The sequence below is a fragment of the Paraburkholderia tropica genome (genome assembly GCF_014171495.1).
Classification (GTDB): Bacteria; Pseudomonadota; Gammaproteobacteria; order Burkholderiales; family Burkholderiaceae; genus Paraburkholderia; species Paraburkholderia tropica.
Map to the genome: position 1 here is coordinate 1,779,928 of NZ_CP049134.1, position 53,557 is coordinate 1,833,484.

At 63.7% G+C, this 53,557-nt stretch carries 69 protein-coding genes (1 of these 69 cut by a window edge); 20 read left to right on the plus strand and 49 right to left on the minus strand.

Features of this window, described 5'->3' with window-relative positions; genetic code table 11:
* Positions 1-163: 163 nt before the first annotated feature.
* On the plus strand, positions 164-970 hold the full coding sequence (locus tag G5S35_RS07920; protein WP_074984250.1) for an SDR family oxidoreductase: 807 nt from the start codon (positions 164-166) through the stop codon (positions 968-970).
* 75 nt (positions 971-1,045) lie between these two features.
* Here G5S35_RS07920 and G5S35_RS07925 read toward each other — a convergent pair whose 3' ends face one another.
* The 9 genes from G5S35_RS07925 to G5S35_RS07965 form a co-directional block, all read right to left on the minus strand.
* Entirely contained in the window at positions 1,046-2,056 is a 1,011-nt protein-coding gene (locus G5S35_RS07925; protein ID WP_065060080.1) for an inorganic phosphate transporter, read from the minus strand.
* 10 nt (positions 2,057-2,066) lie between these two features.
* Positions 2,067-2,693, minus strand: a complete 627-nt coding sequence (locus G5S35_RS07930; protein WP_065060081.1) for a DUF47 domain-containing protein — start codon at positions 2,691-2,693, stop codon at positions 2,067-2,069.
* A gap of 179 nt (positions 2,694-2,872) precedes the next feature.
* Positions 2,873-4,258 carry a replicative DNA helicase gene (locus tag G5S35_RS07935; RefSeq protein WP_065060082.1) on the minus strand — a complete coding sequence of 462 codons (1,386 nt, stop codon included), beginning with the start codon at positions 4,256-4,258 and terminating at the stop codon, positions 2,873-2,875.
* Between the two features lie 183 nt (positions 4,259-4,441).
* Positions 4,442-4,894, minus strand: coding sequence for a 50S ribosomal protein L9 (gene rplI / locus G5S35_RS07940; protein ID WP_065060083.1), 453 nt, complete (start codon positions 4,892-4,894; stop codon positions 4,442-4,444).
* Between the two features lie 27 nt (positions 4,895-4,921).
* Positions 4,922-5,197: a 30S ribosomal protein S18 gene (gene rpsR, locus G5S35_RS07945; RefSeq protein WP_028216787.1), complete on the minus strand. Its 276-nt coding sequence runs from the start codon at positions 5,195-5,197 to the stop codon at positions 4,922-4,924.
* A 2-nt stretch (positions 5,198-5,199) separates the two neighbouring features.
* A complete protein-coding gene (priB, locus tag G5S35_RS07950; RefSeq protein WP_028204898.1) occupies positions 5,200-5,499 on the minus strand; it encodes a primosomal replication protein N in 300 nt (99 codons plus the stop codon).
* Between the two features lie 46 nt (positions 5,500-5,545).
* Entirely contained in the window at positions 5,546-5,917 is a 372-nt protein-coding gene (gene rpsF / locus G5S35_RS07955; RefSeq protein WP_028204897.1) for a 30S ribosomal protein S6, read from the minus strand.
* A gap of 225 nt (positions 5,918-6,142) precedes the next feature.
* Positions 6,143-7,075 carry an anti-sigma factor family protein gene (locus tag G5S35_RS07960; protein ID WP_183038144.1) on the minus strand — a complete coding sequence of 311 codons (933 nt, stop codon included), beginning with the start codon at positions 7,073-7,075 and terminating at the stop codon, positions 6,143-6,145.
* Complete coding sequence (locus G5S35_RS07965) at positions 7,065-7,868, minus strand: RNA polymerase sigma factor (protein ID WP_237181266.1); 804 nt, start codon at positions 7,866-7,868, stop codon at positions 7,065-7,067. Before G5S35_RS07965 ends, G5S35_RS07960 begins: the two co-directional genes overlap by 11 nt.
* Before the next feature lie 262 nt (positions 7,869-8,130).
* On the opposite strand from G5S35_RS07965, the gene G5S35_RS07970 reads away from it, so the two are divergent.
* Together G5S35_RS07970 and G5S35_RS07975 are read left to right on the plus strand one after the other, a co-directional pair.
* Complete coding sequence (locus tag G5S35_RS07970; RefSeq protein WP_065060116.1) at positions 8,131-9,039, plus strand: metallophosphoesterase family protein; 909 nt, start codon at positions 8,131-8,133, stop codon at positions 9,037-9,039.
* Positions 9,040-9,103: 64 nt separating this feature from the next.
* Positions 9,104-9,496 (plus strand): cupredoxin domain-containing protein, encoded by a 393-nt coding sequence (locus G5S35_RS07975; protein WP_065060085.1) that lies wholly within the window; start codon positions 9,104-9,106, stop codon positions 9,494-9,496.
* Between the two features lie 21 nt (positions 9,497-9,517).
* Here G5S35_RS07975 and G5S35_RS07980 read toward each other — a convergent pair whose 3' ends face one another.
* Positions 9,518-10,429 carry a substrate binding domain-containing protein gene (locus G5S35_RS07980; protein ID WP_124261031.1) on the minus strand — a complete coding sequence of 304 codons (912 nt, stop codon included), beginning with the start codon at positions 10,427-10,429 and terminating at the stop codon, positions 9,518-9,520.
* A 167-nt stretch (positions 10,430-10,596) separates the two neighbouring features.
* Here G5S35_RS07980 and gcl point away from each other — a divergent pair, with 167 nt between their 5' ends.
* From gcl to lysM, 4 genes are all read left to right on the plus strand, one after another.
* On the plus strand, positions 10,597-12,372 hold the full coding sequence (gene gcl, locus G5S35_RS07985; RefSeq protein ID WP_065060087.1) for a glyoxylate carboligase: 1,776 nt from the start codon (positions 10,597-10,599) through the stop codon (positions 12,370-12,372).
* Positions 12,373-12,498: 126 nt separating this feature from the next.
* Positions 12,499-13,296, plus strand: coding sequence for a hydroxypyruvate isomerase (hyi, locus tag G5S35_RS07990; RefSeq protein ID WP_183038146.1), 798 nt, complete (start codon positions 12,499-12,501; stop codon positions 13,294-13,296).
* Between the two features lie 70 nt (positions 13,297-13,366).
* A complete protein-coding gene (locus G5S35_RS07995; RefSeq protein WP_221224464.1) occupies positions 13,367-14,290 on the plus strand; it encodes a 2-hydroxy-3-oxopropionate reductase in 924 nt (307 codons plus the stop codon).
* A gap of 562 nt (positions 14,291-14,852) precedes the next feature.
* Positions 14,853-15,353 carry a peptidoglycan-binding protein LysM gene (lysM, locus tag G5S35_RS08000; RefSeq protein WP_065060090.1) on the plus strand — a complete coding sequence of 167 codons (501 nt, stop codon included), beginning with the start codon at positions 14,853-14,855 and terminating at the stop codon, positions 15,351-15,353.
* Positions 15,354-15,446: 93 nt separating this feature from the next.
* Here lysM and G5S35_RS08005 read toward each other — a convergent pair whose 3' ends face one another.
* The 6 genes from G5S35_RS08005 to G5S35_RS08030 form a co-directional block, all read right to left on the minus strand.
* Entirely contained in the window at positions 15,447-16,487 is a 1,041-nt protein-coding gene (locus G5S35_RS08005) for an asparaginase (RefSeq protein ID WP_124261033.1), read from the minus strand.
* A gap of 67 nt (positions 16,488-16,554) precedes the next feature.
* Positions 16,555-17,481, minus strand: a complete 927-nt coding sequence (locus tag G5S35_RS08010; RefSeq protein ID WP_065060092.1) for a CysB family HTH-type transcriptional regulator — start codon at positions 17,479-17,481, stop codon at positions 16,555-16,557.
* 99 nt (positions 17,482-17,580) lie between these two features.
* Entirely contained in the window at positions 17,581-18,639 is a 1,059-nt protein-coding gene (locus tag G5S35_RS08015; RefSeq protein WP_183038147.1) for a sulfate/molybdate ABC transporter ATP-binding protein, read from the minus strand.
* Positions 18,640-18,641: 2 nt separating this feature from the next.
* Entirely contained in the window at positions 18,642-19,634 is a 993-nt protein-coding gene (cysW, locus tag G5S35_RS08020; RefSeq protein WP_074984257.1) for a sulfate ABC transporter permease subunit CysW, read from the minus strand.
* Positions 19,631-20,545, minus strand: a complete 915-nt coding sequence (cysT, locus tag G5S35_RS08025) for a sulfate ABC transporter permease subunit CysT (RefSeq protein ID WP_110328091.1) — start codon at positions 20,543-20,545, stop codon at positions 19,631-19,633. The genes cysW and cysT overlap by 4 nt, the downstream gene beginning before the upstream one ends.
* Before the next feature lie 113 nt (positions 20,546-20,658).
* Complete coding sequence (locus tag G5S35_RS08030; protein ID WP_065060096.1) at positions 20,659-21,705, minus strand: sulfate ABC transporter substrate-binding protein; 1,047 nt, start codon at positions 21,703-21,705, stop codon at positions 20,659-20,661.
* Between the two features lie 269 nt (positions 21,706-21,974).
* Here G5S35_RS08030 and lexA point away from each other — a divergent pair, with 269 nt between their 5' ends.
* The 3 genes from lexA to G5S35_RS08045 all read left to right on the plus strand — a co-directional run bounded on the left by lexA (position 21,975) and on the right by G5S35_RS08045 (position 23,934).
* Complete coding sequence (lexA, locus tag G5S35_RS08035; protein ID WP_065060097.1) at positions 21,975-22,625, plus strand: transcriptional repressor LexA; 651 nt, start codon at positions 21,975-21,977, stop codon at positions 22,623-22,625.
* A gap of 63 nt (positions 22,626-22,688) precedes the next feature.
* On the plus strand, positions 22,689-23,048 hold the full coding sequence (locus G5S35_RS08040) for a hypothetical protein (RefSeq protein ID WP_065060098.1): 360 nt from the start codon (positions 22,689-22,691) through the stop codon (positions 23,046-23,048).
* A 169-nt stretch (positions 23,049-23,217) separates the two neighbouring features.
* Positions 23,218-23,934, plus strand: coding sequence for a DUF2939 domain-containing protein (locus G5S35_RS08045; protein WP_074984261.1), 717 nt, complete (start codon positions 23,218-23,220; stop codon positions 23,932-23,934).
* A gap of 95 nt (positions 23,935-24,029) precedes the next feature.
* On the opposite strand, the gene G5S35_RS08050 is transcribed toward G5S35_RS08045, so the two are convergent.
* Complete coding sequence (locus G5S35_RS08050) at positions 24,030-24,497, minus strand: universal stress protein (RefSeq protein ID WP_065060117.1); 468 nt, start codon at positions 24,495-24,497, stop codon at positions 24,030-24,032.
* A 349-nt stretch (positions 24,498-24,846) separates the two neighbouring features.
* Between G5S35_RS08050 and nodI the strand changes: the two genes are divergently transcribed.
* Both nodI and G5S35_RS08060 read left to right on the plus strand, forming a co-directional pair.
* Entirely contained in the window at positions 24,847-25,755 is a 909-nt protein-coding gene (nodI, locus tag G5S35_RS08055) for a nodulation factor ABC transporter ATP-binding protein NodI (protein ID WP_065060100.1), read from the plus strand.
* A gap of 19 nt (positions 25,756-25,774) precedes the next feature.
* A complete protein-coding gene (locus G5S35_RS08060; protein WP_065060101.1) occupies positions 25,775-26,611 on the plus strand; it encodes an ABC transporter permease in 837 nt (278 codons plus the stop codon).
* Between the two features lie 11 nt (positions 26,612-26,622).
* Here the strand turns inward: G5S35_RS08060 and G5S35_RS08065 are convergent, their stop codons facing one another.
* The 4 genes from G5S35_RS08065 to G5S35_RS08080 form a co-directional block, all read right to left on the minus strand.
* Positions 26,623-27,045, minus strand: coding sequence for a hypothetical protein (locus G5S35_RS08065; protein WP_065060102.1), 423 nt, complete (start codon positions 27,043-27,045; stop codon positions 26,623-26,625).
* 176 nt (positions 27,046-27,221) lie between these two features.
* Positions 27,222-28,310: a permease gene (locus G5S35_RS08070; RefSeq protein WP_080180529.1), complete on the minus strand. Its 1,089-nt coding sequence runs from the start codon at positions 28,308-28,310 to the stop codon at positions 27,222-27,224.
* 278 nt (positions 28,311-28,588) lie between these two features.
* A complete protein-coding gene (locus G5S35_RS08075) occupies positions 28,589-29,641 on the minus strand; it encodes an NADP(H)-dependent aldo-keto reductase (protein ID WP_183038148.1) in 1,053 nt (350 codons plus the stop codon).
* A 202-nt stretch (positions 29,642-29,843) separates the two neighbouring features.
* Entirely contained in the window at positions 29,844-30,179 is a 336-nt protein-coding gene (locus tag G5S35_RS08080) for an RcnB family protein (RefSeq protein ID WP_065060104.1), read from the minus strand.
* A gap of 270 nt (positions 30,180-30,449) precedes the next feature.
* Between G5S35_RS08080 and G5S35_RS08085 the strand changes: the two genes are divergently transcribed.
* Positions 30,450-30,692 (plus strand): hypothetical protein, encoded by a 243-nt coding sequence (locus G5S35_RS08085; RefSeq protein ID WP_065060105.1) that lies wholly within the window; start codon positions 30,450-30,452, stop codon positions 30,690-30,692.
* A gap of 128 nt (positions 30,693-30,820) precedes the next feature.
* On the opposite strand, the gene G5S35_RS08090 is transcribed toward G5S35_RS08085, so the two are convergent.
* A complete protein-coding gene (locus G5S35_RS08090) occupies positions 30,821-31,078 on the minus strand; it encodes a hypothetical protein (RefSeq protein WP_065060106.1) in 258 nt (85 codons plus the stop codon).
* A 247-nt stretch (positions 31,079-31,325) separates the two neighbouring features.
* Positions 31,326-31,526, minus strand: a complete 201-nt coding sequence (locus tag G5S35_RS08095; protein ID WP_124261036.1) for a hypothetical protein — start codon at positions 31,524-31,526, stop codon at positions 31,326-31,328.
* A gap of 415 nt (positions 31,527-31,941) precedes the next feature.
* Between G5S35_RS08095 and G5S35_RS08100 the strand changes: the two genes are divergently transcribed.
* The 6 genes from G5S35_RS08100 to G5S35_RS08125 all read left to right on the plus strand — a co-directional run bounded on the left by G5S35_RS08100 (position 31,942) and on the right by G5S35_RS08125 (position 36,377).
* Positions 31,942-32,430, plus strand: coding sequence for a hypothetical protein (locus G5S35_RS08100; RefSeq protein ID WP_183038149.1), 489 nt, complete (start codon positions 31,942-31,944; stop codon positions 32,428-32,430).
* A 9-nt stretch (positions 32,431-32,439) separates the two neighbouring features.
* Positions 32,440-32,907, plus strand: coding sequence for a hypothetical protein (locus G5S35_RS08105; RefSeq protein ID WP_183038150.1), 468 nt, complete (start codon positions 32,440-32,442; stop codon positions 32,905-32,907).
* Between the two features lie 131 nt (positions 32,908-33,038).
* Entirely contained in the window at positions 33,039-33,488 is a 450-nt protein-coding gene (locus G5S35_RS08110) for a hypothetical protein (RefSeq protein ID WP_183038151.1), read from the plus strand.
* A gap of 302 nt (positions 33,489-33,790) precedes the next feature.
* Complete coding sequence (locus G5S35_RS08115) at positions 33,791-34,438, plus strand: DUF4145 domain-containing protein (protein WP_183038152.1); 648 nt, start codon at positions 33,791-33,793, stop codon at positions 34,436-34,438.
* 138 nt (positions 34,439-34,576) lie between these two features.
* Positions 34,577-36,001 carry a toll/interleukin-1 receptor domain-containing protein gene (locus G5S35_RS08120; protein ID WP_183038153.1) on the plus strand — a complete coding sequence of 475 codons (1,425 nt, stop codon included), beginning with the start codon at positions 34,577-34,579 and terminating at the stop codon, positions 35,999-36,001.
* Between the two features lie 148 nt (positions 36,002-36,149).
* Positions 36,150-36,377, plus strand: coding sequence for a hypothetical protein (locus tag G5S35_RS08125; protein WP_183038154.1), 228 nt, complete (start codon positions 36,150-36,152; stop codon positions 36,375-36,377).
* On the opposite strand, the gene G5S35_RS08130 is transcribed toward G5S35_RS08125, so the two are convergent.
* The 21 genes from G5S35_RS08130 to G5S35_RS08230 form a co-directional block, all read right to left on the minus strand.
* Positions 36,367-37,209, minus strand: coding sequence for a patatin-like phospholipase family protein (locus tag G5S35_RS08130; RefSeq protein ID WP_183038155.1), 843 nt, complete (start codon positions 37,207-37,209; stop codon positions 36,367-36,369). The genes G5S35_RS08125 and G5S35_RS08130 overlap by 11 nt on opposite strands.
* A complete protein-coding gene (locus tag G5S35_RS08135; protein WP_183038156.1) occupies positions 37,206-37,658 on the minus strand; it encodes a hypothetical protein in 453 nt (150 codons plus the stop codon). Before G5S35_RS08135 ends, G5S35_RS08130 begins: the two co-directional genes overlap by 4 nt.
* A 10-nt stretch (positions 37,659-37,668) precedes the next feature.
* Entirely contained in the window at positions 37,669-37,869 is a 201-nt protein-coding gene (locus tag G5S35_RS08140; RefSeq protein WP_183038157.1) for a hypothetical protein, read from the minus strand.
* A 122-nt stretch (positions 37,870-37,991) separates the two neighbouring features.
* Complete coding sequence (locus G5S35_RS08145) at positions 37,992-38,306, minus strand: hypothetical protein (RefSeq protein ID WP_183038158.1); 315 nt, start codon at positions 38,304-38,306, stop codon at positions 37,992-37,994.
* Between the two features lie 58 nt (positions 38,307-38,364).
* On the minus strand, positions 38,365-38,883 hold the full coding sequence (locus G5S35_RS08150; protein WP_183038159.1) for a glycoside hydrolase family 24 protein: 519 nt from the start codon (positions 38,881-38,883) through the stop codon (positions 38,365-38,367).
* 3 nt (positions 38,884-38,886) lie between these two features.
* Positions 38,887-39,183 carry a phage holin family protein gene (locus tag G5S35_RS08155; protein WP_183038824.1) on the minus strand — a complete coding sequence of 99 codons (297 nt, stop codon included), beginning with the start codon at positions 39,181-39,183 and terminating at the stop codon, positions 38,887-38,889.
* Positions 39,184-39,263: 80 nt separating this feature from the next.
* Positions 39,264-39,446, minus strand: coding sequence for a hypothetical protein (locus tag G5S35_RS08160; RefSeq protein ID WP_183038160.1), 183 nt, complete (start codon positions 39,444-39,446; stop codon positions 39,264-39,266).
* Positions 39,443-40,360 (minus strand): hypothetical protein, encoded by a 918-nt coding sequence (locus tag G5S35_RS08165; protein WP_183038161.1) that lies wholly within the window; start codon positions 40,358-40,360, stop codon positions 39,443-39,445. The genes G5S35_RS08160 and G5S35_RS08165 overlap by 4 nt, the downstream gene beginning before the upstream one ends.
* Before the next feature lie 63 nt (positions 40,361-40,423).
* Positions 40,424-41,020, minus strand: a complete 597-nt coding sequence (locus G5S35_RS08170) for a YmfQ family protein (RefSeq protein WP_183038162.1) — start codon at positions 41,018-41,020, stop codon at positions 40,424-40,426.
* Positions 41,011-42,060: a baseplate J/gp47 family protein gene (locus G5S35_RS08175; protein WP_183038163.1), complete on the minus strand. Its 1,050-nt coding sequence runs from the start codon at positions 42,058-42,060 to the stop codon at positions 41,011-41,013. The genes G5S35_RS08170 and G5S35_RS08175 overlap by 10 nt, the downstream gene beginning before the upstream one ends.
* Positions 42,050-42,454 (minus strand): phage GP46 family protein, encoded by a 405-nt coding sequence (locus G5S35_RS08180; RefSeq protein ID WP_183038164.1) that lies wholly within the window; start codon positions 42,452-42,454, stop codon positions 42,050-42,052. The genes G5S35_RS08175 and G5S35_RS08180 overlap by 11 nt, the downstream gene beginning before the upstream one ends.
* Complete coding sequence (locus G5S35_RS08185) at positions 42,451-42,972, minus strand: phage baseplate assembly protein V (protein WP_183038165.1); 522 nt, start codon at positions 42,970-42,972, stop codon at positions 42,451-42,453. The genes G5S35_RS08180 and G5S35_RS08185 overlap by 4 nt, the downstream gene beginning before the upstream one ends.
* A gap of 29 nt (positions 42,973-43,001) precedes the next feature.
* On the minus strand, positions 43,002-44,114 hold the full coding sequence (locus tag G5S35_RS08190; RefSeq protein ID WP_183038166.1) for a phage baseplate assembly protein: 1,113 nt from the start codon (positions 44,112-44,114) through the stop codon (positions 43,002-43,004).
* Between the two features lie 3 nt (positions 44,115-44,117).
* Positions 44,118-45,404 (minus strand): DNA circularization protein, encoded by a 1,287-nt coding sequence (locus G5S35_RS08195; protein WP_183038167.1) that lies wholly within the window; start codon positions 45,402-45,404, stop codon positions 44,118-44,120.
* The gene (locus G5S35_RS08200; protein WP_183038168.1) at positions 45,405-47,240 is read right to left on the minus strand and encodes a phage tail tape measure protein; all 1,836 of its coding nucleotides are present in this window, start codon (positions 47,238-47,240) and stop codon (positions 45,405-45,407) included.
* Positions 47,230-47,421, minus strand: coding sequence for a hypothetical protein (locus G5S35_RS08205; RefSeq protein ID WP_183038856.1), 192 nt, complete (start codon positions 47,419-47,421; stop codon positions 47,230-47,232). The genes G5S35_RS08200 and G5S35_RS08205 overlap by 11 nt, the downstream gene beginning before the upstream one ends.
* Positions 47,364-47,663: a phage tail assembly protein gene (locus G5S35_RS08210; RefSeq protein WP_183038169.1), complete on the minus strand. Its 300-nt coding sequence runs from the start codon at positions 47,661-47,663 to the stop codon at positions 47,364-47,366. The genes G5S35_RS08205 and G5S35_RS08210 overlap by 58 nt, the downstream gene beginning before the upstream one ends.
* Positions 47,660-48,007 carry a phage tail tube protein gene (locus tag G5S35_RS08215; RefSeq protein WP_183038170.1) on the minus strand — a complete coding sequence of 116 codons (348 nt, stop codon included), beginning with the start codon at positions 48,005-48,007 and terminating at the stop codon, positions 47,660-47,662. Before G5S35_RS08215 ends, G5S35_RS08210 begins: the two co-directional genes overlap by 4 nt.
* Before the next feature lie 70 nt (positions 48,008-48,077).
* Positions 48,078-49,580, minus strand: coding sequence for a phage tail sheath C-terminal domain-containing protein (locus G5S35_RS08220; RefSeq protein WP_183038171.1), 1,503 nt, complete (start codon positions 49,578-49,580; stop codon positions 48,078-48,080).
* A complete protein-coding gene (locus G5S35_RS08225) occupies positions 49,580-49,801 on the minus strand; it encodes a DUF2635 domain-containing protein (protein ID WP_202034977.1) in 222 nt (73 codons plus the stop codon). The genes G5S35_RS08220 and G5S35_RS08225 overlap by 1 nt, the downstream gene beginning before the upstream one ends.
* Before the next feature lie 4 nt (positions 49,802-49,805).
* On the minus strand, positions 49,806-50,447 hold the full coding sequence (locus tag G5S35_RS08230) for a phage tail terminator protein (protein WP_202034978.1): 642 nt from the start codon (positions 50,445-50,447) through the stop codon (positions 49,806-49,808).
* 30 nt (positions 50,448-50,477) lie between these two features.
* On the opposite strand from G5S35_RS08230, the gene G5S35_RS08235 reads away from it, so the two are divergent.
* The gene (locus tag G5S35_RS08235) at positions 50,478-50,798 is read left to right on the plus strand and encodes a hypothetical protein (protein WP_183038173.1); all 321 of its coding nucleotides are present in this window, start codon (positions 50,478-50,480) and stop codon (positions 50,796-50,798) included.
* A 4-nt stretch (positions 50,799-50,802) separates the two neighbouring features.
* On the opposite strand, the gene G5S35_RS08240 is transcribed toward G5S35_RS08235, so the two are convergent.
* The 5 genes from G5S35_RS08240 to G5S35_RS08260 all read right to left on the minus strand — a co-directional run.
* Complete coding sequence (locus G5S35_RS08240) at positions 50,803-51,261, minus strand: hypothetical protein (RefSeq protein ID WP_183038174.1); 459 nt, start codon at positions 51,259-51,261, stop codon at positions 50,803-50,805.
* Positions 51,251-51,580: a head-tail adaptor protein gene (locus G5S35_RS08245; protein ID WP_183038175.1), complete on the minus strand. Its 330-nt coding sequence runs from the start codon at positions 51,578-51,580 to the stop codon at positions 51,251-51,253. The genes G5S35_RS08240 and G5S35_RS08245 overlap by 11 nt, the downstream gene beginning before the upstream one ends.
* Positions 51,577-52,161: a head-tail connector protein gene (locus tag G5S35_RS08250; protein WP_183038176.1), complete on the minus strand. Its 585-nt coding sequence runs from the start codon at positions 52,159-52,161 to the stop codon at positions 51,577-51,579. Before G5S35_RS08250 ends, G5S35_RS08245 begins: the two co-directional genes overlap by 4 nt.
* Before the next feature lie 56 nt (positions 52,162-52,217).
* Positions 52,218-53,480 carry a phage major capsid protein gene (locus tag G5S35_RS08255; RefSeq protein ID WP_237181267.1) on the minus strand — a complete coding sequence of 421 codons (1,263 nt, stop codon included), beginning with the start codon at positions 53,478-53,480 and terminating at the stop codon, positions 52,218-52,220.
* 66 nt (positions 53,481-53,546) lie between these two features.
* Positions 53,547-53,557: the end of a head maturation protease, ClpP-related gene (locus G5S35_RS08260; protein ID WP_183038177.1), read on the minus strand. 775 nt of this gene lie beyond the right edge of the window; only the last 11 of its 786 coding nucleotides appear in the window; its start codon lies beyond the right edge, outside the window — the gene reads right to left on this strand; it ends in the stop codon at positions 53,547-53,549.

The following is a 53,557-nucleotide window of genomic DNA, read 5'->3' on the forward strand; positions in this document are numbered from 1 at the left end:
ACGCCCCCGCCGCGTACCCGCGCACACGCCGCCGGCTGACGCGGCATCCAGCCCGATTCGCCCTGGCCGGATGGCCAACGCGGCCTTTCGGCGGTTTCGTGCATCCGCCGCGTCTGCTATCGTTTTGGTACTGTTTTTGGACTCTTTCCGCAGCGAGGCAGCGATGGATCTCGGACTTGGCAACAAGGTGGTGCTGATCACAGGCGGCAGCAAGGGCATCGGGCTCGCCTGCGCCCGCGCGTTTGCGCAGGAAGGCGCGAAAGTGGCGATCGTGTCGCGCGATCCCGCCAACCTCGCGCGCGCCCGCGAGCAACTGGCCAGCGAAGGCCTGCACGTGCATCTCACGCGCGCCGACCTGCACGAGGCGCACAGCGCCGCCGACGTGGTCGAAGAAGTCTCCACGGCCGTCGGGCCCATCGACATCCTGATCAACAGCGCAGGCGCGGCCCGCCGCTACGACCCGGAACTGCTCGACGCCGAGGCCTTCAAGGCCACCATGGAAGCCAAATACTTCCCGTATATCTATCCGCAGCAGGAAGTGCTGCGCCGCATGGTCGAGCGGATCAAGGCCGGCAAGGCGCTGGAACCGGGCGCGATCGTCAACATCATCGGCATGGGCGGCAAGTACGCGAGCGACATCCATATCGCGGGCGGCGCGGCCAACGCGGCGCTCATGCTCGCCACCGTGGGTCTCGCGCACTATCACGCGCGCTACGGCATCCGCATCAACGCGATCAATCCTGGCGCCACGCTCACGGAGCGCCTGCAGGAAGCCGTGAAACTGGAAGCGGGCCGCGAAGGCACCAGCGCCGAAGAAACCCTCGCGCGCGGCGAGGCCAAGGTGCCGCTCGGGCGTTATGCCAGACCCGAGGAGATCGCCGACGTCGCGCTGTTCCTGGCCAGCCGCCGCGCAAGCTACGTAACCGGCGCCCTCGTGCCGATGGACGGCTGCAGCACGCCGATGATCTGAACCGGCGCGGCAGCGTGGCGGGCAAAAAAACGGCACCCGAAGGCGCCGTTTTGCAACACTGTGGCGGAGGCCCGCTTACATCAGCCGATGGCCGATCCACCAGCCCGCCGCGGCGAGCGTAGCCGAAGCCGGAATGGTCAGCACCCAGGCCCAGACGATGTTGCCCGCCACGCCCCAGCGCACGGCGCTGAGCTTTTGCGTCGCGCCCACGCCGACGATCGCGCCGGTAATCGTGTGGGTGGTCGACACGGGAATGCCGAGCCACGAAGCCGTGAAGAGCGTCAGCGCCCCGCCCGCTTCGGCGCAGAAACCGCCCACTGGCTTGAGCTTGGTGATCTTCTGGCCCATGGTCCGCACGATGCGCCAGCCGCCAAACAGCGTGCCGATACCCATCGACAGATAGCAGCCGCCGATCACCCAGATAGGCGGCGCGTCCGAGCCAACCGCCGAGTAACCGGTTGCGATCAGCAGCATCCAGATGATGCCGATGGTCTTCTGCGCGTCGTTGCCGCCGTGGCCGAGGCTGTAGAGGCCCGCCGAAACCAGCTGGAAGCGCCGGAAACGCCGGTCGACCTTGCTCGGTGGTGTGCGGAAATACAGCCACGACACCAGCAGCATGAACAACGATCCGAGGATGAAACCGAGCAGCGGCGAAATGAAAATGAACGCCACGGTCTTCATGAGCCCGTCGAAATTCAGCGAATGCCAGCCCGACTTGGCGAGCGCCGCGCCCACGAGGCCACCGATCAGCGCGTGCGACGAGCTCGACGGAATGCCGTAGTACCACGTCAGCACGTTCCAGCCGATCGCGCCCACCAGCGCGCCGAACACGACGTAGTGATCGACGATATCGGGGTCGATGGTGCCCTTGCCCACCGTCTGCGCCACCTTCAGGTGGAAGACGAAATAGGCGATCACGTTGAACATGGCTGCGAACGCCACCGCCTGCTGCGGTTTGAGCACGCCGGTGGACACGACGGTGGCGATGGAATTCGCCGCATCGTGAAAGCCGTTCATGAAGTCGAAGATGAGCGCGATGGCGACGAGTGTCGCGACCACCCAGAGGGCGAGTTGTATCGAATGCATCGTGGTTGGCTCAGGCGTTCTCTAGCACGATGCCTTCGATGATGTTCGCGACATCCTCGCACTTGTCGGTGATCGCTTCGAGCAATTCGTAGATCGCCTTCAGCTTGATCAGATTCTTGACGTCGTCTTCCTCGCGGAAAAGCTTCGAGATCGCGCCGCGCAGCAGGCGGTCGGCGTCGGACTCGAGGCGGTCGATGTCTTCGCACGCTTTCAGGATGTCGCGCGCCTGCTTCATGTCGGAGAGCAGCGCCACTGCTGCCTGCACACGCTCGGCCGACGCCGTGACCACGTGCGCGAGTTCGCTCGCCTCGGCCGTCACGGCCTGCACGTCGTACAGCGAAATGGCGGTGGCGACGTCTTCCATGAGGTCGAGACAGTCGTCCATCGTCGTGATGAGCTTGTGGATCTCGTCGCGGTCGAGCGGCGTGATGAAGGTCTTGTGCAGCAAGTCGATGCACTCGTGCGTCAGCTTGTCGGCGGCCTTTTCGGCGCTCTGCACGTTCTGTTTGTGGACTTCTGCGTCAGCCAGATTGTCGATCAGGAGCTCGAGCTCACGGCCAGCGGAAACGATGCACTTCGCGTGCGCGTTGAAGATTTCGAAGAACTTGCCCTCGGTGGGCATGAATCGACCGAACATTGGGATCCCGGTAATTGGTCTCGGATTGCCGTCACAAAACGGCAAGATAGCCGTCATAAAACGGCAATATTGTAACGTCAGGAGGAAAGGGCCGCACTTGTCGACGGACACGGCAGCGGCATTTGCGCCACTATTGCGCATAAGCCGCCTGCCGCGTCTTGACAGTTCAGACGGCGCCCTTACTCGCTCCCATAGAAGGTTTGCGCGCCGGCAAAATTGTCGAACTTCGTGTATTGACCATGGAACGTGAGTCGAACGGGACCGATCGGACCGTTACGCTGCTTGCCGATGATGATCTCGGCGGTGCCCTTGTCGGGGCTGTCCGGGTTGTACACTTCGTCGCGGTAAATGAACAGGATCACGTCCGCGTCCTGTTCGATTGCACCCGATTCACGCAGGTCCGACATCACCGGACGCTTGTTCGGACGCTGTTCGAGGCCGCGATTCAGCTGCGAGAGCGCGATCACGGGCACATCGAGTTCCTTGGCCAGACTCTTGAGCGAACGCGAAATTTCCGAAATTTCGGTCGCGCGGTTTTCGCCGCTGCCCGAACCGCTCATCAGCTGCAGGTAGTCGATGATGATGAGGCCGAGCTTGCCGCACTGGCGCGACAGACGCCGCGCGCGCGAGCGCAGTTCCATCGGGTTCAGACCGCCGGTTTCGTCGATGAAGATCTGCGCCTCGCTCATTTTCTGCACGGCGTGCGTGAGCTTCGGCCAATCCTCGTCGGTCAGGCGGCCCGTGCGCATGCGGTGCTGGTCAAGGCGCCCCACCGAACCGAGCATACGCATGATGAGCTGCGTGCCCGGCATTTCCATCGAGAACACCGCGACCGGCAGGCCGTATTCCACGGCCACATATTCGCCGACGTTCATCGAAAACGCGGTCTTACCCATCGACGGACGGCCCGCCACGATGATCAGTTCGCCGCCGTGCATGCCCGAGGTCATGCGGTCGAGGTCGATGAAGCCCGTGGGCGTGCCCGTCACGTCGCTCGGATTGGCCGTGTGATAGAGCGTGTCGATGCGCTCCACGACCTGTGTGAGCAGCGGCCCGATTTCGAGGAAGCCCTGAGTACCGCGCGCGCCGTCTTCGGCGATCGAGAACACCTTGGCCTCGGCCTCGTCGAGCAGCTGACGCACTTCCTTGCCTTGCGGATTGAAGGCGTCGGAGGAAATTTCGTCGGCGACCGACACGAGGCGGCGCAGCACCGCGCGATCGCGCACGATTTCCGCGTAGCGGCGAATGTTCGCGGCGCTCGGCGTGTTCTGCGCCAGCGCGTTGAGGTACGCGAGACCGCCCACGTCCTCGGCCTTGCCCGAGGTGCCGAGCGATTCGAACACGGTCACCACGTCGGCGGGACGCGCGGACGAGATCAGGCGGCCAATATGCTCGAAGATCAGGCGGTGATCGTAGCGGTAGAAGTCGCTTTGCGAGAGGAAGTCGGCAATCCGGTCCCAGGCGCCGTTATCCAGCAGCAGGCCGCCGAGCACCGATTGTTCGGCTTCGATCGAATGCGGCGGGACTTTCAGCGACTCGAGTTGGGGATCTTTCGGAGCGTTCATGGAGGGCAATTATCGGACAGCGGACGGGCGCTCACAAGCTTCAAAAAGTGCAACAGCGCGTGCAAGCAAGCGAGTGCGATGAGCGCGCAACAAAAAAGGCAGAAGCCCTGCGGCTCCTGCCTTTCTTGTTCTTTGCGACGTAGAACGGCGCGAACACGCGGTCCGTGAGGACCGCATGCGTGCTTAGGCGTGTTCGCCCAGCACCGACACCGTGATGTCGACGAGCACGTCCGTGTGCAGCGAAACTTGCACCGGGTGATCGCCAACGATCTTCAGCGGGCCTTCCGGCAGACGCACTTGCGCCTTTTCCACTGCGAAGCCTTGCTTCGTGAGCGCTTCGGCGATGTCTGCGTTCGTGACCGAACCGAACAGACGGCCGTCGACGCCGGCCTTCTGGCCGATCTGAACGGACAGGCCGCTCAGCTTTTCGCCTTCGCCTTGGGCAGCTGCCAGCTTTTCAGCGGCGGCCTTTTCGAGTTCAGCGCGGCGAACTTCGAATTCAGCGATTGCGTCCTTCGTTGCGCGGCGAGCCTTCTTGTTCGGGATCAGGAAGTTACGTGCGTAACCGTCCTTCACCTTGACGATGTCGCCGAGGTTGCCCAGGTTGACGACTTTTTCCAGAAGAATGATCTGCATTCTATTGCTCCTTGTAGCGTCGTCTTATTAGGCCTTGTGCTGGTCGGTGTACGGCATCAGCGCGAGGAAACGCGCGCGCTTGATAGCCGTGTCCAGCTGACGCTGATAGTGGGCCTTCGTACCCGTCAGACGAGCCGGCGTGATCTTGCCGTTTTCGCCGATGAAGTCCTTCAGCGTTTCGATGTCCTTGTAGTCGATCTGATCGACGCCTGCAGCCGTGAAGCGGCAGAACTTCTTACGCTTGAAGAGCGGGTTTTGCTGTTGACGACGCTTGTCGAATTTCTTACCAGTCGGGCGGGGCATGATTAGTCCTTTCCTGTACCTTGCATTTCGGTGATGTGAAACACCAGGGTTCGCGCGTTGCGGTGCTTTTTCGCCAGAAAACCGGTGAAGAGCGCTTCCACGCCCATCTCGCAGCTTTCGACCAGACCGCAGGCCTTGCCTGCAGCCACCGCGGGCATCGTGAGCTCGACGAATCGGGGAATCCCCGCTTCGACGACCTCCGTGCGGTGCTGCAACGTGACGCTGGCAATCGGAACGCCGGCGGGGGTATACCGCACCGGTTCGCGTTCGACGACGCTAGCCGTGAGTTGCAGCCTGTTCACGCAGTGTGCTTAAGCAAGTGAGCTCGAATCCTGATGGCTTGTGTAATTAAGCCTGCGCTTCGGTCGGCTGAGCAGCCGCCTTCTTGGCTTCTTCGCGCTGCACTTCCTTCATCATCGGCGACGGGCCGGTTTCGGCCTTCTTCATCTTGACGATGAGGTGACGCAGCACAGCGTCGTTGAACTTGAACGCGTGTTCGAGTTCGTCGAGCGTGGTCTGGTCGCATTCGATGTTCATGCAGACGTAGTGAGCCTTCGCGAGTTTCTCGATCATGTAGGCCAGTTGACGACGGCCCCAGTCTTCGATGCGGTGGATCTGGCCGCCGTGCGACGTGATCGTGCCCTTGTAACGCTCGATCATCGCGGGCACTTGCTCGCTTTGATCGGGGTGCACGATGAAGACGATTTCGTAATGACGCATATTCACTCCTTGTGGATTAAAGCCACCCGGGCGTCGGAACCGGTGCGGCAAGTGAGAAGCCGAAGATTGTAGCGCGGCCACGCTACGCGCGCAAGCCAAATCATGCAGTGACGTGCTGAATCAGGCGTGTTTTCAAGGACTTGCGTGGTGCGCACGGCGGCGCGATACGCGCCAAGCAGGCCCAAAGCCGGCCCAAAGCGGACCCAAAGCGGCGAAAAACGCGCCCTAGCCCCCACTTCCGCCGCCCGCGAGCCGGGCGTCGAGCGCGGCGCGCAGGCCGACGAGCGCATCCGGCCCGGCGTCGGTGACGGCCCACCAGGTCATGCCGCCCGCCTGCCAGTGTGCGAGCGCGTAGCCGTCGTCGCGCGGCGGCGCGGCGGCGTCCGCCTGCGGGCCGGACACGCCCGGCGGGAACACGTAGACGTCGATCACGTGCTTGCGGAAGCGGTACACCAGCACCGCGACGCGCTCGCGCCCCACGTAGTCGAGCCGGCCGCCCACGAGTGGAAAGCCCTGCGCGGCGAGATCCTCGACCGGCGGCGCGTAGTCGATGCGGCCGTTGAACCACGGCTTCACCGTATGGCGATCGGTCGAGATCACGTCGAGATCGCGGCCCGAGATCTGCGCGCGCACGTGGCTCGCCACGAGTTCGTCGACGAAAGCGTCCGATGCGACCGGTTGACGCAGATGCAGCGCCACGACGACGCCTAGCGCACACAGCGCGAGCACGCCCAGCGCCGACCAGGCGAACGCCGGCGCGCGCGCGCCCGACGCATTGCCCGAACCACCGAAGCCAACGAGGGACGGCCACCTCCAGCCCGCGAGCCGGCCCGCCTTCCCACCGGATTTCCCGCTGGCCGCAGACGGCGATTGCGCAGCGCGCTCGGTGCGCACGCCATCGTCGCCCCGCAGCGGAGCCGGTTCCGAACTCGCCGCCTCGAGCGGCGGCAAGGCCGCCACGATGCGCGCGGCCAGTCCCGACGGCGCGCGATGATAAGGCGCGACGCGCACGGCCCGCGAAATCGCCTGCGCGGTATCGGCCGCCTCGCGGCACGGCGCGCAGCTGTTCAAATGCTCGCGCACGCGCCATTCGTCCGCGGCGGAGAGTTCCCGATCGACGCTCGCATCGAGCAGCGGGCGCGCTTCATCACAGTTCATCTGGCGCCTCCGTCGTGCGGCTCACCGTGGAATTCGAGGTCGGCGCGACCCCGGGCGACATCGACGGCACAGCACTTCCGCCGTCGACGGCCGGCTCCTCGCGGAACCGGCCGTCTGGCCCCCGGCCGGATGGTCTCCACGCCTTGCTGTTGCCCCCGAAATCGGTCTTGCCATCCTGCCTTGCGGCTATCGGCGATGACGGCGGTATTTGTGTCTGCGCACAGCCTCTCGCACCATCAGCCGTGCCCCGCGCGTGTTGCGCCGCCAGCATCGCCGCGAGCCGTTTGCGGCCACGCGAGAGACGCGACATCACCGTTCCGACCGGCACGTCGATGACCATCGCGATCTCGCGGTAACCCATTTCCTCCAGCTCGCGCAGCACCAGCACTTCGCGATACTCGACCGGCAGACGCTGCAGCGCGTCCTGCACGCGGCGCGCGTCCTCGGCGCGGATCGCGAGCGTTTCCGGATCGACACTGCCCGTTTCCCAGCCGTCCGGCGGCGTGTCGTCACGCAGCTCGTCGAACGGGGCAACTTCTTCCGCGCCTGCCCGTCGCCGCCACTCGTCGTACCAGACCCGCCGCACGATCGCGAGCAGCCACGGCCGCGCCTGATCGCCGCGAAACGTATCGAAGAAGCGGAACGCGCGCAAAAACGCGTCCTGAACGATGTCCTCGGCGTCGCCGGGATTGCGCGACAACCAGCGCGCGAGGTTGTACGCGGCGTCCAGATGCGGCAGCGCCAGCGCCAGAAAGCGCGCATTGCGCGCCCGCGCGTCCTGCACGTCCTGCACGTCCTGTGCATCGCGCTGCGTCTCGCCGTGCTGCCCGTTCGCGGTTTCGCCCACGTCGTCCCCTCGCGCCCTCGTGCGCCACCTTCATGCCAACGTTCGTCCCACATCGGCATGACTGGCTTCACGGGCAGTTTATTCCCGCGAATCCCGCGCGAAATCAAAAATAAATCGGGAATGGAACGATGCCGACACCGGTATGGCAGTCATGCGCCGATGCAAAGCCGACAAGCAGACGCGCCCCACCCTCCACGAGGAGACCGACATGCCGACCACCCCCGCGCCTCTTTCGCGCCGACACTTCCTGAAGCTGGCCGCGCTCGGCGGCGGCGCCGTATTCGCTTCGGCGCTGCCCGGCTGGGCCTCGGGCCAGGCGGCCGGCCACGCCGACTTTTTCTTCGTCCAGCTCTCCGACGCCCATTGGGGCTTCGAAGGGGCGGCCATCAATCCGGATGCGAAAGGCACACTGCCCAAGGCGATCGCCGCCGTCAACGCGCTGCCCGCCACGCCCGACTTCGTCGTCTTCACGGGCGACCTCACGCACACGACCGACGATCCGGCCGTGCGCCGCGCGCGCATGCGCGAGTTCCAGCAGATCGTCGCGGGACTGCGCGTGAAGCCGCTCTATCTGATGCCCGGCGAGCACGATGCGAGTCTCGACAACGGCGAGGCGTTTCGCGAGATCTTCGGCGCGACGCACTACACCTTCGATCATCGCGGCGTGCATTTCGTGGTGCTCGACAACGTCTCGGACCCGGCGGGCCGTATCGGCGACGCGCAACTCGCCTGGCTCGCCGACGATCTCGGCCGCCAGCCCGCGGACGCGCGCATCGTCGTCTTCACGCACCGGCCGCTGTTCGATCTCGCGCCGCAGTGGGACTGGGCGACGCGCGACGGCGCGCAGGCCATCGCGCTGTTGCAGAAACACGCGAACGTCACGGTGTTCTACGGCCACATTCATCAGGAGAACCACACGATGACGGGCTCGGTCTCGCACCACGCCGCGCGCTCGCTGATGTTCGCGCTGCCCGCGCCGATGTCGCAGCCCAAGCGCCTGCCGGTGCCGTGGGACGCGGCCGCGCCGTACAAGGGACTCGGCTGGCGCAGCGTCGATGTCGATGGCGCGCCCGGCGCGTTTGCGCTGACCGAGGTGCCGATCCGCGAGATCGGGTGAACGTTGTCACGGGACCGAAGCGCGCACAACGCGCACACAATTCGCACAAAACCAGGAGACCACCATGCTGAAGCTTCATCGTTTGCGCGCCCGCGAGCCGCGCCTTGCGCGCCGCCGCTGGCTCGCGCTCGCGGCCGCCGCCATGGGCACAGGCGCGTTGATGCGCGTGGACGCACAGGCCGCGCCGCGCGTCATCAAGGTTCACGCGCGCCGCTTCGTGTTCACGCCCGACCATATCGCGCTCGCGCCGCACGAAAGCGTCATATTCGAGTTGACGTCGCAGGACACGACGATGGGCTTTTCGATTCCGCAGTACGGTGTGCGCGCCGACGTGCCGCCTGGCAGCGTCGTCAAACTCGCGGCCACGGCGGGCGACGTGGGCACGGTTCAGTTTCTCTGCGACATCTTCTGCGGTTCGGGCCACGAGACGATGAACGGCGTAATCACGGTCGGATAAGCGAAGCCGCGGACCGGCGGCTCAAACGACGTCGGTCCAATAGCCCGGCCGCGAATAGATCGCCTTCAGATAATCGATGAAATAGCGCACCTTGGCCGGCACATAGCGCTGCTGCGGATACACGGCGAGGATGTCGTAATCGGGCAGCGCGTACTCGTCGAGCACGGTTTCCAGTTCGCCGCGCGCGAGCTGCGCGTCGATCTCCCAGGTGGAGCGCCAGCCGAGCCCGAGCCCTTCCGTCACCCAGCGGTGCAGCAACTCGCCGTCGTTGCAGTCGAGATTGCCGCCCACGCGCACGGTCGCGAGCTTGCCGTTGCGGCGGAAATACCAGCCGCGATTCTGTCCGCCTTGCAGATTGAACGCGAGGCAATTGTGGTTCGGCAGATCTTCGAGCGATTTCGGCCGGCCATGCTTGCGGAAATAGTCCGGCGTGCCGCACACCACGCGCCGGTTCGAGGCGAGCTTCACGGCGACGAAATTCGGATCGACCGAGCCGCCGATGCGGATCGACAGGTCGTAGCCCTCGCGCACCAGATCGACCACGCGGTCAGTCAGGTTGAAGGACACCTGCAACTCGGGTTTGTCGGCGAGAAATTCGGGCGCGAGCGGCGCGACGTGCTTGCGCCCGAACGCGGCGGGCGCCGAGACGATCAGATGCCCGTTCACCACGCGCCGCCCCACCGACAGCTCGTTCTCCGCCTGCTCCCATTCCGCCAGCAGCCCGCGGCAGCGCTCCAGAAACGCGGCGCCTTCCTCGCTGACCACGAGCCGCCGCGTCGAGCGGTACATGAGCTTCACGCCGAGGCGCTTTTCGAGCGCGTCGATCCGGCGGCCGAGAATCACGGGCGACACGCCCTCCTCCAGCGCCGCTGCCGCGAGACTGCCCGCCTCCGCGACGCGCACGAAGGTCTCGATCTGCTTGAAGCGATCCATCGTCTGTCTCCTTCCGGTTGCCTCGTCGCCCGGTCATTCCATACTTTTTGTATCGAAATAAGCGACCCGGACTGATCTTATCAAACCTTTCCTGCAAGCCTACAGTGACTCTCAAGCGCTGTATCCCTCGGCCTGTTCAGGCCGCCGCGACATTCAGGAGACATTTCATGGCCAAAATGAGAGCCGTCGACGCCGCCGTGCTGGTGCTCGAAAAAGAAGGTATCGACACCGCGTTCGGCGTGCCGGGCGCCGCCATCAATCCGTTCTACTCGGCGCTCAAGAAAGCCGGCGGCATCACGCACGTGCTGGCGCGTCACGTCGAGGGCGCCTCGCACATGGCCGAAGGCTACACGCGCGCCGCGCCGGGCAATATCGGCGTGTGCATCGGCACCTCGGGCCCGGCGGGCACCGACATGATCACGGGCCTCTACTCCGCCCAGGCCGACTCGATTCCGATCCTCGCGATCACGGGCCAGGCGCCGCGCGCGCGTCTTTACAAGGAAGATTTCCAGGCCGTCGATATCGAATCGATCGCCAAACCCGTCACCAAGTGGGCCGTGACCGTGCGCGAGCCGGCACTCGTGCCGCGCGTGTTCCAGCAGGCGTTTCATCTGATGCGCTCGGGCCGTCCGGGTCCGGTGCTGGTCGACATGCCGATCGACGTGCAGCTCGCCGAAATCGAATTCGACATCGACACCTACGAACCGCTGCCGGTCTACAAGCCGAAGGCGACGCGCAAGCAGATCGAAGCCGCGCTCGAACTGCTCAACGCGAGCGAGAAGCCGCTGATCGTTTCGGGCGGCGGCGTGCTCAACGCAGCGGCCGAAGACCTGCTCGTGCAATTCGCGGAAACCGTGGGCGTGCCCGTGATTCCGACGCTGATGTCGTGGGGCGCCATCGCCGACGACCATCCGCTGATGGCCGGCATGGTCGGGCTGCAAACCTCGCACCGTTACGGCAACGCGACGATGCTCGCCTCCGACTTCGTGCTCGGCATCGGCAACCGCTGGGCCAACCGCCATACGGGCAGCGTCGAGGTCTATACGAAGGGCCGCAAGTTCGTGCACGTCGATATCGAGCCGACGCAGATCGGCCGCGTGTTCGGTCCGGATCTCGGCATCGTCTCGGACGCGAAGGCCGCGCTCGAACTGTTCGTCGAAATCGCGCAGGAATGGAAGGCCGCGGGCAAGCTCAAGGATCGCAGCGCGTGGGTGGCCGACTGCCAGCAGCGCAAGGCCACGATGCACCGCAAGACGCATTTCGACAACGCGCCGATCAAGCCGCAGCGCGTCTACGAGGAAATGAACAAGGCGTTTGGCCGCGACACCTGCTACGTGAGCACGATCGGCCTTTCGCAGATCGCGGGCGCGCAGTTCCTGCACGTCTACAAGGCGCGCAACTGGATCAACTGCGGCCAGGCCGGCCCGCTCGGCTGGACGATCCCGGCGGCGCTGGGCGTGCGTGCGGCCGATCCGTCGCGCCCGATCGTGGCGCTCTCGGGCGACTACGACTTCCAGTTCATGATCGAGGAACTGGCCGTGGGCGCGCAGTTCAAGCTGCCCTACGTGCACGTGCTCGTGAACAACTCGTATCTGGGCCTGATCCGCCAGGCGCAGCGCCAGTTCGACATGGACTTCTGCGTGCAGCTCGCGTTCGAGAACATCAACGCGCCGGAAGTGAACGGCTATGGCGTCGATCACAAGACCGTGGTCGAAGGTCTCGGCTGCAAGGCGCTGCGCGTGTTCAAGCCCGAGGAGATCGCACCGGCGCTCAAACAGGCGCAATCGATGGCTGCGGAGTTCAGCGTGCCGGTGGTCGTCGAGGTGATTCTCGAACGCGTGACCAATATTGCAATGGGCGCAGAGATCGACGCGATCAACGAGTTCGAGGAACTCGCCGACAAGCCGGAACACGCGCCGACCGCGATCGCCCTGCAATCCTGATGATTCGACGAAACAGTATTCGTCGTATTGCCTTAGTGTTTGTGTAGTGCTTCCACCCGCTTTTCGCGCTCAGCCCTGATGCGCGAAAAGCGGACGCTCCCACCCTGACCGACCCGCGAGACACTCATGCCGAAATTCGCCGCGAACCTCACCATGCTGTTCAACGAAGTGCCGTTCCTCGACCGCTTTGCCGCGGCTGCCGAGGCGGGCTTCGATGCCGTGGAATTCCTGTTTCCTTATCCGTACAAGGCCGCCGAACTCGCCGACCGCCTGAACGCGCACGGCCTCAAGCTCGTGCTGCACAACCTGCCGGCCGGCAACTGGGAAGCCGGCGAGCGCGGCATCGCCTGCCTGCCCGATCGCAAGGGCGAATTCAAGGAAGGCGTGGGACGCGCGATCGAGTACGCCCGCGCGCTGCGCGTGCCGCAACTGAACTGCCTCGTCGGCATTCCGACGGCGGGCGTCGATCGCGATACGGCGCTTGCGACCATCGTCGAGAACCTGCGTTACGCGGCGGGCGAACTGAAGCGCGAAGGCATCCGCCTGCTGGTCGAGCCGTGCAACAGCTACGACATTCCGGGCTTCGCGCTGAACCGTTCGGCCGAAGCGCTCGGCGTGATCGAGCAGGTCGGCTCCGACAATCTGTTCCTGCAATACGACATCTATCACATGCAGCGCATGGAAGGCGAACTCGCCGCGACCCTCAAGAAGCAGTTCGCGAAGATCGCTCACATCCAGCTCGCCGACAACCCCGGCCGCAATGAGCCGGGCACGGGCGAGATCCACTATCCGTTCCTGTTCGATCTGCTCGATTCGCTCGGCTACGAAGGCTATATCGGCTGCGAATACAAGCCCAAAGCGGCCACCGTCGACGGCCTCGGCTGGTTGCGCAGCGCGCAGCAACGCGCCGCCGAACTCGCCTGATTTCACGCAGCGCCGACGTCCGCGCCGCGCGTACCGCACGCATCGACTTATCGAACCGCATTCGACTCAACTGGAGACAACACAGATGGCAAAGATTGGTTTTATCGGCCTCGGCATCATGGGCGCGCACATGGCGCGCAACCTTCTGAAGGGCGGCCACACGCTGGCCGTCAACGGCAAATATCCGGTGCCCGACGATCTGCGCACGCAGACGACCGTGGTCGCCGACTCGACCGCCGTCGCGCAGGCGTCGGACATCGTGATCGTGATGGTGCCCGACACGCCCGACGTGCAGAACGTGCTGTTCGCCGACGACGGCGTGGCCAAGGGTCTCTCGGCCGGCAAGCTGGTGATCGACATGAGTTCGATCTCGCCGCTCGAAACGCAGCAGTTCGCGAAGCAGATCAACGCGCTCGGCTGCGATTATCTCGACGCGCCGGTATCCGGCGGCGAAGTCGGCGCACGCGACGCCACGCTCTCGATCATGGTCGGCGGCCCGGAAAAGGCCTTCAACCAGGCCAAGCCGCTGTTCGAGATCATGGGCAAGAACATCTCGCTCGTCGGCGACAACGGCGCGGGCCAGACGACGAAGGTCGCGAACCAGATCATCGTGGCGCTGAACATCGAAGCCGTGGCCGAGGCACTGCTGTTCGCCGCGCGTTCGGGCGCCGATCCGGAGCGCGTGCGCAAGGCGCTGATGGGCGGTTTCGCGTCGTCGCGCATTCTCGAAGTGCACGGCGAGCGCATGACGAAGCGCACGTTCAATCCGGGCTTCCGCATCGAGCTGCACCAGAAGGACCTGAATCTCGCGATCGACGGCGCGCGCAAGCTGGGCATCGCCCTGCCGCATACGGCGAGCGCGCAGCAGCTCTTCAGCGTGTGCGCGGCGAACGGCGGCAAGGCCTGGGATCATTCGGCGATGATCCGCGCACTCGAAATCATGGCGAACTTCGAAATCGCGCAGGCGCCGGAAGCGCAGGCGAAGGCCGCGTAAGCGACGCTAAACGTAGCGCAAGCCGCTGTAGCGATGGACGAATCGGCGATGCGTGCGAGCAAGGCACACGCATCGCATCGCCGGTTCCATCCAGCGGCGTTCGAACGATAAGAAACACCTTCACGTATTCACGCATTCAGGCCGGCGCGCGCGACGCGACGGCCATCGGTGGGGCGCTTCGTGGCGGCGGCAACCGCTGCGAGGCAAATCGGGGCCGCTCTGGGCTGAGGGCGGCCAGTGGGGTCCGAAAGCGGCACTCGGCGACGACGGGGAAGCCTTGGTCGGTCAGACGTCGTCTCCGGGTGTCCGCCTGTCGGATGGCCGCGCCTCGCGCTCGCTGCGCGTGTTGCGTTTGTTGCACTCCCCTCACTGCCCGCGCGCAACGCCCGCGCGGCATTTCACAATGTTTTACCTCCTCGCGCTGGACGCGTTCGCGTTCGCGTTTCTAGAATCGTGCTTTCATTCGTGTGTCACGCCGGCAGCGCAAGGTGAACGCGCAGGTCAACGCGCAACTGGCTGCGTGGTCACTCAATCAACCCCCAGCACGTGAGGAGTGTGATCGATGGGCATTATCAATTTCATCAAGGAAGCCGGCGAAAAACTGTTCGGCTCGGCCTCCGCGCCGGCGCAAGCCGCCGAACCCGCCGCCGCACCGGCTGCGAATCTCGCGGACCTGAACCAGAAGGCCGGCGACGCGATCGCGGCCTATATCCGCTCGCAGGGCCTCGACGCCGACAACCTCGGCGTGACCTACGACGGCGTCTCGCATACCGTGACCGTCACGGGCAACGCCGCCGATCAGCCCACCAAGGAAAAAATCCTCGTGGCCGCGGGCAACGTCCAGAACGTCGACAAGGTCGACGACCAGCTGACCGTCACGAATCCCGCACCGGAAGCGCAGCACCACACGGTGGTCGCGGGCGACAACCTCTGGAAGATCGCCGAAAAGTACTACGGCAGCGGCGCGAAGAACGACGTCATCTTCCAGGCCAACACGCCGATGCTCAAGAGCCCGGACAAGATCTATCCGGGTCAGGTGCTCGTCATTCCGCCGCTGCAGTAAAGTAAAACCTGCGGCCGGAACGGAAACGGGCCTTGCGGAGCGATCCGCAAGGCCCGTTTTTCATGCTGATTCTCGTGCTGCGCGAGTCAGCGATCAATACGTATCGAACACACGCTGCAAGGCGTCCTTCTGCGTGTTGCCCGCGGCCAGCGCGAGCATCAGCAGCACACGCGCCTTGTACGGGCTCAGCGTGCCCGCGGAAACGAAGCCGAGCGCGTCGTCCTTCGCCGCGCCGTTGTGCATCACGTGACCCGAACCCACGCGCGAGGCGCGCACCACGGCCACACCTTGCGCAGCCGCGTCGGCGAGCGCCTGCTGGAGCGTGGCGTGGATCGAACCATTGCCCGTGCCCGCCACGACGATGCCGCGCACGCCCGCGCTCACGAGCGCATCCACGGCAATGCGCGAGACGCCCGCATAACTCGTGACGATGTCGACCTGCGGCCACTGCGCCGCGTCGTCGACCACCGCGAACGGCGTATCGAGCGTGTGCGGGCGCAGCGCGCGGCGCTGGAAGTCCACGCGGCCGTCCTGCACCCAGCCCAGCGCACCGATTTCCGGCGACTGGAACGCATCGACGGCATAGGTGCTGATCTTCGCGACGTCGCGCGCGCAATGCATGCGGTTGTTGAACGCGACGAGCACGCCCTGCCCGGCCGCCTCGCCGCTCGCCGCGACCGTCACGGCATTGAGCAGATTGAGCGGACCGTCGGCCGACAGCGCAGACGCCGGACGCATCGCCGCCGTGAGGATCACCGGCTTGGCGCTCTTCACGGTCAGATGCAGCAGATAGGCGGTTTCTTCGAGCGTGTCGGTGCCGTGCGTGATCACCACGCCGTCGATGTCGTCGTCGGCGAGCAAGGCATTCACGCGCTGCGCGAGCGTGGTCCAGAGCGCGAACGACATGTCCTTGCTGTCGACGCTCGCGACCTGCTCGGCGTGGATCTGCGCGACGGCGTCGAGGCCCGGCACGGCGGCCAGCAGTTGCGCCACGCCGATCACGCCGGCCTGATAGCCCGCCGTATTGGCCGCGTCGGGCGCGGAACCGGCGATGGTGCCGCCCGTGGCGAGCACCGCGATGCGCGGCAGCGCCGAAGCGCCGGCCGCGTTCTGGGAGGAAGAAGAAGTAGTCATGGCGGCGATTTTAAGCGATCCGACTGCCGCCGCCATCTGGCCCGTTAGCCGGGCCAATCAACACGCCTCAGACCACTTCGCGCAACTGGCTCGCGATCTGCTGCTCGGTCAGTTGCGGCGCGAACATCTCGATCAGCCGGTACGCGTACTGACGCAGGAACGCGCCCTTGCGCAGACCCACGCGCGTCGTGCTCGCCTCGAACAGGTGCTGGGTGTCGAGCGCGACCAGTTCGCTATCGCGCTTCGGATCGTAGGCCATCGCCGCGACCACGCCCACGCCCATGCCGAGTTCGACGTAGGTCTTGATCACGTCCGCGTCGATGGCGGTCAGCACCACGTCGGGCACCACGCCCGCTTTCGCGAACGCCTGGTCGATGTGCGAGCGGCCCGTGAAATCCTGGTCATAGGTGATGATCGGATATTCGGAGATGTCTTCGAGCGTGAGATTCTCGCGGCCCACGAGCGGATGCGTCTTCGGCACGACCACCACGTGATGCCACGAATAGCACGGGAACGTCACGATATCGGGGAAACGATCGAGCGCTTCGGTCGAGATGCCGATATCGGCCTCGCCGTTGATGATCATCTGCGCGATCTGCTGCGGATTGCCCTGGCGCAGCGCCAGATGCACCTTCGGGAACACCTCGCGGAACTGGTGCACGACCTTCGGCAGCGCATAGCGCGCCTGCGTGTGAGTCGTCGCCACGACGAGGTGGCCGCTGTCCTGATCGGCGAACTGGCGCGCCACGCGGCGCAGGTTCTCCGCGTCGAGCAGCATGCGCTCGATCAGCTGATGCACGGCCTTGCCCGGCTCCGTGAGACCCGTGAGGCGCTTGCCGCGTCGAATGAAGATGTCGACGCCCAGCTCGTCCTCCAGATCCTTGATCTGCTTCGACACACCCGACTGCGACGTGTACAGCACGTTCGCCACTTCGGTCAGGTTCATGTTCTGCCGCACGGCCTCGCGCACGAAACGCAACTGCTGAAAATTCATGTTCTTCTCTCCGGAACTGCCGACCGTTTATTGATGTTTTTAGTGTAGTGGATGCGCGGCTAGCCGCGCATCGTTGCGCCGATATTGTGCTGATTGGGTTTATTGCGCCGGAAACACACGCAGGCCGCGCGGCACCGCCGTCACGCCGTCGCCGACCGAAAGATCGAGCGCGCGCCACGCCTCGCGGTCGAGCTGCGCTTCGAGCGCGCCGCCCGTGCGGCTTTCGAGTTCCACACGCACCGAACCGCCCAGCGTCACCACGCGGCGCACGTCGACGACGATGCCGTCGCCATGCTGCGCCGCGTCGCGATGCAGCACCAGATCGTGCGGACGCACATAGGCGAGCGCCGGACCTTCGAAACCCGCCTGCACCGAGATCGCCTGCGCCGCGCCATCGGCGACGAAACCGTTCGCCGTCACGCTGCCGCGCAGACGGTTCGCCGCGCCGAGGAATTCGTAGACGAACGCCGTCTGCGGATGATCGTAGACGTCCTGCGGGCTGCCCACCTGCTCCACGTGACCGTGATTCATCACGACGATGCGGTCGGCCACTTCGAGCGCTTCTTCCTGATCGTGCGTGACGAAGATCGTCGAGATATGCAGATCGTCGTGCAGACGGCGCAGCCAGCCGCGCAATTCCTTGCGCACCTTCGCGTCGAGCGCGCCGAACGGCTCGTCGAGCAGCAGCACTTTCGGCTCCACCGCGAGCGCGCGCGCCAGCGCGATACGCTGACGCTGGCCGCCCGACAGCTCGGACGGATAGCGCTGCGCGAGCCAGTCGAGCTGCACGAGCTTGAGCAGTTCATGCACCTTCTCGCGGATCACCGCTTCCGACGGCCGCTCGTTGCGCGGCTTCACGCGCAGGCCGAACGCCACGTTCTCGAACACCGTCATGTGACGGAACAGCGCGTAATGCTGGAACACGAAGCCCACCTGACGCTCGCGCGCGCCCACCTCGCCCACGTCCTGACCTTGCAGCACGACCTGGCCTTCATCGGCGTATTCGAGGCCCGCGATCACGCGCAGCAGCGTGGTCTTGCCGCAGCCCGACGGCCCGAGCAACGCGACCAGTTCGCCCGCCGGAAAATCGAGCGAGACGTTGTCGAGCGCGGTGAAGTCGCCGAAGCGCTTGTGCAGATTGCTGACGGTGATGCCCATGATTACAGCTCCTGTTGAAGCGATTGACGCGCGGCGCCGGTGCGGGACGCGGGTTGCGAATGAGGTTGATTGCCCGACGCGGCCGTCGACGCGGCCGCATAAGCCGGCGGCGGACCGGCGTGGGCCGGCACGTCGTCGTCGCGCAGTTCGGCGGACATGTGGCGCTCGGCAAGCAGCTTGAGCCCCAGCGTCACGAGCGCGAGCAGCGCCAGCAACGACGCCACGGCAAAGGCCGCCGCGAAGTTGTATTCGTTGTAGAGAATCTCGACGTGCAGCGGCATGGTGTCGGTCTGGCCGCGAATGTGACCCGAGACCACCGAGACCGCGCCGAACTCGCCCATCGCGCGCGCATTGCAGAGAATCACGCCGTACAGCAGACCCCAGCGGATGTTCGGCAGCGTCACGCGGCGGAACATCTGCCAGCCCGACGCGCCCAGCACGTGCGCGGCTTCTTCTTCGTCGGTGCCCTGCGCCTGCATCAGCGGAATCAGCTCGCGCGCGACGAACGGGAAGGTCACGAAGATCGTCGCGAGCACGATGCCCGGCACCGCGAAGATGATCTGCACGTTATGGTCTTCGAGCCACGGACCGAACCAGCCCTGCGCGCCGAACATCAGCACGTAGACGAGGCCCGAGATCACCGGCGAGACCGAGAACGGCAGGTCGATCAGCGTGGTGAGCAGCGCCTTGCCGCGGAAATCGAACTTCGCGATCGCCCACGACGCGCACAGGCCGAAGGCCAGATTGAGCGGCACCGCGATCGCGGCCGTGATCAGCGTGAGCTTGATGGCGGCGAGCGCGTCGGGATCGGCGAGCGATTCGAAATAGAAGCCGATGCCCTTCGAGAGCGCCTGCCAGAACACCGCGACGAGCGGCACCACGAGGAACAGCGCGAGAAACGCCAGCGCGATGCCCGTCAGCAGCCAGCGCACCCACGGCGCCTCGGTCACGGGGTTGGGACGGCCTGCCGGAATACGGCGTGCGTTCGTGCTCATTGCGCACCTCCGGCGGCGGCTTGCGTGGTTTGCGTCGTGGTTTGCGTTGCATTCGGCGCACGCGGCGCGCCCCCACCGCGGCTCGTGCGGCGCTGCAAATACCATTGCAGCGTGTTGATCAGCAGCAGCATCACGAACGACACGCACAGCATCACCACGGCCAGTGCCGTCGCGCCCGCGTAGTCGTATTGCTCGAGCTTGGTGATGATGAGCAGCGAGGTGATTTCGGACTTCATCGGCACGTTGCCGGCGATGAAGATGACCGAACCGTACTCGCCCAGCGCGCGCGCGAACGACAGCGCGAAACCGGTCAGCAGCGCGGGAAACGCCGCCGGCAGCACCACGCGGCGAAACGTCAGCCAGCGCGACGCGCCGAGGCACGCGGCCGCCTCTTCCTGCTCGCGCTCGAACTCCTCAAGCACGGGCTGCACCGTGCGCACCACGAACGGCAGGCCGATGAACGTCAGCGCGACCAGCACGCCGAGCGGCGTGAAGGCGATCTTGAGTCCGAGCGGCTGCAGATACTGGCCGATCCAGCCGTTGCCCGCGTACACGGCCGCGAGCGAAATGCCGGCCACCGAGGTCGGCAGCGCGAACGGCAAATCGACGAGCGCGTCGATCACGCGCTTGAACGGGAACGTGTAGCGCACCAGCACCCACGCGAGCAGAAAGCCGAACACCGCGTTGATGAGCGCGCCGCCGAGCGCGGCGGTAAACGTCAGCCGGTACGACGCGATCACGCGCGGCGACCACACGGCGCGCACGAATTGCGCCCAGTCGAGCGTGGCGGTCTTGAGAAAGGTGGCCGCGAGCGGAATCAGCACCACGAGGCTCAGATAAGCCACGGTGATGCCGAGCGTCACGCCGAATCCCGGCAGCGCGCCTGGCTTGCGTAATCGGAACGTCGTCATGCTGGATCTCTTCACATGGGTTGCGCGTCTGTTGCGCCGAAAGGCGCGCCTCATTGGGCGCGCCTTGTTCTTATCGTTACGTCGATACTGCTACTGCACAACCGCGACTGCGCTTATTGCGGCTGGTAGATCGAGTCGAACACGCCGCCATCCGCGAAATGCGTCTTCTGTGCGTTGGCCCAGCCGCCGAAGGTGTCGTCCACCGTGTAGAGCTTCAGCTTCGGGAACTTCGCCGTCAGCGCCGCCGGCACCTTGTCCGAACGCGGACGGTAGAAGTTCTTCGCGGCGATCTCCTGACCTTCCTCGCTATAGAGGAACTGCAGATACGCCTCGGCCTGCTTGCGCGTGCCCTTCTTGTCGACGACCTTGTCGACCACGGCAACCGGCGGCTCGGCCAGAATGCTCACCGACGGCACCACGATCTCGAACTTGTCCGGACCGAATTCCTTCAGCGACAGGAAGGCCTCGTTTTCCCAGGCGATCAGCACGTCGCCGATGCCGCGCTGCACGAAGCTCGTGGTCGCGCCGCGCGCGCCCGAATCGAGCACGCCCGCATTCTTGTAGAGCTTCGTCACGAACTCCTTGGCCTTCTGGTCGTTGCCGCCCGGCTGATGTTCGGCGTACGCCCAGGCCGCGAGGTAGTTCCAGCGCGCGCCGCCCGAGGTCTTCGGATTCGGCGTGACGATCGACACGCCCGGCTTCGTCAGATCGTCCCAGTCCTTGATGTGCTTGGGATTGCCCTTGCGCACCAGAAACACGATGGTCGAGGTGTACGGCGAGGCGTTGTCGGGCAGGCGCTTTTGCCAGTCCTTCGCGACGATGCCCTTGTTGGCGAGCGCGTCGATGTCCCAGGCCAGCGCCAGCGTCACCACGTCCGCCTGCAGGCCGTCGAGCACCGAGCGCGCCTGTGCGCCCGAGCCGCCGTGCGACTGCTTGATGGTGAGCGTTTCGCCCGTCTTCGCCTTCCACTGCTTGATGAAGGCTTCGTTGATCTCCTGATACAGCTCGCGCGTCGGGTCGTACGACACGTTCAGCAGCGAGGTATCCGCGTGCGCAGCCGGCGCCATCGCCACCATGCCGACGAGCGGTGCGATGCCGATGACCAGTTTTGCAGCCAGCGAAGTCAGCCAGCCTGCGCGCCCCGTATTGCCTTGATTCATCCACTTTCTCCGTTTTGTCGTGTGGTGCTTGCGATCGATGAAGGCCAGTCTAGCGATCCGCTTACATTATTAAAAATGATGTTTTTTCATTCTTTAATACGCAAAAGTGGTAAGGGCGGAGGAATCGGACGTTTGAGCGTGTTTTCGTCCGTCCGATCGCCGGGAAACGCTGCTGTGGCGGCACCCAAACGACAAAGTTCAAGTAACACTTGAAAAGCGGCGAATACTGTATAAAAATACAGTTACCTGTTCAAACATACAGTGTCGACATGACCAAACTCACCGCACGACAGCAGCAGGTTTTCGATCTGATCCGCCGCGCGATCGAGCGCACCGGCTTTCCGCCCACGCGCGCCGAGATCGCCGCCGAACTGGGCTTCAGCTCGGCCAACTCGGCGGAAGAGCATTTGCGCGCGCTGGCCCGCAAGGGTGTGATCGAGCTTGCGGCGGGCGCCTCGCGCGGCATCCGTCTGATGCCCGGCCCCGACGACCTGCCGCACCAGTTCACGCTGCCGCACGCCAGCATCATGCAGCTCTCGCTGCCGCTGGTCGGGCGCGTCGCGGCAGGCAGCCCGATCCTCGCGCAAGAACATATCTCGCAGAACTACGCCTGCGACCCGGCGCTGTTCTCCAGCCGCCCCGACTATCTGTTGAAGGTGCGCGGGCTGTCGATGCGCGACGCCGGCATCCTCGACGGCGACCTGCTCGCCGTGCAGAAGAAGGCCGAAGCGAAAGACGGCCAGATCATCGTGGCGCGTCTGGGCGACGACGTCACCGTGAAGCGTCTGAAGCGCCAGCCCAACGGCATCGAACTGATCGCGGAGAACCCCGACTACGACAACATCTTCGTGCAGGCCGGCAGCGCCGACTTCGCGCTCGAAGGCATTGCCGTCGGTCTGATCCGGCCCACCGAATTCTAAGAATCCATCCGCGCCTGTCAGCGCTGGTTTTGCGCCTCGTGGCGCACTTCTCTGGAGAGAGTCATGGAACGCCTTGCCCGCCTGTTGCCCTTCCGTCAATTCGGCCGTCTGCGCCATCTGCGCGGAATCGCCTCGTGCGCAATGCGTGAAGCGCGCGCCTCAGCCGCCGCGCTCAATGGCTCGCTTTTCGAGAAGCTGGAAACGCCGGAACTGCCGCCGCTGCCGTCGGCGCAACCGGCCTTCGCCCGCGTGTCGCTGAACAGCACGCTGAATACGGAACAGCCGGACCGCCGCGCGCCGGTGCGCGTGTATCACGGTCAGTCGCGTCTCATCATGGTCGGCACGATGGACGCGGTGTGCCGTGCCATCGACCGCTGCATCGCCGAACAGCAAAGCGATCTGGCGGCGGCGCTCGCGAAGTAAGGTGTGAAATCGGAAGGTGGGAAATAGCGTGTCGGCGGAGGTTCTTGCGGGTGTAGGGATCGTTTTGGCGCACGTGTGGTCAACACTGTGATTGAATCGCCGACTCAACCGCTCCGACTCAACCGCTATTTGAACCCTTGCGCTGCTCGCGCGGCGCGCCTGCTCTCCGATGACCGATACCGATACACCCAAGCTTTCTCGCTCTCGCGCCGGCAAGTCCTCGAACTGGAAGAAGCCCGTCGCCATCGCCGTTGCGGCGGCGGCCGTGGTGGCCGCGCTCGGTTACGGCTACGCCTCGCCGTATATCGCGCTGAATCATCTCAAACAGGCCGCCGACGCACGCGATGCGGCCGCGCTGAGCGAATACGTCGATTACCCCGCGTTGCGCGCGAGTCTCAAGCAACAGGCCGGGGAAATGCTGCAACGGCGCATTCAGGCCGAGCACAGCAGCAATCCGTTACTGCTGTTTGGCGCGGTGATCGGCTCGGCGCTGATCGGCCCGCTCGTCGACGCCTACGCCACGCCTGAAGGCGTCGCCGCGCTGCTCAACGGTATGCCGCCCACCGGCAAGCCCGGCGAACAACCCGCCGCGCCGCCGCCGGCTCCGCCCGCAGAAAACGCGCCGCCATCCGCGCCGCCAAGTGGCACCTCATCCGAAGCGCCCGCCAACCCCGGCGCACCGGCCGAGCCCGCTCAAGCGCAACCCCGCTCGCAAGCCACGGCGGGTTATCGCAGCATCAATGAGTTCGCGGTCACATGGCAGCGCAGCGCGCACAGCGAGCGCTATGCCGCCATCCTGGAGCGGCACGGCCTGTTCTCGTGGAAGCTCGCGGCGGTGGAATTGAACGAACCCGATTCGGGAAGCGGCGCGAACACGCCAAACTGATCGGGCGCGAATGGCTGATCGTCTGCATCAAGGCGGCAATCATTGCGCGGCGGGCCGGCAAGACGTTAAACGCATGCCAGCCCCGCGCACGCGCCCTACGCGGCCGCTTGCTGCTTGTCTTCAGCAGGCGACGAACACGCCACGAGAATGCTGCACGACACACGATCGAGCAGCGGCGTATTGCCCGCGCCCATCCACCAGCGCGACAGACCTGTGCGGCAGCGATGCCCCACCACTACGAGATCGGCCTGCAGTTCGTTGGCGAGATTCGCGATTTCGTCGATCGGATGACCGAACGCGAAGTGGCCCTGCGCGCGCACGCCGCGTTCGGTGAGCCAGTCGACGCCCTCCTGCAGAATCTCGCGCGCCGTTTCCTCGAAGCGGCCGCACGCCACATCGGTCAGCAGGCCGGCGCTCTGGGCGATGGTCGAGCGCATGTCCACGACCGAGAGCAGATGCGTCTCGGCGTGCAGATCCAAGGCCAGATCGGCCCCGCAACGCAGCGCCTTGCGGCCTTCGCGCGAGCCGTCGTAACAGAGCAGGATTTTCTTGTAGCTCGCCATGATCATTTCCCCCAACACCCACGCGAAAACGCAGGTCGTACCTGCATCATGGTGCGCCGCAATTGCACATGCAAGGGCTGGAAAACGCCAGGTGCGCGGCAGCTCTCAAACCGCGCGCAACACCCGCCGGCACTGGATTTGCGCACAAGGACAATGATTGCCGCGTCAGCGATTGACGCGGCATGCGCACCTGCGCCTGCATGTGCACACCAGGCGCGCGCCGAGGCTTCCGTGTGAGCCATCGCGCTCGCGCGCGCGATCGGCATGCACCAACCTCGCGCGCCGCAATGCTCTAGAATAGGCCGCCTTGCGCGTGCACCACCTGCGCGCTCACCGACATCGCTCAACCATGCCCGCCATCGAATTCGAGCAGGTCATCAAGCACTATGGAGACAGGACGGTCGTCAACGGTCTGTCGTTCGACGTCGTCCCCGGCGAATGTTTCGGACTGCTGGGTCCGAACGGCGCGGGCAAGACCACGACGCTGCGCATGCTGCTTGGCATCGTCTCGCCCGATGCGGGCCGCATCAGCCTGTGCGGCGAACCCGTCCCCGCGCGCGCCCGTCATGCGCGCGCCCGCGTCGGCGTGGTGCCGCAATTCGACAATCTCGATCCCGATTTCACCGTGCGCGAGAACCTGCTCGTGTTCGGCCGTTACTTCGGGCTCTCCGCTCGGCAGACTCAGGATCTCGTTGCGCCGCTGCTCGAATTCGCTCGGCTCGAAAGCAAGGCCGACGCGCGCGTGGGCGAACTGTCCGGCGGCATGCGGAGGCGGCTTACGCTCGCGCGCGCGCTCGTCAACGATCCCGACGTGCTCGTGATGGACGAACCCACCACGGGCCTCGACCCGCAGGCGCGTCATCTGATCTGGGAGCGGCTGCGTTCGCTGCTCGCGCGCGGCAAGACCATTCTCCTCACGACGCATTTCATGGAGGAGGCCGAACGATTGTGCAATCGCGTCTGCGTGATCGAGGAAGGCCGCAAGATCGCCGAGGGCGCGCCGAAAGCGCTGATCGAAACCGAAATCGGCTGCGACGTGATCGAGGTCTACGGACCGGAACCGGCCGCGCTGCGCGACGAGCTTGCGCCTTACGCCAAGCGCACCGAAATCAGCGGCGAAACGCTGTTCTGCTACGTCGACGACCCGGCGCCCGTGCACGCGCAGTTGCGTCCCCGCTCGGACCTGCGCTATCTGCACCGGCCCGCGAATCTCGAAGACGTTTTCCTGCGGCTCACGGGCCGCGAGATGCAGGACTGAGCCGCCCACGACCGACACCATGCAGACACGCACTCACACTCCGCCCGACACGCACCGCGCCCCGCCGCCCCTGCGCGAGCCGCGCGCGGCGCTGCCCTCGAACGCGACGCACTGGATCGCCGTGTGGCGGCGCAACTATCTCGTGTGGCGCAAGCTCGCGCTCGCGTCGATGTTCGGCAATCTCGCCGATCCGATGATCTATCTGTTCGGTCTGGGCTTCGGGCTCGGGCTGATGGTCGGTCACGTCGACGGCGTCTCGTACATCGCCTTTCTCGCGGCGGGCACGGTGTCGTCGTCGGTGATGATGTCGGCGAGCTTCGAATCGATGTATTCGGGCTTTTCGCGCATGCACGTGCAGCGCACGTGGGAGGCGATCATGCACACGCCGCTGTCGCTCGGCGACGTGGTACTCGGCGAAGTGATGTGGGCCGCCAGCAAGTCGATGCTCTCGGGCGCGGCCATCATGATCGTGGCGGGCGCGCTCGGCTATGCGAGCTTTCCGTCGATGCTGCTCGCGCTGCCCGTGATCGCGCTCGCGGGCCTCGCGTTCGCGAGTTGCGCGATGATCGTCACCGCGCTCGCGCCGTCCTACGACTTCTTCATGTTCTATCAGACGCTGGTGCTCACGCCGATGCTGCTGCTCTCGGGCGTGTTCTTCCCGATCGCGCAACTGCCTGCGGCGGCGCAGCACATCACGCTGATGCTGCCGCTCGCGCACGCCGTCGAACTGATCCGCCCGGCCATGCTCGGGCGTCCCGTCGAGCACGCGGCGCTGCATCTGGCCGTGCTTGTGTTCTACGTGCTGGTGCCATTCGGGATCGCGTCGATCCTGTTCCGCCGGCGCATGATGCGCTAGGACGCGCGGCGTCAGTCTTCGTCGTCGCCCCAGGGAATGTCGACGTCCGAAATAAACGCGACCGTCGCGAACGGGCCCCCTTCCTGACGCCCGATCTTGCCGTCGGCGCGATGCCATTCCACGCGGAACATCGTCCCCTGCGTCTGCGCGAGCAGGCGCACGGTGCGGATTTCCTCGGGATCGGCGTCCTCGACCGGGCCGTCGAGCGAGATCAGCAACTGCTGCGGCCAAAGGCCGTCGGCGGGATCGTAGATGCGATCGCCATCGGGAATCGCGACGTTCGCCTCGACCCCGATGGTCGCCGACGCCTCGATGATCATCTTGCCGAGCGCGCGCAACACCGCCGTCGCGCGGGCCGAATTGGCCTGTCGGATCGCGAGGTCGCCGCGCGTCAGCGCCTGTTCGAGTTTGGGATTGGTTTTTTGCTGTGCCATGCCGGTTCCCGGGCCAAAGCCCTCGTCTGTGCGGACGGCGCCGCCGCCGTCCGTCGTTGATGCGTGATCCTTATGACGCCATCGTAGCATTGCGCCCGCGACGTTTTGGCTTCAATTGACCCCGATTCTTCGAACATGGCGTCGATATGGCGTCGACACGGCGCGACGCCGCGACGTCAGAAACCGAGCGCCACCGTCGCCAGCCCCGCCACGATGCCGAACAGCACGACCACCGTGCCAACCAAAACGAGCACGCGCGGCCGGAACGAGCGCGCCAGCATCGCGAACGACGGCACGCTCACGGGCGGCAGCGTCATCAGCAACGCGCCGGCCGGGCCCACGCCCATGCCGAGCGCGAGCATCGCCTGAATGATCGGCACTTCGCCCGCGGTCGGGATCACGAACAGCATACCGGCGACCGCGAAGGCGACGATCCAGCCGAGGCTGCTCGTCACATCGGGACCGATGTGCGGGAACAGCCACGCGCGCGCCGCGCCCAGCAGCAGCACGAGCACGATGTATTCAGGCACGAGGCGCACGGCCATGCGCAGGAACAGGCGCGCCCAGCGCACCAGCGCGTTGCCGCCCTCGGCCTGCTGGCGCGCGAACAGCGCGAGACGGTCGTCGGCGGCGCGCGCCTCGTCGGGCGTGACCATGCGGTTGGCGAGCCAGCCGAGGCCGAACACCATCAAGAGGCCCAGCGCGAGACGCAGCGCGCTCCACTGCCAGCCGAGCACGAAGCCCATGAACACGAGCGTCGCCGGATTGAGCACCGAGTTGCCGAGCCAGAACGCGATCGCGCCGCCCGTCGACGCATTGCGCGCGCGCAGCCCCGCCACGACGGGCGCCGCGCAGCACGTGCACATCATGCCGGGCACCGCGAGCAGACCGCCCGCCGCCACGCTGCCGAAGCCGCGCCGGCCAAGCACGCGCGCGACCCACTGCCCCGGCAACAGCGCCTGCACGCCCGAGCCGAGCAGCAGGCCGAGCACCATCGCCTGCCAGATCGCCTTGCCATAAGCCAAAGCGTAGTCGAGCGCGGCGGCGAGCGACGGCACCGGTGCACTCGCCGCGCCGCCCGTCAGGATCGACTTGCCGATCGAGTGCGTGGCTTCGGCCGTGAACGCGCGGTGGTAATACGGAAACCACTTCACGTAGAACAGCCCGGCGACCGCCAGCAGAAGAAAAACGGGCCAGCCCCAGCCGGGCGCCGAGGACGGCAGTTGCGGCGGACGGGACGAAGGCGCGTCGGGTGCGCTGGTCATGATGGTGTGACTCCGCGAAAGGCGAATGGAATGCGAAACAGGGAAAACGGCGGAAACCGGCTCGGGGCGGATCGTGCGACTGCGGCCCCGGGCCGAACCTGCAAGCGCGCTTTCGGCGCGCGGCAGGGCGTGCGCAGCATCGTAGTGCATGACTCGCGAATCGCCAATGTCCGGCGTTGGGCGATTCGCGAGCCGTAGTGCGCGTGGACGGCGGACTGTCGGGGGACGGAGCGTGCCCCGACCCGCCTTCAGTCAGCGACCATCAGGTCAGCGCACGATCAAGGCGCCGGATTCGGCTGCAGTTCGTGCAGCGCGTCGATCCGCGCGAGCACGTCCGCGGAGAGCTTCACATCGACGCTCGCGATGTTCTCCTTGAGCTGCGCCATCGACGTCGCGCCGATCAGGTTGCTCGTCACGAACGGGCGGCTGTTCACGAACGCGAGCGCAAACTGCGCGGGCGACAGACCGTGCTCTTTCGCGAGCGCGACGTAACGCGAAATCGCCGCGATCGCCTGCGGCTTGCTGTAGCGCTGGAAGCGCTCGAACTTCGTGATGCGCGCGCCCTCGGGCCGCACGCCGCCCTCGTACTTGCCCGAAAGCCAGCCGAACGCGAGCGGCGAATACGCGAGCAGGCCGATGCCCTCGTGGTGCGTGAACTCGGACAGCCCGAGTTCGAAGGTGCGGTTCACGAGGCTATACGGATTCTGGATGCTGACGATGCGCGGCAAGCCGAGCTTTTCGGCGGCGCGCAGAAACTGGGCGACGCCCCAGGGCGTCTCGTTCGACACGCCGATATGGCGCACCTTGCCCGCCTTCACGAAATCGGCGAGCACCGCGAGCGTTTCCTCGATCGGCACCGTGTAGGCGTCGTCGATCCACGGATAGTTGCTGCGGCCGAAGGTCATCGTGCTGCGGTCGGGCCAGTGCAGCTGATACAGATCGACGTAATCGGTTTGCAGGCGCTTGAGGCTGCCGTCGAGCGCCTCGGTCAGATTCTTGCGGTCGAACTGATTGCCTTCGCCACGGATATGACGCGGATTGTGCGGCTGGCGCGCCGGCCCCGTCATCTTGGTCGCGAGCACGAACTGGTCGCGGCGCGCGCCATTGCGGGCAAGCCACGTGCCGATGAAGCGCTCGGTCTGCCCTTGCGTTTCGGGACGCGGCGGCACCGGATACATCTCCGCGGCGTCGATCAGCGTGACACCCTGGTCGAGCGCGTAGTCGATCTGTTCGTGGGCGTCCTGTTCCGTATTCTGTTCGCCCCATGTCATCGTGCCGAGGCCGATCAGGCTGACCTTGACGTTCGTATCGCCGAGTGTGCGGTATTCCATCGAAGCGTTTCCATCATCAGGTTGCGGGAGAACGGCGACGCTATCACGCCGGCCGAAATTTTTCAGGAAGCGCTGAATTCGCGCGGCGCGGAGTCAGAGCCGTCGAAACCATCGAAGCGAAAAAACGAAAAAGCCGGAGCCGGTAAAACCGGTCCGGCTCGGATCGCGCGGGTTGCGAAGGTTGTCGCGAAGACTGGTCCGCTTAAGGCCCGACGCGCTCCACGGCCCAGCTCGAATTGCGCACCAGATAATACTGGCCGCTCACGCCGACCCAGTGATAACCGCGCGGCGGCGGCTTGAGACGATACTGCTGCCAGTCGTCGATCACATATTGACGATCGCGATACTCGGGCGGCAGACGGTCGCCCTTGCGCCACGCGTGCGGCGGCGGCGCATCGGGCGGCGGACGGTCGGGCGGCGGCCCGCCGTGATACTCATTCGGGCCCGGACGGGGCGGTGGCTGCTGCGCGAACGTCGATACCGATGCCAGCATGGCCGGCAAAGCCAGCGCAGCGAGAAGCACGAAGCGTTTCTGCATTGTTCACCTCCTGGTTAGCGAGTCGAAACCGGACGAAGACAGTCGAGTCGATCCGACCACGTCGCGCCCGAAGCCGCCAGGCGCGCTCACCTCGCGATTCATGGTAGTACAGCGCGCAACGAGACCGGCGCGAGCGCGTCCGCACGCCGCGCGCCTGCTGCAACATGTGTTTGCGAGGTGTTTGCGCATTGACTGCTGTATTTGCCCCGCCGCACGCCCGAATGGCGCAGACGTGCCAGAATCGTCGCGTGCGTTTGAGGAGAACACGGCATGGAAAACCAGCGCAGCTATGAATACATGGGCTTCGACATGACCGCCGGCGTGGACGGCGATCACAACGTGGGCTTTCTCGTCACGACCCAGACGATCCGCAGCCTCACCGACGACAGCCACGCCAACGTGCCCGTCGACGGCGTCGCCTCCGGCCGCTTCCCCACTCAGGACAACGCTTTCGACGCCGCATTCGACCGCATCCGCGAAGCGATCGACCAGCGCGTGCGCGCGGCCTCCTGACGAGGCCTTTCAGACGCCCGAAAAGCAGAACGCCGGGCGTCGTGAAGACACCCGGCGTTCATGCCGCCCGTCAGACGGGCGGCCGGTGCAGAGCGGCCGAGGCGCGAAGCCTGGCCGCCGGACAGCACTTATTGCGCTTGCGACGACTGCGAGCCGTGCGCGCCCGACTGCGAAGCCGAGCCGGTCACGCCGCCGTAGGCCGCGTCGACGCCTTGCTGCTGTGCGCGCTCGGCCGCGACGGTCTGCGCGCTCTGGCCTTGCTGCGAAGCCGGTGCGCCGACGTTCGGGCGATAGAAAGGTGCCGGGCCGTAGCCGCTGGCGAACGCCGGAGCGGCAACAGAAGCGGAAGCTGCGACCAGCAGCGCTGCGATCAGTTTGGTCTTCATGGTGGACTCCAAATCAGGTTCAATTGCGGTTCGGGAATGGCGCCGCGCCTGGGAGGTCAGACCCATGAGCTGCGTCAGTGAGACTCAGTGTATACACCTACTATCGGAAAATAATCGCGATAAACCGAATTGACTATTCCGCTTCCAGAAACAATGCTGTGAGCCAAACCAGGCTTGGCTGAGCGACGAACAGACCCTAAAAAGACGTCCCAAACTTTTTTCTGCGACGCAGCATTTGGCGACGGGATTACATAACGCGCGAAGGGTCTTTCGGTAAAAGGGAAAGATGGAAACGCTTCCATACAGGCAGTTTGATGGCGGTTTGCTGGCGATATGACAGAAAACGTTCATTGCGGCCCTGATTTTTCTGCCGCAGCCTCGCGTGCCGCACCGCAAAATCGCCGTCAGCGCCCTTCGCGTCATGCGATAAAATAGAAGGTTGATTCACGCCTGCCGCGCCTTGTCGCGCACTCATCTGCCATGTCCGCCTCCCGTATTGCCAGCCCCCGCCGCGTCTCCGTCGCGCCGATGATGGATGGGACGAACCATGCCGCCGACAATCTAGAAAAATAAGACGTAAGCGAGATATAAGCTTTTCGGCGTAGCACTTCCGTAGCACTAGCATCGACTGGTTTATGCGTCGACGAGTGCGCATCTATAGATAGGAGGCTATTGCGTCCGATCAAGCGATACTGAAGCTGAATCGCGCAAAAGGCATGCAACTTGCGCTCATAAGCAACTGCTCTTGGGGTATCGCTCAGGAGTCGGATATCATTCACAGAACCGAAGGATGCTGGCCACTCCGGGGAAAAAGTGCGGCCACCTATCCGAACTCGCGATCGTACGAGCTTAATGAACAACAAATGAAAAAGTACATCTTCCTGGAAGTTATCATTCCCGTCCTTTTCATAGGAATTATCTATGCACCTGGCGGTAGCTTCCAGCTCAAGGATGAATCGCACCTCCTCTATAAAGTGTTCGCTACCGGCGACCTGCTTCCCATCTGCTTGCTTATCGTGATCAATGCGTACGTTAAATTCGAACGGGCGAACGATAAGCTGCTCGAAGAAATCATCAAGTTGCCGACTGAGCCGGAAAGGCGAGCTGCCGCGGAGCAGCACGCCGGTAACTGGATATGGCGATTGATCCTCGGTTTTGGTGGGGCCGGATTATTCTTGCTGTACTACGATATCAAGGTGTCGGCAATTCCGTACCAGTTTCCTGCTGATAACGTACCGGTTTCCGAAGATATTATCAATTACATGTACTTTGGCTTCGGTGCCCTGGTTGTCGTTGCAATCTTGGGCCCCATATTTCACTGGCTCGCATCTACAGACGAAGACAGCGATTAGGAGCATTAAATGTATCTTGCATATGTTTCCATAGCCTTAATTCTCTCCAGCTTTTGTGGCCTTATGTACATGGCCATTCGAACGGCTCGTGCACGCGAGATCGTCAGAATGAGCAAAAAGGGGACCGTACCATCGACACCCGATGCAAGTCCGGTGCACAACGTAGCTGGTGCGTCCATCCTGTCGCCGATGGTGCGCGCGAACAACAAGGTGGTTGCTGCAATTGACATACAAACGTTCAACCACGTTCTTCTGATGAAGAGAAAAATCCTGTTCAAGGATAATTTGGCGAGTCTCCGCGACGAAGAAAAGTATGAACAACAGATCGCCAAGTGGTTGGAGACGCTCGCAACCCGTCAAGACCTTCAAGAAGAAGTGGAGCAAACCAGCCCGCCCAACAGGCTTCCGCTTGAACGCCTGCGGCTGCCAAGGAATAATGCGCACGACAAACAACTCTTTAACACGTGCGCCGTATAACGCGTACGGGGGACATTTTGAGTAACGAGCTTGTCACACCCACTAGCAGCAACACGACCGCTGTCCGCAATGCCGTCGAGAGCTTCCAACTAACTTACGTCGCCCGGCCAGCACTAATCAACGAGGACCGGGTGACTACTATTCACTATGAGGGCAGCGACGACCGCCCGGGTTGGACGACGAACCTGTTTTCGTCGGAGGATAGGCCCACCGTTCGCATGTACTCGTGGATCGACTTAGACACCGATGAATTCGACTACTTGCGCGTGCTGGAAACAGTGAATGCAGCAAATTACACTTACCTGCTGGACACGGTTATCGATCTGACGGTAGACACACACCGCCTGCGTGTTCGTGATGTCCATCGACCCAGCGGCGCAACGGTTGACGAGAACGAATTCGCGGATTCACTTGGTCACCATCTCGCCCAAGTAACCCTATGGAGCTTCGTCCTTCAGCGTGTTCTCCGAGGAGCCGCACCGGTCACTGAAATGTTCGACGAAGCCATAGACGCTGCTACGTCAATTTTTGAGAGCGAGGACACGCCAGCAGAAAAAGGGCACGACGAGCAGTCGTCCTAAGGAAGCAATTTTTCAGTGCACCCAAGCGCCCCCATGTCGAAGGCTGGTGCTTGGGTCGCGACTTATCGCGGAAAAAAAATCTAGAAGAGCCCGGCCAGCTCGGTAGCATCATCCCAACTGAATATGATCATTTCCCTCCGCGCAGCCTATCTTCCGCCACCTCCCACGGTGTATTTGATATCCACCGCCTCGATGTGAAAGTCTGCGAACGCTTCGCGGATTGCCGGGTGATGAACGGGAGCGATTAAGGAACTGGAGCCCTTCAGGGACAAACGTGGCGACATTCGAGAATAGAACGAGAAATGGACAAGACGAAAGCCCACTGCAATACCTGTGGCGGTGACAGGAATCATGGGATTGCTCATTGCGAAAAGGCGTCGTGGTCGGACGACGAATACGGCGTCCATGGAGACGACACATACGAGATGTTGAAGTGCCTCGGGTGCGAAACCATAACGCTCCGGCATACCTCATGGGTCTCAGCAGAAGACGATGTTAGGATTTCATACTTCCCCCAGTCCATCTTTCGACCCAAGCCGAAATGGTTGGACGCGCTTTGGTTGGAACTGTCACCCACAGACTTGTTCGTGTACGAGCTGCTTGGGGAAATTTACGTCGCGCTTCATAATGATCTAAAAAGCTTGGCTGCGATGGGTGTTAGATCGCTTATTGAAAAAGTCATGATTTCGAAGACTGGAGATAAAGGCACATTTGCCAAAAACCTCGCAGAATTTGAAAACCTAGGGTTCGTGTCAACAAAACAAAAAGAACGAATTGAAGCCATCTTAGATGCTGGTCATGCAACAATTCACCGCGACTTCAAACCCGCGCTGAGCGACGTAATTACACTTGTCGATATGGCTGAGCATATTGTGGAGACCGTTTATCTTCATGAGTCAAAAATCACTGCGCTCAAAAAACGAGTGCCACCGCGACAGCTGAAAACGTAGCTTCACCACCTCTCCCCGTTCCTATTGATGCGGCAGCATGTTCGGCCTGTTGAACGGGATCTTCAGGTTCAACCTACGCTCCGCATTACGCTGACGTTAGTCGACTTCGATAGCTAATCTGATACCGTTCGCTACTCCATGCAACCTACCCCAAAACTGTTTATATCCTACTGCTGGTCCAGCCCAGACCACGAAAAATGGGTCGAAGAACTCGCTGAACGCCTGCAACATGACGGCGTGCACGTCATACTCGACAAGTGGGACTTAAAGGAAGGTCACGACGCGCACGCCTTCATGGAGCAGGTGGTCACCAACGACGAAGTCAAGAAGGTTGCCATCGTTTTTGACCAAGAATATGTCCGCCGAGCTGACGAACGCGATCGCGGCGTTGGTGCCGAGACGCGTCTCATAACCGGCGAAATATACAAAAAGTCCACCCAAGACAAGTTCGTCGCCGTTATAGCTGAGAAAGATGAGAACAACGAGCCGTACATCCCGGCGTACTACAGCGGCCGCATATACATCGACTTGACCAGCGCATCCCGGAGCGAAGAAGAGTATGAGCGCCTTGTAAGATGGATTTTCGATAAACCGCTTTACGTTCGACCGCCGCTCGGTAAGCCTCCAGCTTTCCTCGACGACAAGGCAGCGAAACGCATCGGTAACACATCTGACCTGAAACGCGCGATTAGCCAGTTGCAAGACCAAAAGCCGACGGCGACGATCGCGCTCGAAGATTATCTGAACAGCGTAGCTGTCGCTTTGGAGCAGTTTCGAATTGTAAAAGCACAAGGCGCAGAATTCGATCAACAGGTCATTGACTCGATCGAAGCATTTACGCCCACCCGTGATGATTTGGTAAGCGTTTTTCAAGTCATTGCGCGCTACATGCCAACGGAAGAAAATGTCGAGAAGATTTCACGCTTCTTCGAAAAACTTCTCCGCTACTTCTACCCTCTCGAAATAGTCGGTGGCTATAGCAGCTGGGACTTTGACAATTTCAAGTTTATCATTTGGGAACTATATCTTTATAGCGTCGCGTGTTTTCTGGATGCAGAGCGCTTTGAGCAGGCCGCAACGCTGATCAACAGCGAATTCCACTCCGAAGTCGGACGACGCTATGGCGATGACGCATTTGTCCCCGCAACAGCGTTCAACCACCATATCGAGTCGTTAGGCGCCCGGTCGGAACGACTTAAATTGAATGGTCGGCAGACGCAGGGCGATCTATTGCGCGAACGCGCCAAGCTGACTTCACTTCCTTTCGCATCCCTGGCACAAGCAGACTTGGTTCTGTACCTTACTTTTGTTGAAAATTCTCCACGCTGGTGGCCATTCTCTGCCGTCTACTTGGGCTCGAGAACTACCCTTCCAATGTTTGTCCGTGCGCGCTCACTTAAGTATTTTGAAAGAATCCGGCCTGTTTTAGGTAACGATGACGTGAAGCGCTTCACGACGAGAATCCGGGAAATTGCAGGAACGGAGGCCGTTCCGCGTTGGCCCTTTCACCGCCTTCCCCTGCTTCTGATTGTCGGTGCAGACGGGTTAGGTACTCGCCCTTAAGCTCAACGTGCTGATACGTGGCGGCCGCGAGCGAAACACTGTACGTTTAGTTCAGTGCCCCCCCCGGATTCGCTTTCGTGCGTCATCGCGCCCCCTTACCTGCTGCCCGTCTCGCGGAGATCTACGACCAGCAGCTCCCACGCCGGTCGTGCTCGAGCTGCTCTGGGAAATCCGCCGCCTGCGCGCGACCGTATCCCGCGCAAACCAGATCCCCGCGTTCCTCGCGCCACACGGTCACGGCGTAATCGCGACGTCGGTTTGGGAGTGCTTCAACAACGAACTCGACGCCGAGCCGCTACTGACAGACCCGCCGACTCCCCGTCAAGAAAAGCTGATTGACGGTGGATCGAGCGGGTCCGGCAAGGTCAAGCGATAGCGCAGGCGCCGATGACGCGAGCCGGCGAATCGAGCAACGCAGCGGCAACGGACGTCGTCGCGTAACCGTCGTCATAGAGCCGCTGCCGAACCGCTCGCGCCATGTTCCTGCCAAAGCTGCTCGCGTAACCGGTCGGCACCCGCACGATCGTCGCCCCGCCCTGTTGCGCGAGGTCCACGTGAGTCGCTTCGTTCGCCGCGAGCATCAGGTCGATCACACGCGAGGCGATCGTCGGCAGCCGATACTTGCGGCCCGCCGGCAGCGGCGCATCGTCAGAGACGAGATAGACGCCAATGCGCGGCACGTCGTCGACGGTCAGATGACTCACCGGCACGTTGTTGCACGTCCCGCCGTCGACGAGCAGCGCACCCGAGTTATCCACAGGCGGGAATACGAATGGAATCGATGCGCTCGCGCGCGCTGCGGTGCCGATCTGCGCGTCTGGCGTCGTGTCCCGGCTGAACACGAACTCGCGTTCGGTGAGAAGATCGGCCGCGATGATTTTCAGATCGAAGTCGAGCTCGCCAAACGTTCGGCCCCCGGTCGCTCGCAGCAGAAACTTCTCCAGCGTATCGCCCGCACATAGCGCGCGGCGCGTGAGCAGCGCCCAGGGCGTGAAGCGCATCATTGGCGACCAGTCCATCGTCATGCACAACTCGCGCATGTCGGCGAGTGGCATACCGCTCGCATACAGCGCAGCGACGATCGAGCCGCCCGACGTGCCCGCCACTTCAGCGACGGCGTAACCGGCGTCGACAATCGCCTGTAGCGCCCCGAGGTGGGCGCCAAGGCGAAAGCCCGAGCCACTGAATGCGACCCGGACGCGCTTCATTGCGCAGCCACCGCGTCGGACGCTGCGGAAGCGGTATCCGCGACGGCCGCAGTGGTTTCGGTCTGCGTCGGCAATGAACCGATGATGCTGTTCAGCACGAGTTGCGCCGCGGTCAGCGTCAGGTCGATCTGCTGTTTCTTTTCGTCGCTCCACGACGTAGCATTCACCACGTCGATCAGCGCCGGGAACGCCGACGACGAGAACTTTTCCAGGCTGGACACATCGACTGCCGACACCGCGTCGCACGTCGTGTTCACGATGTCCGACGCCTTGTCGAGCTTTTCAGCAGTGGCATCGTTGAAGCCCTGCAACGATTGCAGGCTGGTGACGGTCTGCTGCACCGGCGTACAGACCTGTTTCGCGAGCTTGTCGGCGCTGGAGACCGTCGCGCAGCCGGCGATTGCGAGCGCGGCAATGCCTGCCGCAAACAGCATGAGAGTGCGTTTCATACGGGGTTCCTTACTGGATGGTTTTGATTGCCGTCACCACTGCCGAAGCGGCAGCGGCAGCGGCGTCGGATGCGGCCGAAGCGGCCGTGGCCTGGCCTGTGAAGGCCTTCACGTCTGTTTCCTTCAGGTTGATGCTGTAGCTGCCGTCAGCCGCGCGGGAAAACTGCGCATCGACTGCCGCCATCTCTTTCCCGTTCCAGACGCGCAGCACGCAGCAGCCAGTCGCTGCGCCAGACGCGTCTGTAATCGGCGAGATTTCGTATCGGGCAACCCCTGCGTATTGCAGCGAAGTGCAGCCCGAGAGAGCGAGGGCGCCGAGCAGCGCGCCGGCCCTCATTGCAGCGTGCCCGCGGAGGCCGCCGTCGCGACACGAGCGGATTCGGACGCCAGCGCTACATCGCGCGCCGCGTTCGACGGAGGCGCGGGCAGTTGCATGGCGTCGGTCGACGCCGCGCGCGAGCTCGCCGCCTGATGACCGCACCAGATCGTCACCAGGCTTACCGCGCCCGTGATCAGCACGCCGATCTGCGCGATGAATGCCTGACTGTCTGCGCGACCGATCGTCACGAAGTACGCCCACAACGCCATCAGCGCGAGCACGAAGAGCGCTGCCAGCGCGCCCACAATGATTTTTTCCTTGATGCTCAATCGAACCTCCAATAAAAAAGGCCGCACGAGGCGGCCGTTCAGAAAAACGCGTAGGCGATCAGCTGCGCACAACGCCGCCGGCCGCCACGTAATAGCCCTGCAAGAGCTCGATCGGATTCGTGCGTTGACCATAGGGCGAGCCTGTGAGGCTCGCCCAGGTGCGGTTGCACGCCGCGACTGCCCCGGCGAAATTGCCCGCCTGAATCAGTGGCAGCGCACGCTTTTCACGAATCTGCTGGATTGCGATACGGTCCTGCGATTCCGGACTGAAGTCGCGCAGCCCGAGCAGCTTGCGATACGGCTCGTAGTAGCGCGCGAGCAGTTGATACGCACCCGCGGCGCTCGAGTTGAGTACGCGGTTCAGCACGTTCGGATGCGCCGCATACGTGTCGAACTTCAGCACCTGCCCCGGGTACGGCACGCCGTTGCGCTTGCCCGGCCCGTGCGAGCCAACCAGCACGTTGTATCCGTCGTCGCTGTTCGCGAGCACCCAGGCTTCGATTTCGCTTTGCGTGAGCATGCGGAGAAAGGCGACGACGTTCGCGCCGCCCGCGTCCGCAGCAGAGATGCGCGGCATGGATTACCCCTTTTCGTTGATGCCACCGACCAGCGCGCGTGCGCGGCGGCGCAGCAGCAGCTCGATGTATTGCGAACCGACAATGCCCAGGGCGCTGCCGATCCCGAGCAGCGCGATAGGACTCAGATCCGGGATCTGCACCAGCACCACGCCCGCCACCATCGACGTCGCCGAGCCGAGCAGCGCGCGCCCGAGAATCAGCCGGAACGTCAGCACCTCGCTGCTCACCAGCAATTTCGCAATCCCGATCAATGCGCCTGTCACCACCAGCGCCAGAAAGGTCCGCTCATGTTCCTGCATGTATGCCCCCGTTAAAGGGCCGGTCTGCGCGGCCCATAAAAAAAGCCGCGCGAGGCGGCCGAGATTCACTTCACGACGGATCAGTCTTCGCTCGCCGGCGGCGAGAATGCGCCCCCGGCATAGGTCCAGCCAACGCTGGCTTGGTCCGACTGCACAGCCTGCGTGCCATCCGGCGGCTGCCAGTCCTCACTCCCGTCCCACAACACCGCATTGATGACGTTCCCGTTCGCATCGATGATCGCGTAGCGCGCCACAGAGCTCATGCGTACTCCCAGATGATGACTTTGCCGCCCGCAGCGGCATTCCCGACGATCGCCGCCTGGCTCGCACCAAGCGCCGTCCCTTGTGCACCGTGGCCCGGCCCGGTGCTCGATCCGTCCATCGGCGATGTGCCGCCCTGCGCTGTCGCGACACCGCCCGCCGTCGAGCCGATCGCATATGTCCCGAGGTTGCCCTGATTCGAGTCGATCGTCGTTCCGGCGCTGATCGTCGGCGCGACAGCATTGCTCGGCGCATTCGAAATCGCGACCGTCGAAGCTGTCGGGCCGTACGACGAACTACCCGGACCGCCCGGACACGAAACCAGCGCACCAAACGACGACGTGCCACCGGTGCCCCCGAAGCCCGCTCCGGAGGCGCCAGCGGCGCCCGCCGCGCCGATCGTCACGGTTTGGCTTGCACCGATCTGCGCCGCCGTCAGAAGCACCTTTGCATATGAACCGGACGAACCACCCGCCGACCCGCTAAAGCCACCTGCGCCTGTTGCCGGCGCTCCACCCGAGCCGCCACCGCCGCCCTGAACTTCGACGATGACTTTGGTCGTGCCGGCTGTCGGCTTGTAGGTGCCACTCGCCCCAAATGGCTGCACATTGAGAAATCGACCGACCGCCTGCTGGAGCTGCATGGCGTGCTCGGCCTTCGTAGCAGGCGCTACGCTGAAGACGTTCGCCACGTCGCCAGTCAGTTTGGCGAACAGCGCCTGCAGCGCGGTGAGCAGCTGCGTCAATGTGCCTTCAGCGGGAATCAGGCCGCCGGCCTCGATGACGTTGATCAATTCGTCGGTCAGGCTGTTCGCCCAACTCGCCGGAATCAGCGAGCCAACCTGTGCCGTCGTCTCGTTCTCGTCGACGAACTTGCCATTGACGAGCCCAACACTTTCGTCCTGTGGATAATCCATACACTCCCCGCAAAAAAGAAAGGGCGGCTCGCGGCCGCCCTGCTCTGCTGATTCGAAGAAAAGCTACTCGTAGATGAAATCGACGACCGTCTGCGCCGGCATCCAGCGCTGCACGACGCACTCGATCCCGCTGTTCGGATTCGTTCCGAATCTCTCCCCGAAATGTGAAACGCCAAATCGTGCGCCGCCAGTGAGCCGCGCGCCGAGAATCAATTGCCAGAAAAACTGCGCGCCCCAGGTGCCGAACTGCGCGGCACCGAAACGCGAGCGGCCGAAACGCGGTGCGCGATACTCGACCACACGCGCATTCGGATAGCCGAGTTCGGCCGCCACAGCGATGAAGAACGCCGCGTTCTGGCCACCGGTACCGATCAATCTGCGGATCACCGCCTTGCGGCGCGCGTCGAACGTCTGCTCCGTTCCAAGGCACTCATCCGGCAGATCCATTGCCGCCTCGAAATCCGGCAGCATCTCGCGCAAGGTCGCAGGGTCCATCTCGTTCAACAGATCGTTCGTTCGCGAATCGATGCGTGCGAACTCAGCCGCCAACCCCTGCAGAACCGCGTCAATCCCGGGCTCGAGGTCCGGATCCCACGCCGGCCCCGGCGGCAGCAACTGGCGCAGCATCGCGACGTAATCGGCCTGTGTTCTCACTGCCATTCAACACCTCCGAACGTCGGTAACTCGTTCACCGCGAGCACGACGTCCGCGGCCGGCTCGACCAGCAGGTGATCGTTCTCGCCCGCCGTTTCGCTGATTGCTTCGTCGATATGGCTTTTGAGCACAGTCACGCCGAGGTCGCCCTCGCTCGCGATGAGATTCTTGAGCGAGACGATCGTTGCTGCGCGAGTCGCCGCCGTGTCCGGAGACAACTTGATCTTGAACTGCAAAGCCCTGTTGATTGGCGACATCACGTACAACTCGGCACCCAACGGCCGCTTCGATTCGACGTACGTCTTTACCGCTGCAATCTCCGCGTCGCCCGGGAACGGATCGTCATCATCGTCGCGAACGAAGAACAGGCCTACCGTACCCGGCCCGAGATAACGCCGCCTTGACCACGCCCTTGTCACGCCAGCAACTTCGGCCGCCCAGTCGACGTAATCGTCCGCGTTCCCACCCATCGGCGTGCGTTTGTACGACGCTTTCACGCGCACGCGCAGCTGGTCGATCGTCTCGATGTCACTGCCGCCGGTAATTCCCCCTGCGGAAACCGTGGCGGCGCTGGCCACGTTGTCGACGGGTGAGACAAACGACAGTGGAGTGCCAGCGTCGAGATCGCCGGCCTTGCCCGCTACGACAGCCTTCACGGGCACGGTGCCAGTGCCTGCAGCGTCGAGCACAATGTCAGCCGTTGTTTCGTACTGGATCAGGTCAGTCGTCTGTAACAACTCGCCCGCATCCACAGGCGCATTCGCTTGCCCTGTCACATCGACATTGCCCGTCGACGAGACCGCCGCCTTGCGCCCACCGTTCAGTCGCAGATTGGCCTGACGAATGAGCATGTCCTCGTCGCACTCGTCGGGCAGCAGCTGCTTCGACGTCCACTGCTGATAGCCATATGCGATATGCGCTGCGCCCGAGTGCACGCGCGCCAGCACCTGCGCATCGGTACGACGCATCACATCGGACGCCGACCCGGCGAGGTCAGATACAGCGCGCTGGATAAGCGTTGGTAAAGTCGGAATATCAAACGGCATTGATCACCTGCCAGATATTGTCAAACGTAAATCGGAGCGGCGAACTCGACGATTCGTCGAAACGTGCCACCAGGCGCATGGAATTCAGATCCGTTTTCGTTGCTACGACCGACACCGAGTTCGCCCACTTGTCGTCGACAATCCATTGCAGCGCTTCGGTCGCGTAGGCCTGCGCATCGAGCAGCGTTTGCGCCGTCAGAGAACGGCGGCGCAGCAGCCACAGCCGCGAGCCGATGCGATCGTTATCTACCGGCGGGAAGCTGTCGCCCCACCATCCCTCGCGGCTGTCGTCGTCGAGCTTGTCGGACGGTTCTGCGCGGCGCCACGTCAGCAGGCTGATCGTCACGGCGCGCTGGATCAATGCTTCGCGTTCGTCTACGGTGAGCGTCGTCATGACCTCGGCCCTCCGGTCGGCGGCCCATCGTGCTCATCGTGATAGTGCGAAACCATGCTGACGCCGTCGAGCACTGCATCCGGCGCCTTGATCGCACACGTGGACGATGCCGTGTCTGCATCGATCGATGCGGCCTGCGCCGTCACGTCGTACGCGTCGGCCGTCACGTTGTAGTGCTTCGTCACGACGCGGTACTCGTCGCATTCGACACTCACGACGCGCCCGCGCGTAAGCACGATCTTCGCCCCTTCGTCGGTATAAATTGCGACATCGCCCTCTTGCAGCGTCTGCAGCCTGTAACGCCGGTCGGCCACGACCAGCATCACACCGTGCGAACGGTCACCGCCAAAGAAACCCGCAATACCCTCCGCACCAGCCTTCGGCCGCGACGTGAATCCGTACGGCTCGAAGTGCTCCAGTCCGTCCTTCGTTTCGTCTGCAAACAGCCCCGTCTGCAGCGTCTGCATTTTCGTGCCCGCGTTGACGAGCTTCACAGTGCAGCGCACGAGCACGCCCATCAGGCGCGCCCGGAATTCGTGCGGACTCATCAATTCGACTCCCAGTCAGCGGGCAACAGATATTCGAAGTTGTCGCCCTTCTTCGCTTTCTTGATTTTCCGGCGCTTGTGCGGATCGTCAGGCTCCGGCATATAGCCATCCGGCGGCGCCACCTTCAACGCCGTCGTTGTCCCCTGCTCGCCCTTCGTATACGTCGTCTCGACGATCAGCATGTCGCGATCGAAACCAATGATCGGATCGACGATGCGCACGGTCTGGTTCGGAATCCACAGCCGCCCGTTCGACTGACGCCAGCCCTGCACGTTGTATGTCGTCGCAAGCGCCTTGCTGATCCGGTTATCCCGCTCCCACTGCACGCGGCCCTGCGCCATCGCCTTCGTGATGTTCCCCGACTCCTGGATCACCTTCACACGCCTGCGCGTAATCCGCGAATCGGTGACAGTGGCCGAGATCTCGCTCGAGGAGGCGCCGTACATGTCGTCACTGCCGACGTGTTGCCCCTTGCACTCATAGACCGAGAACACGCCCGAGAAGTCGAGCGGCGCATCGCCACCTAACACGTTCTCGCCAACAACGAGCCTGTCCACCGCGCGCCCCGCGCTGCCCGGATTCGCGATCACCAGCCGGCCGCGCCCGTCGTCGGTCGCAAACAGATGCGATAACGTCAGCAGACGGTCAATCGACTCGAAGATCGTTTCGCCCGGCTGGATCGTGTGATCCGCGAGCGTCGCGCTTTCGCCCGTCTGGTCGAGCACCGTAATCCCGTAACTGCCGACCAACGCCCGGACAATCTGCGCAACGGTCTGGTTACGCCACTGACTCGGCTTGTTGTCCGCGCCACAGTCGACGAGGTCCGAAGTCAGCGAGCGACCTGAGATCGTCAGCGCGACGTTGGTACTGTCGTGCCGCACGGGCGTGGCGTATACCCAACCCGTCATCACCAGATCGTTTCCGATCCGCAGCTCGGCGCGATCGCCCTGCCTCACGCGCCGCGCCGAAGGCGAGCCCGGCCACTTCCACGTCAATGCGAGATTGAAGTCCCGCGAACAGCGCTCGATCCCGGCACCGATCGACACCGACTTCCAGCCGCCGTGGTTTTCACCGTTGACGCTCAGCGTGACCACTTCCTTGGCGTCAGCCATGCCTCACCTCTCTGCAACCTTGATTTCGCCAGTGGGCACGAAACCGGGATTCGAAACACGGTTGCGCGTCACGATCTCGTCGGCGCGCGTCGCGTCGCCATAGCGCTGATAGGCGAGCACCAGCGCCGCAGTCGGCTCGACCGGCTCAATCGTCACGATGCGCACGCCGCTCCTCGCAATCTCGTTTAGATGCCGCACAATCGCCTGACGCGCGACCGTGAGCGCCTGAAAACGCTCATAGGACGCGTCGAGCCCCATGTCCCAGATCGTCTCGCTCGCGTCGTCACGCGCCGCAAGCACGTCGTCCACTACCGGCGTGTCAATCGGCACGATCACGTCACCCGCCTCGTCATACTCGACATCGCTCGTTCCGGTCTGCGATCCAACAGCGGGCACCGACACTGGATCGACTGGCCCCGACTGCGACGAATCGCTCACAACCGGCACCGTCACCGCCGCAATGGTGCGCATTGCGCTGACAAGCAAAGCGTCCTGCACGACCTGCACGGTTGCCGATTGAAGCCCGGCGGCGTCCGTGCCCTGCGCCGTGGACGCCGAGCCCGCATCGCGCAGGCTCGAAAACACACTCGTAATCGCCGAGAGCGCCGCGCCGGTGCCAGAAAACGAATACGTCATCGCATCGAGCGTGCTGAACAACTCGTCGACCACGTAGGCCGGGGCGTTGACGACCTGACTCGCAAAGGCCGCCGCGTCGGTGAAGAGGCTCGCGAACGGTTCGAACTGGTTACTCACCGCGGTGTACAACTTCGACGCGGTCTGCGAATACGCCGCAACACTGACGCGCGCCGTGTTGACCTTGTCGAGCAGCGTCGCGAAGTTGCTTTTCGACGCGGTCGCGAGCGAATCCGCTGCCGTGCCAACCTGCTGCGACGTATTGACCGTCGCCGCCGGAAACTTCAGCTCGCCCGCCTCGACGTAGGACGCATCGAACCGGATCACGCCGCCCTCGCGCCGGTCGCGCTTGAACGTCGCCTTGCCGACGATGCTCACCTTCATGCGGCCCAGCCACGGGTGCACCAGCTCGCCCGGCCCTTCTGCCTCGAATGCCTCGATCAGTTTGTCGGCCTGCTCGAAGCAGTCGTCGCCAACGAGAAACCCCGTGAGGCCCGGTTCGCGCGTGGCGCGACCGAGATCCTCGACGTACGGCTCGTCGCGGTTGACATACTCATGCGTCTGCGTGCGCCGCCCGACGCCGATCGAATCAGCATCGACATCGAACGGCACACCGCGAAACGACGCCGGCTGCAGCCTGTCACGCCACGTCGCCATTTATCCACCTCCCAGCGAACGACGCCCGACCTGCGGCGTGATCGAAAAGCCGTTGTTACCTGCCGGCTGATCGAACCGCAGACCGGGCGGCGGATTGTCGAACACCACGCGCAGTTCGCCATTGACTCGCTGCTGCGCTGCCTGCTGCGGCACCGAGGCGCCCCAATCGCGCGCGCCGCTCGCCCCGGGCTGCCCGGGGATCGACGTCGTCCAGTCAGAAACACCTGCGCCACCCGGCGCAGGCACTGGCGGCTGCGCAGCGGGTGCGCCGCTACCGAAACCGAGGCCGTGCCCGAACCACTGCGCCGCATCAATCAGCGGCTGCACATACGGTTTGATGCGGTCCCACAGCTTGCTGAACCAGTCGACGATCGGTTCCCAGTTCTTGATCACCAGCCCCAGCGGCGAGAAGTTGAGGAACGCAAACTCCAGCCACTTGAACCCGGTTTTTGCCGCGCCGACGATGCCGTCCCACAGCTTCGAAAAGAACGGACCGACCGTCTCCCAGTTCGCCATCAGGAATCCGGCGGTAAGCGCAAGCACCCGCACGGCGATGCCGAGCGGCGTGAGGTTCGACACCGCGATGAACGCCTTGAACGCGGCAGTTACGCCCCACACAGCGAGCCGCACAGCCGCGAATGCCAGCGCCGCGCCCAGCACGCCCTTGATCAAACCCGGATGCGCCTGCGCCAGCTGCTGCACGTTCTCGATCAGCGGCGCGATGAAGCCGAGGAACTGGTTCAACGGCGGCAACAACACCGCGCCTACGCTGATGCCCACCGCGGTGATGCGGTTCTCGAGCAGCTGCATGTTGTTCGCGGTCGTCGCCGCGCGCGACGCGTATTCCTGGTTCATCGACCCGGCGTACTGCGTCTTGTCGCCAACCTTGGTCAGGTTCTTCTGCAGCAGATCGAGGTTCGTAAGCAACGGCGCAATCGCCTCGATCGACTCGCGGCCGAACAGCTCCTGCAGCACGGACGCCTGCTTTTCGGGCTTCACCTTGCTGATCGCCGTGAGCACCTTCACCATCGTGCCCTGCGCATCTTTTTGCAGACCGGCCGCGATCGACTTCGAATTCAGCCGCAACGCCTTGAACATCTGTTGCTGCTGCTTCGTGGCCGCCGAGCCCGATGCGAGCGTGAGCATGAAATTCTTGATGCCCGTCGACGCGATGTCCTCCTGCACGCCCACGCCGATCAGCGTCGCGCCAAGCGCGGCGATCTGACCAGCCGCGAGACCCGCGACCTTGCCAAGCGGTCCGACGCGCGTCACGACGCTCGAAATCTTCGCGGACGTCGCGGGCCCCGTGTTCCCGAGGTAGTTGATCTTGTCCGCAAGCGAGACGACATCGTCCTCGCCCATCTTGAACGCCGTGCGCCACGTGGCCATCATCTGCCCCGCTTCCTCGGCGGTCTGGTCGAACGCGACGCCCATCTTGACCGCGTCTTCCGCGAAGCGCGGCAGCTCGCTACGATCGATACCCGCCTGGCCACCGGCCGCCGCGATTTTTGCGATGTCGGCAGCCGCCATCGGCAGTTGCTTCGACAGGTTCAGGATGTCGGTCGACATCTGCGCAAACTGCTTGGGCGTGTCGAAGTTCACCACCTTGCGCACGTCCGCCATCGACGACTCGAAATCAATCGCCGCCTTCGTTGCGGCGATCATCGGCGCGGCAATCGCGCCGCCCGCGAGGATGTCCTTGAAACCAATGTCGCCCAGACCATCCTCTTTCAGACCCTTGCGGAATTTCGCGATGTTCTTGCGAATCCCGGTCAGGGCCGGCGAGAGTTTGTCGACGCCGGTGATTAGCGCCTTCAGCTGAAACTTATCCGCCATCGCGGCTCTCCTCGATGATCCGGTCGGCGTGGCCGAGCGACTCCAGCAAACGCTCGATCGGCCGCGCCATCACCACTTCGGGATCCAGACGCCAGAACCACGCGGCGTCGTAGGCCCGGCCGACTAGCTGCTCGACTTCGCGGACCCCGAGTTCATGAAAAAACCGGCGACCGTCCAGCAAAGGGTGTTGAAGTCACCGATATCGATCGAAGCGACCGACGAGCCGGGGATCTCTGCCAGGCGCTCGATGTACTTCGCAGCGACGTCCGGGTTGATCTGGACCGATTCGTCCTGAGCGATCTGATACGGCAACGCCTTGATCGCGCGGGCGTCGGCCGGCGTGGGCTTGCGCAGCTTCAACGCCTTGAGCGTGTCACCGTGCGCCTCGATCGGCTGCGAAAGTGTGAAAGTAACGTCGCTCATTGCCAGCTCCCCTTGCGGCCTTCGAAGGTCAGCGACGTCTTGCCGTCGTCGCCGGTCGTCGAGGCATCACCCACGATGTACGCGCCGCTGAGCACGTACGTTTTGCCGTTCGCGAAATCCACGGTGATCGTCATGTCCGTGCCGTTGACGATGTCGTCGATCGGGAAATCCGGCGTGAATAGCGCATCGACCTTCACATAGGGCGTCTTGTCCTTTTCGGAGTAGTAGCCCGGCTTGATCGTCTCGCGCTCCTTGTCACTGAGCGGCGCTTCGACGCCGCCCGTGATTTCCAGCTGCTTTCCGGCGACCTTGAAATAACAGGTGCCAGCGGTTCTCTTACCCATATCGGGCCTCCATAACGGGAATGGCCCGCGCGCGGCGGGCCATTCGGTTCAATGCTCGGGCGTTGCCCGCTCAGCTCACCTCGGTTGCGTACTGCAGGCGGAACTGATTGAGCAGCGCGAACACACGCAGCTGGTTCACGTAGTCCGGCGGGAACAGCACGTTGAGCCGGTTCGGGTCGTTCGCATCGCGCTCGACGACGAGGTACTTCGCGAACATGGCCGCGTTCTCCACCCAGCCGAGCTCCTCCATCGCGTAGTAGGCCGAGATCATCTCCGCGCGCGCCATGCTCGGCGTGAGGATCGCGTTGCCCGGCCCGAACGACGTGCCATCGTCGGCCAGCTTGTGACGTGGATACTTGCTCGTCACTGCCGTGCGCAGATAGCGGATGATCGCGGCCGACTGGTGCATCGTCTCGCTGTCGCGATACGAGTCATCAGCCTGCCCGAGCGCGTTGCGCTGGTACGTCGTCACCGCGCGCTCGATGCGGTAATAGCCGCCGGAGTACACCGCAGTTGCAACGCCATACTTGAGCAGCGAATTGCGCTCGGTCAGGATGAAGCGCGACCCGGCGGGCGCGGGATCGATGCCGACCAGTGCGCCCGTCTGCGTCGGCCGGGCCGGGTCGGCCGAAATGAATACGGCCGTGATACCCATCCACGCAGCGCCGACCTCCCAGGCAGGCTGCGCGACACCGGGCTCGAATCCGTGCACGGTAACGTGCTGATCGTTGCGCAGCTTGCCTTCGGCAACGTGCGTACCGAGCTCACCGCGACGCGCCGCATACACGTGGCCGAACAGCCCCGACGACCAAGCCCAGCGCCCCGAGACGTCGTTCATCCACTCCTTCAGATCGTCGAGCGCGGTCTCGTCGCTCCAGCCCGAATTGGTGAACTCGAACGCTTCGTCGCCCACTGCGGCGAGCAGATCCGCGACATCGACCTGCCCCGTGCCGCCCGACATCGCCGCGATCGTCACCGTGAGGCCCGCCGGCGTGCTCTCGCCGCCCGCGGTGCCCTTGCTGTTGATCGCGACCGTAATGTCGTTGCCGGTTTCACCTTTCCAGCGCGTGGTGAGCGTGACAACTGCATCGGCCGCGGCAGCCGTGACCGGGATCGTCGACGAGGCGGCGAGCGCGGTGACAATGGCCGCCGCGATCTCGCTCGCCGTCATGCCGCTCGCGACGGTGACCTGCGTGCGCTTGCCCGCGATATACAGGTTGAGAACCCCGGCGGCCGTCGCTGTACCTGCGATCGTCACGGTGCCTTTGGCCGCGCTGCCCGTCTCGAGCTTGACGGGAACCGCCCACACCTCGCCGGCCGGATCGGTACGGCGGAGCGACTGGAACTGCGCCGCAAGCATCGAGCCGACACCGGCGATAGCCTGCACCTGGCTCAAGCTCGTCACCAGTTGCAGCGTGCCGACGTCGCCAGTTGCGTCGTCGTTGACCTGCCCGAGCAGCAGACGGCGCGTTTCCGAACCGGTCGACGTATTGGCCTGGGAGTTGTCCATCTCCGCATAGAAAAGCGGAGTGAGCAGGTCCGAGGACGGGATATTGCTGAACGAGACGGGCATTACTGTGCTCCCTTGTCGTCGCTGTTTTCCACAGCCGACGCATCGCCAGCAGGAACGGCAGGCGCCGTTTCCACGCTCGCGGCGTTGACCTCGATCACGTCGTTCGCCGCGACGCGCCGACGCCAATAGGCGTTGCGCGGCACAGCGCGCCCGGCGACCGGCAATTCGTCGCCCCGGTCGGGATCGGGCACAACCCGTCCTGCGGCCGGCTTGACGGTCATCGTCTTAGCCATTGAAATCCTCTCTGATGGTGAATTCGATACGCCCGTCCGGACCTGTTTTCTGGCCGGGCTCCAGAAGGTTCGCGTCGACGATCGGATCGATAACGTCGACGTTCACCGTGATGCCCTTGAGGTCCGGCAGGCCCGCAAGGTATTGCTCGTGCCACGTCTCGGGCGTGTCGCCGCCGCCGAGCGTGAACGTCGTCGAGAACGTGAAGCGGTACAGGATCCGCTCACGGTTCATCATCAGCAGCCCACCGCCGACGTACTGGATCGGCAGCCAATCCTCGACCGGTTCGAAGCCGACCAGCGCTTTCCACAACATCGCGCGCACGTCGTGCAACTGGTCGATGCGGGACTGCCCGCGCGCGTCGCTGGTTGCGATCGCAACGACGACGTCGAATTCATCGGTGATTTCCTGCCGCACGGTGTTCTGCGTCTGGTTCTCGCCCGCGTCGTCGTGCGTCGGCACGACATACGCCGCCGGCACAGGCAGCAGCGCTTCGTCGCGCACGGCGTCGAAGTCGATCGCCGCCGCCACGCGTTTCTCGAAGAACGGAACGTAGGTGCGAAGCTGCAGCACTACGGGGGTGACTTTCATTCTGGTAACCTTCCTTTCGGTCGCTTTCAAAGCCAGCGACCACACATAAATCCAACACGCATAAGAGAGAGACCGATGCGCAAATCACTGACGGCCATCTGCGTGGCCGCTTCTATCTGCCTGCCCGCAACGGCCATTGCCGGGGCACACCTCAACCCCGGCTATGTCGCCTGCACCAGCGAGGAATCGCTGGACGAATTTGTGCAAGCCGCCGTCCAGAAGGACCGCGACGGCATGAAGTACATGCTCGGAAAGACCTGCCTCCAGACCGATTCAATGGCGAACCTCAAGGTCTCGCTGCTCAAGCCCGGCTTTACAGTCGTCAAGATCCGCGTCTATGTGCAAGACGACGCGGTCGTCCTGTGGGCGCCGCGCGAAGCGTTTTCCGAAAAGTGACGGGCTAACGGATGTCCAGCGCACTCGCGAACGCGACGCGCAGCACCGCCTCGACCTGACCAGCAGATTCCTGCAGTGCATCGGCCATGAAGTTCTCGCGCGGCTCGATCCGCCATCCGCCGGGCGCGCTGTGATGCGAGCTCGCTTTCGCGCGCACACCGTAGTGCAGATACGCGGGATAGAAGTGCGCGCCCATCGCCGGCGTTTTGTACGGTGCGACGCGCACGAGAAAGCCCGAGCGGCTGACCTTCACGCGAATGCTGCGGCGCAGGTTGCCCTTGCGCACCGCCGGATAGCCAGCGCCGCTTGACGTGCCGCTCGCGAGATCGGCACGCGCGCGACCGCGCACGATCGCGCCGGCCCGGCGCATCGCCGCGCGAATCTTCCGCTTGTCGAAGTCGATCCGCTTGTCGAACCCGTCGAACCCATCGAGGTGCCAGTAGATGCCCGGTTTATTCGCCACGGTGCTGCTCCTCCACCTCAAGCGTTGTTTCGCGCTTCGCGTGTTCGTGTTTGGCACGCCTGACGCGATAGACCCATCCGTTCCAGACGACCTCGTATTGCGTCGTGATCTCGTCGAACAGACGCATGCGCATGCGATGCGTGACACGCGCATCGGCCTGAACCGATGCCGCGTAGGCCACCGCGCCGACCGGCGTCACTTCCGCCCAGCGATCGACCTGCGCCGAGTAATCCGGCTCGACGCCCATGTCGAGCGTCGGCGCGTCCGTGCGCACGCGCAGCGTGATTCGATCGCGCATGCGTCCCGGCTTTGCGCTCATAGCGATTCATTCCTGTAACGGTCGATCAGCCCGGCGACGAAGCGGCCCGGCAGGCTGTACGTCTGCTCGGCCGTCTCGGACTCGCGCTGCTCGTAAAGCGTGCCAATCACCAGCTTCATCCAGCTGCAGCACGATTCAGGCACGGCGTCGGGCGAATCAAACGCGCCGCACTTGAACGTCACTTCGACGCCCTCGCCCTTCGGCCAGCCATTGCGCGGCACGATGTACGCCCGGCGCCGCAGACGGATGTCAGCGACGTCGACCTGCTGGGCGGCCCCGGTCAGGTCGGTGTACTTGATCGACACGACCTCCAGGACATCGCTCCACAACAGAATCCGCTCGCGCGGGAATTCATCGAGCCGCACGACACAGGTCTGCGGCAGCAGAGGCCGGTCCAGCTCTTTCTCAAGCGCCTCGCGCGCAGAAACGATCGCAGCTTCGATCAGCTCGTCGTCGGTATCGTCGTCGACGCGCAGATGCAACTTCGCCTGCGCAAGCGTGAGCGCCTCCGCAGCAGGCGCCGCAGTAACCTCGGGCGTATCGGCGCCGACCGCGTCCGGAAAGAATTCGCCGCGCAACATAGGAGTCCTCAAAAACTGGGCGAGCCACCTTCACAGCGGCCCACCCATGGCTTCGTTTAACCAGCTGCGGCCGCCATCGCCAGCGTCTTGACCGCACCGCCCACGTCGATCATGTTGCCGCCCTGACGGTTGAACGCGACGAAGCCGACCTGGCCGTAAAGCGTGAACGCCGAATCGACCATGCGGAAGATCGTCAGGTCCATCACCTCGCGGATGAAGTAGCTGGAGAAGTCGCCGAATGCCAGCGGCTTCTTGCCCGCCGCAGCCGAGTCCATTTCCTGCACAACCGTCAGCGGACGGTTCAGCAGGCGATCGGGCGCGCCGCCCGGGTTACCCTGCTCATAGCCCGGCACGAAGATCGGCCGCCCCTGCCCGTCCTTGATCTTGCGCAGTGCGCGCAACGAATCGTCGTTCATCGCCCAGCCCGCGTTCGGACGCGCGCGGTAAACAGGATCGACGCTGTGCTCAAGGTCGACGAGGTCGTCGTACGTGACGTCGGTTTCGGAGGCTGCTGTCTTGCCGACCCCGGCAGCGACCATCAGCCCCTTGGGCTGGCCGTTGCCCGTGCCGTTCATGAAGTGACGCGAGGTAATGCGCCCGACGCGCATTGCGAGCAGCGCCTGGATATACGCGTCGATGTCGAACATGCTGTCCTGGATCAACTCGAACGGAATCGCAATCGACTTCGACGAATACTTGTAGACGTCGAGCGACAGAGTGCCGAACGCCGTATCCGCTGCACTGGCCTTCTGGTTCTGACCGACGATCTCCCCTTCTTCGGACGTCGCATCCGCGGTCGGGAAGTTCATCTGCGCACCGGTGCCGGTGCGGATCGTCGTCGCGAGATCGCGAATGCCGCCGTACTGCTTCATGGCCTCCGTCAATTGACGGTAATACTCGGTCGCGACCGTATAGCCACCTTCCGAGCCCGTCGTCGTCGACATCGCGTTACGGATGTCCGGCGTCTGACGCGCGCGCATGGTTGCGAGATCTTCCGGCGACATTGCCGCAATGCCGCCGGCCAGATACGCGCGCATCGAGGCCGCGCCTTCGTTGTGCGAGCCCGGCGTCTTCGTGACCGCGTTGCGCAGGCCATCGGGGTTGCCGTTCAGCGCGTCAGCCGCGAGGCGCGCCATGAGGCCTTCGTGACGCTTGATCTCGTTCGACACATCGTCGATTTCCTTGATGCCGTCGTCGTAGGTCTTCTGCTGATCGGCACCCCACTTGTCGCCCGGATGGTTTTCGAGCAGGTTGTTGAGGTTCTTTGCGAGCGCATCGCGACGCTCCCGCAATGCCTGAATGCCAAGTGCAATAGCCATAAATGCTCCACTAAGAAAAAGAAAAGGCCGCTCGAAAGCGGCCTCGGGATTCGACGCGGGAGAGCGTCAGAGACGGT

Bases quoted from the DNA above. Each gene is read 5' to 3' on its own strand.
- G5S35_RS07920 (WP_074984250.1), top strand. From the start codon at position 164: ATGGATCTCGGACTTGGCAACAAGGTGGTGCTGATCACAGGCGGCAGC.
- G5S35_RS07925 (WP_065060080.1), bottom strand. From the start codon at position 2,056: ATGCATTCGATACAACTCGCCCTCTGGGTGGTCGCGACACTCGTCGCC.
- G5S35_RS07930 (WP_065060081.1), bottom strand. From the start codon at position 2,693: ATGTTCGGTCGATTCATGCCCACCGAGGGCAAGTTCTTCGAAATCTTC.
- G5S35_RS07935 (WP_065060082.1), bottom strand. From the start codon at position 4,258: ATGAACGCTCCGAAAGATCCCCAACTCGAGTCGCTGAAAGTCCCGCCG.
- rplI (WP_065060083.1), bottom strand. From the start codon at position 4,894: ATGCAGATCATTCTTCTGGAAAAAGTCGTCAACCTGGGCAACCTCGGC.
- rpsR (WP_028216787.1), bottom strand. From the start codon at position 5,197: ATGCCCCGCCCGACTGGTAAGAAATTCGACAAGCGTCGTCAACAGCAA.
- rpsF (WP_028204897.1), bottom strand. From the start codon at position 5,917: ATGCGTCATTACGAAATCGTCTTCATCGTGCACCCCGATCAAAGCGAG.
- G5S35_RS07960 (WP_183038144.1), bottom strand. From the start codon at position 7,075: ATGAACTGTGATGAAGCGCGCCCGCTGCTCGATGCGAGCGTCGATCGG.
- G5S35_RS07970 (WP_065060116.1), top strand. From the start codon at position 8,131: ATGCCGACCACCCCCGCGCCTCTTTCGCGCCGACACTTCCTGAAGCTG.
- G5S35_RS07975 (WP_065060085.1), top strand. From the start codon at position 9,104: ATGCTGAAGCTTCATCGTTTGCGCGCCCGCGAGCCGCGCCTTGCGCGC.
- G5S35_RS07980 (WP_124261031.1), bottom strand. From the start codon at position 10,429: ATGGATCGCTTCAAGCAGATCGAGACCTTCGTGCGCGTCGCGGAGGCG.
- gcl (WP_065060087.1), top strand. From the start codon at position 10,597: ATGGCCAAAATGAGAGCCGTCGACGCCGCCGTGCTGGTGCTCGAAAAA.
- hyi (WP_183038146.1), top strand. From the start codon at position 12,499: ATGCCGAAATTCGCCGCGAACCTCACCATGCTGTTCAACGAAGTGCCG.
- lysM (WP_065060090.1), top strand. From the start codon at position 14,853: ATGGGCATTATCAATTTCATCAAGGAAGCCGGCGAAAAACTGTTCGGC.
- G5S35_RS08005 (WP_124261033.1), bottom strand. From the start codon at position 16,487: ATGACTACTTCTTCTTCCTCCCAGAACGCGGCCGGCGCTTCGGCGCTG.
- G5S35_RS08010 (WP_065060092.1), bottom strand. From the start codon at position 17,481: ATGAATTTTCAGCAGTTGCGTTTCGTGCGCGAGGCCGTGCGGCAGAAC.
- G5S35_RS08015 (WP_183038147.1), bottom strand. From the start codon at position 18,639: ATGGGCATCACCGTCAGCAATCTGCACAAGCGCTTCGGCGACTTCACC.
- cysW (WP_074984257.1), bottom strand. From the start codon at position 19,634: ATGAGCACGAACGCACGCCGTATTCCGGCAGGCCGTCCCAACCCCGTG.
- cysT (WP_110328091.1), bottom strand. From the start codon at position 20,545: ATGACGACGTTCCGATTACGCAAGCCAGGCGCGCTGCCGGGATTCGGC.
- G5S35_RS08030 (WP_065060096.1), bottom strand. From the start codon at position 21,705: ATGAATCAAGGCAATACGGGGCGCGCAGGCTGGCTGACTTCGCTGGCT.
- lexA (WP_065060097.1), top strand. From the start codon at position 21,975: ATGACCAAACTCACCGCACGACAGCAGCAGGTTTTCGATCTGATCCGC.
- G5S35_RS08040 (WP_065060098.1), top strand. From the start codon at position 22,689: ATGGAACGCCTTGCCCGCCTGTTGCCCTTCCGTCAATTCGGCCGTCTG.
- G5S35_RS08045 (WP_074984261.1), top strand. From the start codon at position 23,218: ATGACCGATACCGATACACCCAAGCTTTCTCGCTCTCGCGCCGGCAAG.
- G5S35_RS08050 (WP_065060117.1), bottom strand. From the start codon at position 24,497: ATGGCGAGCTACAAGAAAATCCTGCTCTGTTACGACGGCTCGCGCGAA.
- nodI (WP_065060100.1), top strand. From the start codon at position 24,847: ATGCCCGCCATCGAATTCGAGCAGGTCATCAAGCACTATGGAGACAGG.
- G5S35_RS08060 (WP_065060101.1), top strand. From the start codon at position 25,775: ATGCAGACACGCACTCACACTCCGCCCGACACGCACCGCGCCCCGCCG.
- G5S35_RS08065 (WP_065060102.1), bottom strand. From the start codon at position 27,045: ATGGCACAGCAAAAAACCAATCCCAAACTCGAACAGGCGCTGACGCGC.
- G5S35_RS08070 (WP_080180529.1), bottom strand. From the start codon at position 28,310: ATGACCAGCGCACCCGACGCGCCTTCGTCCCGTCCGCCGCAACTGCCG.
- G5S35_RS08075 (WP_183038148.1), bottom strand. From the start codon at position 29,641: ATGGAATACCGCACACTCGGCGATACGAACGTCAAGGTCAGCCTGATC.
- G5S35_RS08080 (WP_065060104.1), bottom strand. From the start codon at position 30,179: ATGCAGAAACGCTTCGTGCTTCTCGCTGCGCTGGCTTTGCCGGCCATG.
- G5S35_RS08085 (WP_065060105.1), top strand. From the start codon at position 30,450: ATGGAAAACCAGCGCAGCTATGAATACATGGGCTTCGACATGACCGCC.
- G5S35_RS08090 (WP_065060106.1), bottom strand. From the start codon at position 31,078: ATGAAGACCAAACTGATCGCAGCGCTGCTGGTCGCAGCTTCCGCTTCT.
- G5S35_RS08100 (WP_183038149.1), top strand. From the start codon at position 31,942: ATGAAAAAGTACATCTTCCTGGAAGTTATCATTCCCGTCCTTTTCATA.
- G5S35_RS08105 (WP_183038150.1), top strand. From the start codon at position 32,440: ATGTATCTTGCATATGTTTCCATAGCCTTAATTCTCTCCAGCTTTTGT.
- G5S35_RS08115 (WP_183038152.1), top strand. From the start codon at position 33,791: ATGGACAAGACGAAAGCCCACTGCAATACCTGTGGCGGTGACAGGAAT.
- G5S35_RS08120 (WP_183038153.1), top strand. From the start codon at position 34,577: ATGCAACCTACCCCAAAACTGTTTATATCCTACTGCTGGTCCAGCCCA.
- G5S35_RS08130 (WP_183038155.1), bottom strand. From the start codon at position 37,209: ATGAAGCGCGTCCGGGTCGCATTCAGTGGCTCGGGCTTTCGCCTTGGC.
- G5S35_RS08135 (WP_183038156.1), bottom strand. From the start codon at position 37,658: ATGAAACGCACTCTCATGCTGTTTGCGGCAGGCATTGCCGCGCTCGCA.
- G5S35_RS08150 (WP_183038159.1), bottom strand. From the start codon at position 38,883: ATGCCGCGCATCTCTGCTGCGGACGCGGGCGGCGCGAACGTCGTCGCC.
- G5S35_RS08155 (WP_183038824.1), bottom strand. From the start codon at position 39,183: ATGCAGGAACATGAGCGGACCTTTCTGGCGCTGGTGGTGACAGGCGCA.
- G5S35_RS08160 (WP_183038160.1), bottom strand. From the start codon at position 39,446: ATGAGCTCTGTGGCGCGCTACGCGATCATCGATGCGAACGGGAACGTC.
- G5S35_RS08165 (WP_183038161.1), bottom strand. From the start codon at position 40,360: ATGGATTATCCACAGGACGAAAGTGTTGGGCTCGTCAATGGCAAGTTC.
- G5S35_RS08170 (WP_183038162.1), bottom strand. From the start codon at position 41,020: ATGGCAGTGAGAACACAGGCCGATTACGTCGCGATGCTGCGCCAGTTG.
- G5S35_RS08175 (WP_183038163.1), bottom strand. From the start codon at position 42,060: ATGCCGTTTGATATTCCGACTTTACCAACGCTTATCCAGCGCGCTGTA.
- G5S35_RS08180 (WP_183038164.1), bottom strand. From the start codon at position 42,454: ATGACGACGCTCACCGTAGACGAACGCGAAGCATTGATCCAGCGCGCC.
- G5S35_RS08185 (WP_183038165.1), bottom strand. From the start codon at position 42,972: ATGGGCGTGCTCGTGCGCTGCACTGTGAAGCTCGTCAACGCGGGCACG.
- G5S35_RS08190 (WP_183038166.1), bottom strand. From the start codon at position 44,114: ATGGCTGACGCCAAGGAAGTGGTCACGCTGAGCGTCAACGGTGAAAAC.
- G5S35_RS08195 (WP_183038167.1), bottom strand. From the start codon at position 45,404: ATGGCGACGTGGCGTGACAGGCTGCAGCCGGCGTCGTTTCGCGGTGTG.
- G5S35_RS08200 (WP_183038168.1), bottom strand. From the start codon at position 47,240: ATGGCGGATAAGTTTCAGCTGAAGGCGCTAATCACCGGCGTCGACAAA.
- G5S35_RS08210 (WP_183038169.1), bottom strand. From the start codon at position 47,663: ATGAGCGACGTTACTTTCACACTTTCGCAGCCGATCGAGGCGCACGGT.
- G5S35_RS08215 (WP_183038170.1), bottom strand. From the start codon at position 48,007: ATGGGTAAGAGAACCGCTGGCACCTGTTATTTCAAGGTCGCCGGAAAG.
- G5S35_RS08220 (WP_183038171.1), bottom strand. From the start codon at position 49,580: ATGCCCGTCTCGTTCAGCAATATCCCGTCCTCGGACCTGCTCACTCCG.
- G5S35_RS08225 (WP_202034977.1), bottom strand. From the start codon at position 49,801: ATGACCGTCAAGCCGGCCGCAGGACGGGTTGTGCCCGATCCCGACCGG.
- G5S35_RS08235 (WP_183038173.1), top strand. From the start codon at position 50,478: ATGCGCAAATCACTGACGGCCATCTGCGTGGCCGCTTCTATCTGCCTG.
- G5S35_RS08245 (WP_183038175.1), bottom strand. From the start codon at position 51,580: ATGAGCGCAAAGCCGGGACGCATGCGCGATCGAATCACGCTGCGCGTG.
- G5S35_RS08250 (WP_183038176.1), bottom strand. From the start codon at position 52,161: ATGTTGCGCGGCGAATTCTTTCCGGACGCGGTCGGCGCCGATACGCCC.
- G5S35_RS08255 (WP_237181267.1), bottom strand. From the start codon at position 53,480: ATGGCTATTGCACTTGGCATTCAGGCATTGCGGGAGCGTCGCGATGCG.